Consider the following 52,499-nt stretch of genomic DNA (forward strand, 5'->3'; position numbering starts at 1 on the left):
ATCATCTGATCAAAAGGCGCCTGGTTGATCGCATGGCGGGTCCCGCGCCGGAGGCGTTCGGGATCAGGCGGCGGCCGGCACGGCGACCAGGACGATCGGCCGGCGGCCAGAGTGGATCAGGGGGTGGGGTCGCTCCCCAGCAAGCGGCTGAGCGCGGCGGCGACCTCTTCGGACAGCCCCGGACTGTCGGAGGGGGACACCGGCGTCTCAGGCGCCCGTTCGACGGCCCGTACCTGCCCGCAGGCACGGCACTCGACCTCGCCGAGGCGGCACACCAGCATGGTGGCCCCGCAGGTCGTGCAGTGATCGAGCTCCCGGGCCCAGTCCCGGCCGCGCTGGCAGCCGGGGCAGATCAGGACCTGCCGATCCGCGCGGACTCCCCGTCGCCAGGGACTGGGGCCGCGATCCGGGTCCGTCTGCCGGGCCCCGCAGCGGTAGCAGGGCATGGCGCCTCCGGTGGGATCCGGGACCGGGCCCGTGCGGGCCCGGCCACAGGAGACTAAGCGATGTCGCCGAGCGCCTTGCGGTACTCGTCGAGGTCACGGGCGTCGGGGATGGCGTTCTCCACCTTCCACCGAACGACACCGGTCTTGTCGATGATGTAGGTGCCGCGCGTCGCGACGCCCCGGTCCTCGTCGAAGATCCCGTAGGCCTTGGCCACCGCACCGTGCGGCCAGAAGTCCGACAGCAGCGGGAACTGGTAGTTCTCCTGGTCGGCCCAGGCCCGATGCGAGAACATCGAGTCGACCGACACCGCGAGGACCTGCACGTCGTCGCCGCCCAGAGTGGGCAGCTCGTCGCGGATCGTGCAGAGCTCGCCGGTGCACACGCCGCTGAACGCCAGCGGGTAGAAGACCAGAACGACGGTCTTCTTCCCCTGGAAGTCCGACAGCCGCACGGGGGTCCCGTGCTGATCCTTGAGCTCGAAGTCCGGTGCGGATTCGCCGACCTCAACCGCCATGTGGTGACACCCTTCCTCGCCGAGTCTGGCCGTACGCCAGTCTGCCACCCGGCGCATCGGCGGATCGAGGGAACCCCCGGGGGCTGACACGCCTCACACGTCCGTCAGCCCTCTCTCCGCACGGTCCGTTCCTCGGCGGGAAAGGTCAACGCCGTGCCTTGGGCGACACCAGACGCGTGCCCGACCACTCCTGGGCCGCGCTGATGCTCTTGGTCTGCGACAGTCCGGCCTGCTGGGCGGCCTCGAGGATGTCGCTCGGCTCGACGTGGCCCTCGCGCCCCGCCTTCGGCGTGAGCAGCCAGATGTGGCCGCCGTCCGCCAGTGTGGTGAGTGCGTCGGACAAGGCGTCGAACAGATCGCCGTCGTCCTCGCGCCACCACAGCAGCACGACGTCGACGACGTCGCCGTAGTCCTCGTCGACCAGCTCGCTACCCGAGACCGACTCGATGGAGCTGCGCAGCTCCTGGTCGGTGTCCTCGTCGTAGCCGATCTCCTGCACCACCTGGTTCGGCTTGATGCCGAGCCGTTCGGCCAGGCTGCTCTGCGCCTGACCCGCGGTCGCGCTCACGAACGTCCTCCCTGTGTTGTGGGCCGCGAATGTCAAACATGCCCATGTTGTTTACCGCCCGACCCTCCGGGTGCGGCATTGCCGGACAGTTCACACGGCGGACCGCCCCGTGCGCAAGTGTCTGACCCGCAAGTGAGCGAACCCGGCCACTTCTCTCAACCCCCGGTGATGAAGCTGAGTCGCACCTTGCGCACGACATTGTCCACGTTGAGGTCGACCACAGCCACCGATTGCCAGGTGCCCATCGCCGGTTTCCCGTCGATGACCGGGATCGTGGCGTACGGCGCGATGAACGCCGGCATGACGTGGGAGCGGCCGTGGCCGCGGGATCCGTGTGCGTGTGCCCACCGATCGTCCGCCGGGAGCAATTCGCTCAACGCGGACAAGAGGTCTTGGTCACTGCCGGAGCCGAGCTCTATGAGCGCGAGACCGGCGGTCGCGTGCGGAACGAAGAGGTTGAGCAATCCGTCGGACGCCCCGATGTCTCGCAGGAAACTGAGGCATTCGCCGGTGATGTCGTGCACAGCCTCCTTGCTCCCGGTGGCCACGCTTATCACTTTGCTCATCATGCGTACATGTCTACTCTTCCGGCTCGATCACGGCATCCGGCCCCGGGTACACCAGACCGGTGTGCCCATCGTCAAAGCGGACGAGATAGGGCGGTCCTCCGGAGGTGCCGCGCACTTCAATGATCTTTCCTGTCCGGTCGGCCTGTCCGACGGTGTTGCCGTGGACGTGCAACCGGTCACCAACGGCCGCTTCCATCCTCGTTTCACCTCCCGACCGCGGGTATCCCCTGAGCGGTGGCTCTCCACACAGCCTCGTACGGCTCGAGGCCGATGGGAAGCCGTACCGAACGGTTACCCGGCAGTAGAGATGCGTTAACGGTCCTGACGTACGACGATGGTCGGGACAGCAACGATCCATCACCTGACCTGGGTGGGCACGAAGCGAAGGGGAACCCGTGGCTTCCGGACGCCAGCGCTTTTCGATCATCAGCGACGGCCTCCCCAGTCAGCTTCCGGACATCGACCCTGATGAGACCCGGGAGTGGCTGGAGTCGCTCGACACGGTCATCAAGACCGAGGGCCGCTCGCGCGCCCGCTACCTCATGCTGCGGCTGCTGGAGCGGGCCCGAGAGCAGCAGGTCGGCGTGCCCGGCCTGCGCAGCACGGACTACATCAACACGATTCCGCCGGAACGCGAGCCCTGGTTCCCCGGTGACGAGTACGTCGAACGCCGCATCCGCGCCTATATCCGGTGGAACGCCGCGATCATGGTCTCGCGGGCGAACCGCCCGGAGCTGTCGGTCGGCGGCCACATCGCGACCTACGCCTCCGCCGCGTCGCTGTACGAGGTCGGGTTCAACCACTTCTTCCGCGGCAAGGATCACGGCGAGTCCGGCGACCAGGTCTTCATCCAGGGCCACGCCGCGCCGGGCATCTACGCCCGCGCGTTCCTCGAGGGCCGGCTGCCCGAGGACAAGCTCGACGGATTCCGCCAGGAGATCTCCCACCCGGGCGGCGGGCTCTCGTCCTACCCGCACCCGCGCCTGATGCCGGACTTCTGGGAATTCCCCACGGTCTCCATGGGCCTCACCGCGATCAACTCGATCTATCAGGCCCGGTTCAACCGCTATCTGTACAACCGGAAGATCAAGGACACCTCGCGGTCGCACGTGTGGGCGTTCCTCGGCGACGGCGAGATGGGCGAGCCCGAGTCCCTCGGCGCGATCGGCCTCGCCGCCCGCGAGGAGCTGGACAACCTCACCTTCGTCATCAACTGCAACCTGCAGCAGCTCGACGGGCCGGTCCGCGGCAACGGCAAGATCATTCAGGAGCTGGAGTCGTTCTTCCGCGGCGCCGGCTGGAACGTCATCAAGGTCATCTGGGGCCGCGACTGGGACCCGCTGCTCGCCCAGGACGTCGACGGCGCGCTCGTCAACAAGATGAACACCACGCCGGACGGCCAGTTCCAGACCTACACCGTCGAGACCGGCGAGTACATCCGCGAGCACTTCTTCGGTGACGACCCTCGGCTGCGCAAGATGGTCGAGCACATGTCCGACGACGACATCCGCAAGCTGTCGCGCGGCGGCCACGACTACCGCAAGCTGTACGCCGCGTTCAAGGCGGCCCGTGAGCACGTCGGCCAGCCGACCGTCATCCTCACCCACACGATCAAGGGGTGGACGCTCGGGCCGGACTTCGAGGCGCGCAACGCCACGCACCAGATGAAGAAGCTCACCAAGGCCGAGCTGAAGGAGTTCCGCGACCGGCTCTACCTCGACATCCCCGACTCGGCCCTCGAGGCGGAGCTGCCGCCGTACTACCACCCGGGCGAGGACTCCGACGAGGTGCAGTACATGCGCGAGCGGCGCATGGCCCTCGGCGGCTACCTGCCCAAGCGGCTCAACCGGGCGAAGGCCCTCAAGCTCCCCGGTGACCCGGTCTACGCCGAGCTGAAGAAGGGCTCCGGCAAGCAGAACGTCGCGACGACGATGGCGTTCGTCCGGCTGCTCAAGGACCTGATCAAGGACGAGAACCTCGGCGCCCGCTTCGTGCCGATCGCCCCGGACGAGTACCGCACGTTCGGCATGGACTCGCTCTTCCCGTCGGCGAAGATCTACTCGCCGCACGGGCAGACGTACGAAGCGGTCGACCGCAAGCTGCTGCTGTCCTACAAGGAGTCCGAGCAGGGCCAGATGCTGCACGAGGGCATCAGCGAGGCGGGCGCCGTCGGCTCCGCCATCGCGGCCGGCACGGCGTACGCCACGCACGGCGTGCACATGATCCCCGTCTACATCTTCTACTCGATGTTCGGGTTCCAGCGGACCGGCGACAGCATCTGGGCGATGGCCGACCAGATGAGCCGCGGCTTCCTCCTCGGCGCGACCGCCGGCCGCACCACCCTCACCGGTGAGGGCCTGCAGCACAACGACGGCCACTCGCCGCTGCTCGCCGCGACCAACCCGGCGTGCGTCTACTACGACCCGGCGTGGGCGTTCGAGCTGGCGCACATCATCAAGGACGCGCTGCGGCGCATGTACGGCTCGAGCGAGGAGCACCCGAACGGCGAGGACGTCTTCTACTACCTCACCGTCTACAACGAGCCGTACCAGCAGCCCGCCGAGCCGGCCGACCTCGACGTCGGCGGCCTGCTCAAGGGCCTGTACCGGTACGCCGAGGCGCCGCAGGTCGAGGGCGAGGCGCCGGGCGCGCAGATCCTCGGCTCCGGCGTCGGGCTCCGGTGGGCCCTGGAGGCCCAGCGGATGCTCGCCGAGGAGTGGGGCGTGGCCGCCGACGTCTGGTCCGCCACCTCCTGGACCGAACTGCGTCGGGAGGCCGTCGCCTGCGACGAGTGGAACCTCCTGCACCCCGACGACGAGCAGCGCGTCCCGTACGTCACCCGCACGCTCGACGGGCAGCCCGGCCCGGTCGTCGCGGTGAGCGACTTCATGCGCGCCGTCCCGGACCAGATCGCGCCGTGGGTGCCGGGCGACTGGTCGTCGCTGGGCACCGACGGGTTCGGGTTCTCCGACACCCGGGCCGCCGCCCGCCGCTTCTTCCACGTGGACGCGGCGTCGATCACCCTCGCCGTGCTGACCCGGCTGGCCCGGCGCGGCGAGATCAAGCAGGAGGTCCTGCAGAAGGCGATCGACCGGTACCAGCTCGGCGAGGGCGCCGAGGTGGTCGTCGGCGCCGACAGCACCCCGCCGGAGAGCGAGACCGGCGGCATGAGCGCCGGCTGAGACGCAGAGAGCACGGCGGCCGGGGCATCCCACGGGTGGGGTGCCCCGGCCGCCGTCTTCCGGAGGGTCATCGCCAAAGGAGGTCCGGGGCCCGTGGATCAGGCAGGGCCGGGCACGTGCGGTGCGGTGTTGGTCCAGCCGACCTCGTAGTAGAGCGTCGACGCCCGCTTCGGACTCCTTGCCGTCCCCGCCGTCTCCTGCAGGACGAACGCGGTCTTCGGATCGATGATCAGGTGGAAGGCTCCCCCGATCGTGACCCCTTGCCCGATACGTCCCCGAGCGTCCTTGACCCGGCCTTCGCTCGTGACGTCGGGCCGCTGGGCGAGTGCCCGGAAGGCGGCCGCCCGCACCTTGGGAGACACCGGGACCGCGTACAGCAGCGCGCTCAGCGTGCTGGTGGCCGCATCCTCCATGTCCTTCTTCCGCGCCGAACAGCCAGGGGCGTACGGCGCCCCGCTCCGGGTCGAAGCGGTCGCGTTTGCGGAACGCGGTCAGGAACGTCTCAGCGGCGACGTCGTCGGCGACGTCACGGCCGAGGCGTCCCGCCACATACCGGTAGATCTGCGGGAAGTACCTGTCATAGATCACTTTGAACTGATCGGGCTCATGCCACGACCGCTTGATCACCACGGCGTCGTCCCGTGAGTCGACGACGCCGGCTGCGGCGGTCATCCGTGGCTCCTTGTCATGTCGGGCCTTTCCGAGGCGTTCGGCGGTCACCCGTACTCAGTCGCACGCCGGAATCTTCTTCACGACGCCGTCGGAGGAGTGCCGTCGGGGAGTTGCGCCGGCCCGGGGACAGACGTTGTGAATTTGTGTCAACGCCTGATTCGTCTTGCGACCTGTCCGCGGAGTTAGCGTTGTGACTACCTGGAGACACGCGGACGACCCGTTCAGGATCCATCGTGATCCCGCCTCTCCACATCGCTCTGATCCGCTTCTCCAGGCGACCGAGTGGAGGAGGGAAGGGCCCGGCACGCCGCCGCTGCCGGGCCCTTCCGAATGTCCGGGCACCGAACCTCGCCGTTGCGTTCCCCGGAGGGGACGAAGGGAGATACGGTCTTCGAGCTGACAGTCGAGATCATCCCGATTACGGATCGCAGGGGGGATGAGAGTGTCCGGCCCGACGGACGACAACGTGCCCGAGTCCGATGCCGCCGTGCCCTCCGGCGACGGCTTCGCCCCGGGCCCTGCCGGCCCGCCCGGTACGGACCGGTCCGCGACCGGCGCGGACGCCTCTCCGCCATCGGCGGAAGAGGCCACCGCGGCGGCGGACGGCCCGCAGGGGAACGTTCCCGCCCAAGAGGACGGCGTACGGGACGAGACCCCGGTGGAGGACGACGGCCCCCCGCAGACGGGCTCCGGGCCCGTGACCGGCGGGGAGGACGGGCTGCCCCCTACGGACCACCCGCCAGGGCCGGGCGCCCGCTCGGCGGACGGCCCGCCGGGATCGGGCACCCACGTGGTGGACGGCACGCCGGGGCCGGGCACCCGCCCTGACGGCACACCGGGGACCCAGGAGGCCCTGCCCCCGTTCCAGGACGGGGACGACGCCGGCACGCGCCCCTGTGCCTACTGCGGGCGTCCGATCCCCCAGCCGGGCGAGGCGGGACCCGTCCTGCGGTACTGCGTCGACAACGACGGGGCCTGCGCCCGCGCCGCGGCCGAGCGGCGCCGCCGCGACCAGGACTCCCCGGGCCTCGCCGGACAGGTCGCACGGACCTGGGACATGGTCGAACGCCTGGAGGACGTCGCCGAGCTCCTGGCGATGTCCCTGACGGCGGATCTGAGCGTCGCGGGCGTCGAGCGGCGGATCGCGGAGGCGAGGGCGGAGGCGGCCGCCGCCGTCGCCGAGGCCCAGCGGGACCGCGAGGCGGCCCGGCTGGACGCCGAGCAGGTGCTCGCCCAGCTCGGAGACGTACGGCGCCGCGCCGAGCAGGCCGAGGCCGGCGTCGCCGACCTGACCGCCCGGCTGGAGGCCGCCCGTACGGACCGGGACGCCGCGCGCGACCTCGGCGACCAGGCGACCCGGACGGCGGAGGCGGCGACCGAGGCGGCCACCGCCGTACGCGAGGAACGCGACCGTCTCACGCACCGGACCGCCGAGCTGACCTCGGCGTTGGACCTGGCCCGCGACGAGATCGCGCGATACCGGGCGGAGCTGGCCGAGGCCAAGGAGCTGCAGAAGCGGGCCGTGGCGGTGGAGGAGATGCGCTCGCGGCTCCGGGCCGCCGAGTCCGAGCTGGACAAGATGCGCACCACGGCCGAACTCGCACAGAACTCCCGGGCGGCCGCGGAGCAGGCACGGGCCGCGGCGGATCGCCAGGCCCTGGAGGCACGGGCGCACGCCGATGAGGTGAGCGGCCAGCGGGAGACGGCTCTGGCCGAGCTCGAGGAGCTCCGCGGCGAGCTGGAACGCACCCGTACTGAGCGGGACGAGGCGCATACCGAGCTGGAACGCACTCGCACGGAGCAAGACGCGACGCGTACGGAGCTGGAACAGACACGTACTGAGCGGGACGAAGCCCGTACGGAGCTGGAACAGACACGCACGGAGCGGGACGAAGCCCATACCGAGCTGAAGGGCGTCCGTCCCGAGCTGGAGAGCGCTCGAGGCGAGTTGGAGACGGTCCGGGCCGATCTCGCGACCTCGCGCGGGGAGCTCGACGCGGCGCGGCCTCGGCTGGACGAGGGCGCCCGGCTCACCGAGGAACTCGAGTCCGCCCGCCGTGAGCTGGAGAAGGCACAGGCCCGGCTGGATCAGTACCGGCTGCAGGCCAAGGAGCGCTCGAGCATGCTGGACCAGCTCCGCACCGCGCTCGCCACGATGATCGCCGAGCGTGACGCCGCACGGGCCGACGCCGACGAGGCCAAGGCCCGGGTGGAGCAGTTCGCCAAAGGCCATCTGGGACCCACGATCTCGGCTCGGCACGCGCGGCCGACCGCCGATCCGCAGGCCCAAGCCGAACCGGCGGCCGACTCGTCGGCCGGCCCGCAGGAGCCGAGCGACCCGTCGGCCGACCGGCAGGGAACGGCCGATCCGTTGACCGATCCACGGGGCCCGAGCGTCCCCGCGCCCGCTCCGTGGGGCCCGAGCGTCCCGGTGGGAGATTCGCGGGGTGGGGGCGATCCGCTGTCCGACCCGCGGAGTCCGAGCGTCCCGGTGGCCGACCCGCGGGGTGCGGGTGATCCGTTGACCGACCGGCAGGGGGCGAGCTTCCCGTTGGGCGATCCGCGCCGACCGGGGAGCCCGTCGATCGACCCGCGCTTCCGCCCGCAGGGACCGCTCGATCCGCGGCTGCCCGGCCGGGCGGCGGCCGATCCGCAGGGCCCGCCGTCCGCCGACCCGCTCGGTCCCGCACCATCACCTTCGCCGCCGGGCCAGCGGCCGGTACCCCCGTCTCCGCCGTCGTTCCCCGGCACGGGGCCAGGCGCGGGAGGCTCCCCTCCTCTTCCGGGCGGAGCCCGACCCGGCCCGCCGGCGTACGGCGGGACGTCGTACCCCGCGCCCGGCCAGCCCGGCCAGCCCGGCCAGCCCGGCCAGCCCGGCCAGCCCGGCCGGGCCGCGCCCGGTCAGGCCGGCGCGGCGTCGGACACGGGACCGACGTACCCTGCGCCGGGCTCCACCGGCGGACCGGGCCTCCCCGGCCGGCCGGGCGTCCCCGGCGCCTCGCCCGCCCCTGGCGGAGGGAGCCCCACCGGCGTACCCGGCGGGCCGGGTCTGCCGGGCGTGCCCCGGGGGTCCACACCGGGGCAGGAGAGCGATCCGTCCGCCGACGACCCGGCGAACGACGCCGCGCGTACCCAGTCCCCACCCGAGCACGACTCCGGCTGGGTCGGCCCGTTCGACCGTTTCCGCCGCCGCTTCCCGCCGTCGTCCGGCGATTGACGCCCTCCCCGGCCTGAGGGCCGGGGACGAATCAGGACGGGCGGGTCGGCATGGGGATGGGGGCGGGTCGCCGGACGCGGTTGGCGGCGACCCGCGCGAGCACCGCCGGGGCGAACAGCGACGTCGGTGCGGCCATCAGCGCCAGCACGTGGACCAGGCGCTCGCACACCAGCGGGTCGACGTTGGCGGTGGCGACGACCTCGTCGACGTACGCGTTGATGGCGCGGGTCCGGAGCCGTACGGGCGCGGCGACCGTCTCCCGGTAGCGCAGGTCCTCGCCGGTGGCGACGAGCCACGCTCCGGCGGCGCTCCGGGCGGCGCCGCGCTGGAAGCGACGTTCGAAGCCGGGACGGGCGTCGCGCAGGCAGCGGTCGAGGGTCAGGGCCGCGACGGCGGCCACGCTCATCCCCTGGCCGTAGATGGGGTTGAACGCGCAGGCCGCGTCGCCGGTGACGACGAACCCGCGCGGCCAGGACGGCAGCCGGTCGTAGTGCCGGCGGTGGTTGGCGGTCCGGCGGAACGCGACGATCGGCGTGAGCGGCTCGGCGTCGCGGATGGCCTCGTACAGGACGGGGCTGCGCAGCCCCTTGGCGAACTCCAGGAACGCCGTCTCCTCCGCCGGGCCGTAGTCGCGGCCCGCGCCGGACAGGCTGCAGATCCAGCGGCCGCCCTCCTGGGGGAACAGCCCGCCGGTGCGCCGCGTCGCGGGCGGGTCGGCCTGGATGTACAGCGCCTTCCAGCCGGGGGCGAAGCCGGGCGGTATGGCGTAACAGCGGCTGGCGTACCCGAGGAGCGGGTCCACCCGCGTCTCGGGCGGCGCCGGGTGACCGAGCCGGGCGAGCCATTCCGGTGCCCGCGACCCGCGGCCGGTCGCGTCGACGACCAGGTCGGCGTGCAGTTCGCCCTCGTCGCCGAGGACGACCCCGGCGACGTCCCGGCCGCGGGGGACGAGCCCGGTCACCCGGTGCCCGTCGAGGATGTCGATGGGCTTCCGCGCACCGTCGGGCGGTCCGGTGAGCCGGTTCCGTACGGCCCAGTCGAGGAGCGGGCGGCTGAACGTCAGCAGCCGCGTCACGTCGAAGCGCTCCCGCCAGCCCGCCGAGGTCAGCCAGAGGACGTCGGCGGGCACGCGGACCTCCTCGGCGCCGGCCGTCCGTAGCGTGTCCTCCAGGCCGGGAAGCAGCGCCTCGACGATCTCCCGGCCGCGCGTCCAGAGCACGTGCAGATGCGGGGACTGGGGTACGCCCGGCCGGAACACCGGCTCGGTGGGGAACGGGTCGCGTTCGACGAGGGTGACGCGTTCGAAGTGGGCGGTCAGGACGCGGGCGGCGAGCAGGCCGGCCATGCTTCCGCCGACGACGATGGCGTGTTCGCGTTGCACTCAGGTCTCCGGTGGCGGGGGAGTGAGGTACGGCTTATATGAAAACGCGGATATTGACCCTATGTGAAGGGCGCACGGATACTCGGGTGAACGAGCGAGGAGTCAGATCATGGCGACCACTGTCGGCGACCATTCACAGGTCCCCTCTCGGGCCCGTCATCACCGCATGGTGAAGAGCGAACTCACCGAGACCCCGCATCCCGCATGGGCTCGGTCGATGGTCGATTCGCTCCGGCCGGACTGGACGTCGGTGCTCGAGGCGAAGATCTTCGCCGAGACGGTCCACGGGCCGTTCCCGGGAGAGGCGTGGCGGCGGATCCTCCTTGATTTCTTCTGCGTCGTGGAGGCGTTCCCCAAGTACATGGGCGTCTATCTGGCCAAGACCACATTCGGTCAGATCCCCGGGGACATCCTGGCCCGCGACTGGCTGATCGGGAACATCCGTACCGAGGCCCTGCACGCCCAGTGGTACGCCGACTGGGCGGCCGCGCACGGCATCGGCTTCGAGGAAATCGTCTCGCACCGGCCCTGCCCGGAGGTCGGCGCGCTGTACGACTATCTGTGGTCGGTCTGCTATCGGGGCGGGCTGGCCGAGGCGTTCGGCGCGATCAACTACGCGATCGAGGGGGTCACTGGGGAGTGGACGCGCCTGGTCCTTCCCGCGTTCCGCGAGAGGTACGGCGATGACGTGCCCGCGCTCCGCTGGCTGACCGAGCACGCGGAGTACGACGACGCGCATCCCCGCGAGGCGTTCGAGCTGATCAAGCTGACCGTCCGGGACGAGGCCGAGCAGGCGAAGGTCGAATCGGCCGTCCGCCGGTCGCTGGAGTTGTTCCGGCGAGCCTTCGACGCCAGTTACGAAAATCGGGCAATCCGGGTGAATATCCCGTAATGCACGCCTCAAAAGGGTAAAACCGCCCTAAGCTCCGGAGTAGTGCACTACTCAGAACAGGCAGCGACGTACCATTTTTCCTCCTTGACGCCCCGATGGCGGCCGAAGTGGACTGCATTCTCCCGATCCCCGATGGGTATCTCGTAGTCGATCAATTTTGCCGTCGGCTGGGCCGTTGGAAGGGCTGCACATGCACGTCAATGCCATACGGACGCAATTGGCGCTCGGCGCGGTCACGGGGACCGCCCTGGTCATGACCACGGGTTGCAGTGGCGGCAACCGGGCTGCCGGAGAGAGCGCCGAGAAGATCAAAATGGACGCGGCGGCGGCTCGCGTGCTGATCACGCCGGGCAACGGAACGTCGGCCGTGCGTCCCGACCGATCCGTCGTCGTACGCGCCGCGAGCGGCCGGCTGGCCGACGTGGCACTCGACAGCGGCGGCCGGAACGTCTCCGGGGAGTACAACAAGAGCCGCACCGAGTGGCGATCCCGGTGGGGCCTCGAGCCGGGAGCGAACATCACGGTCCGGGTCGTCGCCCAGAACAGCGACGGGCGAACGGCCACCGCGGTGAGCACCTTCCGTACCGAGGGGACGCCCAGCACGGTGACCGTGTCCCAGGACCCCGTCATGGAAGAGCGCCGGAAGGACACCTACGGCGTCGGGCTGCCGATCATCTTGAACTTCGACAAGGCGATCAAGGATCGTGCGGCGGTCGAGAAGGCGCTCCAGGTGGTCGCCGACAAACCGGTCGAGGGCGCGTGGCACTGGTTCGACGACGACAAGCAGGTGGTCTACCGGCCCAAGTTCTTCTGGCCGGCCCACCAGACGGTGCGGCTCGTCGCCCACCTCACCGGCGTTCCCTTCGGGGACAACACCTACGGCACCAAGGACTTCACCCGGACGTACCGCATCGGCCGGGCACAGGTCTCCCACCTCGACATCGCGGGGCACCACATGCGGGTCGACTGGGACGGCAGGCCGGTGCGCACGATCCCGATCAGCGCGGGTAACGGCGAGACCCACGAGTACACCACGACCAGCGGGATCCATCTCAACATGGAGAAGGACGAGGACGTCACGATGACCTCCCCGGGCCGTGGGCCCGGCGACCCCGGCTACTACAGCGAGCTGATCCACTACGCCGTCCGCGTCTCCAACGCCGGTGAGTACCTCCACCAGACGCCGGGCGATGAGGACTGCCTCGGCAACCGCAACTGCAGCCACGGCTGCATCCGTCAGTCCCGCGATGACGCGATCTGGTACTACAAGCACTCCCAGCCCGGCGACCCGGTCATCGCCACCGGGACGGACCGGCAGGTCGAGCCGGACAACGGCTGGTCGTTCTACCAGATGCCCTGGCGCAAGTGGCTCAAGGGCAGCGCCCTGCACCGCTGACTCCGGCTCGACCGACAGAAGTCAGCAGTTGGTCATCCCCCCGGAAGACGGCCGTTCCGCCGCCTGGGCACCGTGCGAGGGTGAGCATCACCCGCCTGAGCGTGATCGCCGTCATCCTGCTCCCGACCTGTGTCGCGGCCACGGTGGCCACGCCGGCCCGGCGCCCGGGCGCGCGGGCCGTCGGCGCGGTCTTCGAACCGGCCCGGCGCTGCCACGCCGGGGCCGTCCCCGACTTCGACGGGGACGGCGTCCGTGACCTCGTCCTCGGCGCCCCGTACGCGACGAGCGGCGGCCGCCGCAGGGCCGGGGCGGTCGCCGTCCGCTACGGGGGCCGGCCCGCCTGGCTCCGGCCGAGCCCCCCGCAGACCGGCGCGGGGTTCGGCGGCACGCTCGCCGTTGGCGACTTCGACGGCGACCACTGCGCCGACCTGGCCGTGGCAGCCTCCGACCAGGGGCGGACGCGCCCCGGCGCCGACGGCACGGGGGCGGTCGCGGTCTACTTCGGCTCACCCGGCGGGCTGCGCCCGCGGCTGACCCTGAACGCACGGACCCTCGGCCGTACGCCGGCGAGCGACCGTTTCGGCGCCGCCCTCGCCGCGGCGGACCTGGACCACGACGGCCGGGACGACCTCGTGATCGGCATCCCCGGCCTCGCGGGCGGCGGCGGTGTCGCCCTGTTCACCCGCGGTCTGCGCAGCGCCCGTCTGATCACCCAGCACACCTCCTGGGTGGGGCAGCGGTCGAGCCAGACCGACGGTTTCGGCGCGGCCCTGGCCGTCGGTGCGTTCGGTGCCTTCGGCCGCGCGCGGCACCCGCAGATCGCCGTCGGCGCACCCGGCGACGGCACCGAGGCGTCGGGCGCGGTGACGGTCGTCGACCCGGCCGCGCACCGGTCCCGGCGGATCACCGAGGACAGTCCGGGCGTCCGCGGCGTCCCCGAACGCTACGACGAGTTCGGCGCGGCCCTGGCCGCCGGCGACTTCGACCACGACGGCACCGACGACCTCGCCATCGGAGTGCCGGGCGAGGACGACACCGCGATGCCGGAGAACTTCGCCCAGGGCGCCGTGTACGTCGAGTACGGCTCCGGAGGCGAGGACGTGTGGAACCTCCGCCGGCCCGGCCCCGCGGACCGGCTGGGAGCCGCGCTGGCGGCCGCCGACCTGAACGGCGACGGCACGGCCGATCTCGCCGCGGGCGCTCCGGGCGGCGGCGTCGTCCAGGTCCTCGACGGCCGTCGCCGGCGGGGTCTGAGGCGCGGCGCCCTCGTCACCTCCCCGGTCGGGGGCACGGACCAGTTCGGCTGGTCCGTGGCGATCCGCGGCCGGGACCTGCTGATCGGCGCGCCGGGCGCCGGCGGTTTCGGCGGCGCCGCGTTCCTGGCGCGCGGCTCCCGTACGACGACCGTGCAGGCGGGCGCGGCGGGCGAACTGCTCGGCTACGCCGTCTCCTGAGCCGCCCTCCGGCCCGGCACGCGAGCGCCGCCGCCGCCACGGCACCGTACGAAACGCTCGGTGACCGCTGTCGCGAAGCGGGACAAGGGCACCGACGAGCCGCCCGCCTCTAGCTTCCCGCCCGCCATGCCCCAGGGGAATACCACGCGGGTCCGTGTCGGCCCGTCAGGCCGGCCGGTTCTGGGCGATCAGGGATGGCGGGGCGCGCCGGCCGCTGCGGCCTGGGGAGCGCGCGGAGCCGGTACGGCGGAGCGGGAGAGGCGGTGCGCGCCGTCGGTGACGGTGAAGCTCGCGGTGACGGCGCTGGGCGCGTTCCGCTTCGTCACGTACGGCAGCGTGTGGAAGTCGGCCCGCAGTTCCGTGGGCGTCAGCCGGGCGGTGATGAAGCCGCGGCGCTGGTCGGCGTAGGCGATATGCGGGTTCTCGGCCAGTTCGACCGCGCGGGCGGCCGGGGCGTCGTAGCCGTCGCCGTCGCTCGTCACGGAGGTCGTCACCAGTTCGACGCCGACCCGGCGGGAGTCGGGGTCGTCGAAGTCGGCGAGCAGGTCGCTGGCGTAGTGGCAGTGGATGTCGCCGGTCAGGACGACGGGGTTCCGGGCGCCCGAGGCGACGACGTCGCCCAGGACCCGGTCCCGTTCGGCGGTGTAGCCGTCCCAGGTGTCGAGGAGCACCTCTTTGCCCGGCCCGAGGTGGTAGTCGTGCTGGGCCATGAAGATCTGCTGGGCCAGCATGTTCCAGCGGGTACGGGACGCGCGCAGTCCGGCGGCGAGCCAGGCCCGCTGGGCCGCCCCGACCAGCACCCGGCCGGTGGCCAGGCGCGCGGCGCAGTCCGCGCGTACGCCGTCGTCACACGGCTGGTCGTCCCGGAACTGCCGGGTGTCCAGGACATGGAACGTCGTCAGGTCGCCCCAGGCAAGCCGCCGGTAGAGCCGCATGCCGGACCCGCGCGGCAGCGCGGAGCGGCGGAGCGGCAGGTGCTCGTAGTACGCGCGGTAGCCCGCCCTCTTGCGCTGGGCGAAGTCCGGCCGGCCCGACGTGCCCGGATGGACGCCCGCCCAGTTGTTCTCGATCTCGTGGTCGTCGTTCACGGCGATCCACGGGGCCAGGGCGTGCAGCGCGCGCAGGTCCGGATCGGTCTTGTACTGCGCGTGCCGGAGCCGGAACTCGGCGAGCGTCTGGCACCGGTGCTCGGTGTGCGAGCGGACGATCGTTCCGGCCGAGTTCCTGTAGCCGCCCGGCGCGTACTCGTAGATGTAGTCCCCGAGGTGCAGGACGAGGTCGGGCTGCTGCTCGGCGAGACGCCGGTACGCCGTGAAGTAGCCCTGCTCGTAGTTGGAACACGACACCACGCCGAACGCCAGGTCCGGCGTCGTGCCCGGAGCGGGCGCGGTCCGCGTCCGGCCGGTCGGCGAGAGGTGGCCACCGGTGCGGAACCGGTAGAAGTACTCCCGGCCCGGTTGCAGCCCGGCGGGCTCGACGTGCACGCTGTGCGCCCACGAGGGCCGCGCGGTGGCGGTCCCGGAGCGTACGACGCGGGTGAACCTCTCGTCCTCGGCGAGCTGCCACTCGACGGCGACGTCCCGGTCCGGCATGCCCCCGTGCCCGCCGTCGGCGAGCGGCCGGGGCGCCAGGCGGGTCCACAGGACGATGCCGTCGGCCGTGGGGTCGCCCGAGGCCACGCCCAGCGTGAACGGGTCACCCGTCCGCCGGGAGGCCAGCGGCAGCCCGGCCGTGCCGATCAGGAAGCTGCGACGTGTCAGATCCACGCCCTCAGTTCAGATCCCGCCGCTGAGGGCGGCGAGACGTGCCGCTGGCCGGGCGGACAACATCCGGTGGACGCCACATGACCCGGGTACCCACCTTTTTGTGGGTACTTGTCGGCTGGATCCGGTGGCCCGAAGCTTGGTCATGGACATTCCGCGCCGTCACGCCGGGCGGAAGCCATTTCGTCCGGCGTGACGGCCGAAAAAGAACATGGAGGGGTGGCGGTGCATCAGGAGAGCGACCGGGACCCGGCCAGCTTCTCCAGGCGCCGGTGGCCCCAGTCGGACAGCGGCGTCAACGCCTCGGACAGGTCGCGGCCGAATTCGGTCAGGGAGTACACGGTCTTCAGGGGCCGTCCGTCGTGCACCTCACGGTGGACGAGACCGTCGGCCTCCATCTCCCGGAGCGTCTGAGTCAGCACCTTCTCGGTGAGGCCGGGCAACTGCCGGCGCAATTCACCGGGACGGTGCGGACGCGATTCCAGCAGCCACAGCAGGATCGTCTTCCATTTGCCGTCGATCACGGCGATCGCGGCGGTGACTCCGCACACATTGGTGTCCTGCGCACGGCTGCGCGTCATCGTCATCCCCCTATCGACCTGACCAGGAGTTCAATCATGCCCTTCAATCCCGAACATTCTGCCGTCACCGTGCTCGGTCTCGGCCCGATGGGCCGGGCGCTGGCCGGCGCCTTTATCGACGCCGGGCTGCGCACGACGGTCTGGAACCGGACGGCGGGCAGGGACCGGGAGCTGACCGGACGGGGCGCGGTCGGCGCCCCGTCACCCGAGACGGCGGTCGCCGCGAGCGGGCTGACCGTCATCTGCGTGGTCGACTACGACGCGGTGGACGCCATCCTGCGGCGCGACGCGGTCACCGACGCGCTGAAGGGGCGCACGGTCGTGAACCTGACCGCGGACACCCCCGATCGCGCACGGAAGACCGCGGCCTGGGCGGCCGAGCACGGCATCGGCTACCTCGACGGCGCGATCATGACACCGGCCACCACGATCGGGACGCCGGCCTCGGCGTTCATCCACAGCGGCCCGGGAGAGCTCTACCAGGAGCACCGGCCCGCGCTGGAGGCTCTGGGCGGCACGCACACCCACCTCGGCGAGGAGATCGGCCGGGCGGCCGCGTACGACATCGCGTTGCTCGACATCTTCTGGACGACGATGGCGGGCTACGCGCACGCGCTGGCGGTGGCGCGGGCGGAGGGGGTGACCGCGGGAGAGCTGGCGCCGTTCGCGATGGGCATCGGCGCGTTCCTCCCGCCGCTCTTCGAGAAGTTCGCGCATGACGTGGACAGCGGCGGCTTCTCCGGCGAGATCAACCCGATCACGTCGGCGGCGTCGTCCATCGCCCACATCGTGCACACGTCCGAGGCCCACGGCATCGAGGCCGGCGTGATGCGCACGGTCCAGGACCTGGCGCGCCGCGTGATCGACCAGGGCCATGGCGCGGACGGGTTCATCAGGATCACCGAGCTGCTGAATCCGCGCTAGGGCGTATCCGACGAATCCGCTGTCCGGCTGTGCGTCGCTCGCTACGGACAAGATCCACCGGAAACCCCTGGGCGAGCGGGTCAGCCGGTGGCGAGCCGCTCGTGGGTCTGCCAGGACGACGTGAGGTTCTTGCCCGAGCGGCGGCAGCGGCCGGCGTTCAGCTGGACCCAGTCCTCGGTCCGTTTCGTCTTGGCCCCGAACCGGACGGTCGGCCCGTTGTCGACGGGCTGCACGCCGCCGCCCTTGGACGAGATCAGCGCGGTGCTGATGAAGCCGCCCGCCGACCCCGTCAGGTGGCCGCGCAGCTGCGCGCAGACCTCCCAGCCGTCCTTCGGCGCCGTGTCGGCCAGGACGAACGTCCCGGAGTAGACCGTCCGGCAGACCGAGCCCCTGAATATCACCGTTCCGGCGCCGGGCAGGCCGTACGTGCGCGTGTAGTCGCGGCAGCCCGGCGCCTTCGGGCCGGCGGAGCTCTTCTTCTTCCTGGTGGGGGTCGGCGTCGGGGTTCGGCCCTGGTGCAGAGCGTCGTCCGGGGAGGTGCTCGCCGAGGACGACGGCTGCGATGACGGCGTCGCGGCGACGGCCACCGTCTTCCCGGGGCTCGCGGAGCCCCCGCCGTCGGGCCACAGCACCACGGCGAGGAGGAGCGCCACCAGGGCCGTCGCGGCGCCGGCGCCGACCGCCCAGCGGGCCGCCGAACGCCGGGGCGCGGGTGGCGCGGCGGCGCGGGAGGCGGTGCCGGCCCCGCTGGTCGTGCCGGGGCGGGACGCCGGGTCCGTCCCGCTCGGCATGGTGGGGGTCGTGCCGGGCGGCGCGGCGGCGGATGATCCCGGGTCGGTCCCGCTCGGCATGGCCGGGGTGGCGCCGGGGCGGGACGCCGGGTCCGTCCCGCTCGGCATGGCCGGGGTCGTGTCGGCGCGCTCGCCGGTCGGGCCCGGCACCGGGGGCCCGAACGAGGACGGGACCGTCAGCGCGTCGACGGGTTCCTGCCCGAGCAGCGCGGCCTGGGCCTGCTGGGCGGTGGGCCGGCGTGCCGAGTCCTTGGCCAGACACGCGGCGACGACGGAGCGCAGCGGCTCCGGCAACGGGTCGAGGTCCGCGTCGCCGCGCACGATGCGCTCCATGACCCTGGGCACCGAGTCGTTGCCGAACGGCGGACGGCCGGTCGCGGCGAACAGGATCGTGGAGCCCCAGGCGAACATGTCGACCGGCGGGCCGATCTCGCCGCCCGCGATCTGCTCCGGTGCCATGTACGCGGGTGTGCCGAGGTTGTTGCTCTCATTGCTGCGGGTGGTCCCGAGGGCGCGGGCGATGCCGAAGTCGATCACCCGTGGCCCGTCCACGCCGAGCAGGACGTTCTGCGGGTTGAAATCGCGGTGCACGATCCCGGCCTTGTGGATCGCGGCGAGGGCGGTCAGCGTGCTGATCGCCAGCCGTTCCAGCGCGCCGCCCGACCGGGGGCCCTCGGTGAGGATCTGCGACCGCAGCGATCGGCCCTCGACGTACTCGCTGACGATGTACGGCTGGTCCCCGGCGAGGTCCGCGTCGAGGACCTGCGCGGTGCAGAACCGCGCGACCTTCTTGGCGGCGTCCAGCTCCCGGACGAACCGGTCGCGCGCGTCCGGATGCGCCGCCGTGCGGGCGTGCAGAAGCTTGATCGCCACGTGGGTGTCGGCGTCGTCCCGGCCGAGGTAGACGACTCCCTGCGTGCCCTCACCGAGGCGCCCCACGAGCCGGTACGCCCCGAGCCGCGTGGGATCTCCCGGCCGCAGCGGATGACCCTCGGGCATCTGGTCGTCCTCCCGGTCTTACCGTCGGTCACGCGAGAGGTAACCATAGCGCCGGTCACGCCGGCCGACACTCCGATGGGCCGAGCCACGGGGCTTCGGCGGTCGGCTCGTGGCGCGGCCGCAGGCTTCCGGCGGCTCAGCTCGTGGCGCGGCCGAGGGCGTACTGGTACAGATGCTCCTGCTGGATGGAGCCGTCGGCCCGCTGCATGGTCGCGAAGTTGGCGATGAAGATCTCGTGCGCCGCGTCGACGCCCATGACGTCGATCGCCCGCTCGACGTTCGGCGAGGTCGTCATGGACTCCCAGGCGCTGTCCAGGGAGGCGAAGTCGTGCCGGTGGTTGACCTCCGCGCTGGCGAAGACGTCGAGTCCCGCCTCCACCATGACCTCGCGCAGCCGGTACAGGTCGTGCACGGGCGGGCCGTCCGTGGGCGGCGTGGGCACCCGGCCCCGTACGGCGCTGAGGAAGGCGCTCGCCTCGCGGCCCGCCCAGTTGTGCCACAGGCCGATGGCGACCACGCCACCTGGCCGGGTGACCCGGGCCAGCTCCGCGATGGCCGCCGCGGGCGACCTGGCGTACTGGATGGCATCGAATGCCATCACCTGGTCGAAGCAGCCCCGGTCATAGGGCAGCTCGGTGACCTCCGCGGCGCGCAGGTCCGCGTCCGGCAGCCGGTCCCGGGCGTACGACAGCAGGTCCGGCGCGGGGTCGAGTCCGGCGAGGTCCGCACCGGTGAACGCCGCGAGGCCCAGCGCCGTACCGGTTCCGCAGCCCACGTGCAGCAGGCGGGTGCCGGGTTGCGGTCCCAGCGCCGCGAGCGTCGCGGCGTACAGGGGGCGGACCTGCTCCTCACGCACGCGCGTGCAGGGGGTACCGCGCTGCTGACGGACCTGCACGGTCCCCATCGTCGCGTCCTCCGTGTCGACTGCCGATGACCCCATGGTCATGATCGGGTTTATCGAGTGCATCAGCATAATTGCTTACTTTTCAACTACATGTACGGCTTATCTACTACATACTCGCCATGTGACAAGGCGGGTTTCGTGTCCCACGCTCATCGGCCGTGCCGCCGAGCTCGACCGACTCGACGCCGCCCTGACCCAGGCGCAGGGCGGTTCGTCCGTCCTGCTCTTCGTCTCAGGGGACGCCGGGATCGGCAAGTCTCGGCTGGTCACGACCTTTACCGACCGCGCGCGGTGGCGTGACGCGCTGGTCTTCACGGGCGGCTGCCTCGACCTGGCCGAGGGGGCCGCGCCGTACGCGCCGTTCGTCGCCGCGCTCCGGCCGCTGGCCGAGGAGCTCACGGCCGAAGAGCTGTCGCACGTCCTCGGCGACGCGCCACGCGAGCTCGGCGCCCTGCTGCCCGAGCTCTGCGGACGGCCGCCGACCCGCCGGGACGGCGCGGAACGCGGACGGCTGTACGAACTCGCCCTGGGCCTGTTCCAGCGGATGGCCGCGTTGCGCCCGGCCGTCCTGGTCCTGGAGGACCTGCACTGGATCGACCCGGCCTCCGCCGACCTGCTGTCGCTGCTCGGCACGAACCTGCGCCGCTCCGGTCTGGTCGTCGTCGGGACGTACCGCAGCGACGAGGTGGTGCGCGGCCACCCCCTGCACGGCACCGTGCTGGAGCTGGAGCGCTCGGGAAACGCCGAGCGCATCGAGCTCAGCAACCTGTCCCGGGACGAGGTGGCCGCCCAGGTGGCCGGCATCCTCGGGACCCGTCCCGCCACCCGCCAGGTCGGCACGCTGTTCGACCGGTCGGAGGGGAACCCGTTCTTCGTCGAGGAGCTGGTCGCGGCCGGTCCGACCACCAGGGAGCTGCCCGCCAGCCTCCGCGAGGTGCTCCTGACCCGCGTCGAACGTCTCGCCCCGGAGACCCGGCGGGTCCTGCGCGCCGTCGCCACCATCGGCCGGGTCGGCGATGAGGAGCTGATCGCCGCGGTGACCGACCTGCCATCCGAGGCGCTGAACGACGCGCTGCACGAGGCGGTCGCCCACCGGCTGCTCGTCGTCACGGACGATGGATATGACGTACGGCACGCGCTGCTGCGCGAGGCGCTGCACACCGAACTGCTGCCCGGCGAACGCAGCCGGCTGCACGTCGCCGTCGCGACGGCCCTGGAGAAGCGGGGCCCGTCCGCCGAGCTCGCCCGCCACTGGCATGCCGCCGGCGACGCGGAACGGGCGCTCACCGGCTTCGTGGCGGCCGCCGCGGCCGCGGCGGCCGGCTACGCCTGGGCCATCGCCCTGGCGCACTACGAGCGCGCCATCCGCCTGTGGCCGGAGGTGCCCGACGCCGAGTCCCGCGCCGGGATGCCGCACGCCGAACTGCTGGGCCGCGCCGCCGAGGTCGCGACGGCGGCGGGGGAGGTGGACCAGGCGGCCCGCCTCGTCGAGGAGGCCATGACCGAGGTCGACCCGGCGGCCGCGCCGACACGCGCGGCGAGCCTGTGGACGCTGATGGGGCGGGTCCGCTGGATGGCCGGGGACATGGCGGCCGCCTGCGAGGCGTACGACCGGGCGATCGCGCTGCTGCCCACCGAGGCGTCGGCCCGCGAACGCGCCCGGGTCCGCGGGCTGCAGGGGCACGCGCTGATGATCCAGTGCCACTTCCGCGAGTCCGTGGCGTCCTGCCGCGAGGCGATCGAGGTCGCCACCGCCGTCGGCGCCCGCGACATCGAAGGGCACGCCCGCAACACCATGGGCGTCAGTCTCGCCATGCTCGGTGAGATGACCGCCGGCCTCGCCGAGCTCGCCGAGGCCCTGCGCAGCGCCAAGGAGCGCGAGGACGCCTGGGAGCTCGGCCGCGCGTACGTCAACTACACCGAAGCGCTGCTGTGGGCGGGGGACTGGGCGAAGGCCGCGGAGCTCGGCATGGAGGGCGTGGGCACCTGCCGGCGCCTCGGGTACGGCCGGACGACCTGCATGTGCGCCGCCGGCAACACGCTCGCCGCGCTGATCCGGCTGGGCCGCTGGTCCGACGCGAACCGGCTCGTCGACGAGGTCATGGACATCGATGCGCCGCCGTGGCAGCGCTGGGGTGTCACGCTCGCCATGGCCGAGCTGCAGCTGCGCCGGGGCGACGCCGACGGCGCGCGGCGTCACCTCGCCACCCTCGCCGAGACCGTCGGCCGGACCGACGACCTGGACCTGGCCAGCGCCTACCACGCCTGCCGGGCGCGCCTGGCGATCCTGGAGCACGACCCGATGGCCGCGCGGAGCCACGTACGGGCGGGGCTCGACGTCATCCGCGGCAGCGAGTTCACCCGGATCGGGCCGGAGCTGTGCGCGTCGGGGATCCGGGTGGAGGCGGGGCTGTACGGCGACCCGACGCCGCTCCTGGAGGAGTGCCGGGCAACGCTCGCGGCGATGCCCAGGATGCCCGAGTCGGAGGCGTACGGCCTGCAGGCCGAGGCGGAGGCGACTCGGCTGACGGGCCCGGATCCGGTCCTCTGGCGCTCCGTGATCGCCCTCTGGGACGACCTCGGCGAGATCTACCGCGCGGCGTACTGCCGGATCCGTGAGGCCGAGGCGATCCTCGCCGTCCGCGGTCCGCGCGAGGCCGCGGTGAAGGCGCTGCGGACGGCGTGGGCGGCCGCCGACGCCCTCGGCGCCGGCGCCCTGCGGCCGGAGATCGAGGACCTGGCCCGGCGGGCGCGGCTCGACCTCGTCCCGGCGGAGGAGCCCGACCCCGCGGAGGAGACGGTGCCGGGGCTCACCGCGCGGGAGGTCGAGGTGCTCGCGCTGCTGAGCAGCGGGCGGACCAACCGGCAGATCGCCGAGACGCTGTTCATCAGTGAACGGACGGTCGGCGTCCACGTCTCCCGGATCCTGCACAAGCTCGGCGTGCCCAACCGCGGCGCCGCCGCCCATCTCTTCCGCGCGTCGAACTGACGGCGGCCGGCACGACCGACGATCAGTGCTCGGGAGCGACCGACCGGAAACCGGAAGCGAAGGATCAGAACTTCGGAGCGAAGGATCAGAGCTTCGGAGCGAACGATCAGAGTTTCGGGGCGAGCGATCGAAGCTCGGGAGTGAATGATCAGAGCTTGGGAGTGAACGATCCGCCGCGCAGGCCGGCGTCGACCAGCTCGACGGCCCGGGCCATAGCCGCCAGGCGGGTGCCCTCCCGGCGGTAGATCTCCAACACCGCCTCGAGACCGTGTGCGGGGACCGTGTCCGCCAGCTCGGCGCGGGCGGTGCGGAAGCCCTCCCTCGCCGCCTCCAGGTCCGCGGCGACGTGATGACGGGCCATGCGCGACAGTACGGTCGGATAACGCCGGAGCACGCCGTACCGGCGGTATTCGGCCGGCACCAGGTCGAAGAGCCAGGCCACCGCCGTGTCCTCGAATCTCTCGGTGCCCGGCGGATGCACTCCCGAAGGCCAGCCGGGCGGTACGTACGCGGTCACGTCGTCAGGATATCTTCAACTCGAATATATGTTCGAGAAAAGCTAGGGGAAACTACCGCTCCGGCCTACTTGTCCGAGTCATCGTCTGGATCGCGGCGCTTCGTGATCCTGATCGTGCCGGAGTCGAGGTTGTCGCGACCGCCGGTGCTCTGCGTGTGCAGCTCGTGGCGGCGCGTCTTCTCCTTCTCCTGCTCCTCGAGCTGGATCTGCTTCCCCGCACCACCGAACGCGGCCTGCAGGTCCGCGAACATCCCGGGCCCGAACCCGGCACCGGACGACGAGTCACCCCGGATGGCCGACATCAGGCCACCGCCTCCACCGTTGCCGTCCTTGGGCCAGTCGATCACTTCCGGCTCAGGGGCAACGACGGGGCGCTTACGCGGACGCCTACGGCGCCGTCGAAACGGTGACTTCACGCAACCTCCAACGATCGGCCGAGTGCCATGATTCCGTCCCGGCGCCCCGCCGATGGTATGCGCGATTTCAGGGATCTTGAATGCGCGGTTACCGCGATCTCGGACGGTACCCTGCGGAGGGTGCCCACCACACTGGCCGACATCATCACGATCCTGGAAGATCGCTACGATCCCGCCTGGGCGGAGCCCTGGGATGCCGTCGGCCTGGTCTGTGGTGATCCGGAGGCCGTCGTCCGCCGTGTCCTGTTCGCCGTGGACCCGGTGAGCGACGTGGTCGACGAGGCCCTGGACTGGCACGCCGACCTGATCGTCACCCATCACCCGCTCCTGCTGCGGCCCGTGCACGGAGTGCCGGCCACCACCCCGAAGGGCCGCGCCGTGCACCGGTTGATCACCGCCGGCGCCGCCCTGTACACCGCGCACACCAACGCAGACGTCGCCGACCCCGGCGTGTCCGACGCGCTCGCCCGGGCCGTCGGCGTCACCGGGACCCTGCGGCCGCTCAGCCCGTCCGCGGAAGATCCGCGCCGGGGGCTCGGCCGCGTCGGTGAGCTCCCCGCGCCCGTCACGCTGCGGGAGTTCGCGGACGCCGCGGCCAAGGGCCTGCCCGCCACCGCCGTCGGACTGCGCGTCGCGGGCGACCCGGAGGCGCCGGTCCGTACGGTGGCGGTCTGCGGAGGCGCCGGCGACTCGCTGCTGGGCGCCGCCCGCGCCGTGGGAGCCGACGTCTACCTCACCGCCGACCTCCGCCACCATCCGGCGTCGGAGTTCCGCGAAGATGGAAGTACGGCACTCGTCGACGCCGCGCATTGGGCGACGGAATGGCCGTGGCTCGGCGACGCGGCGGCCGTGGTGCGACAGACTGGCGTGGAGACCCGGATCTCCACCGTTGTAACCGACGCGTGGACCTTTCGATCCCTTGAAGGAAGTACGTGAAAGCAGCACCTGAAGCCCAGATGCGGCTCCTCGACCTGCAGGAGCTGGACAGTCGGCTCGACCGGCTGGCCCACCGCAGGCGCACCCTCCCGGAGCTCGCCGAGATCACGAAGGTCGAGGAGCGCATCGGCGGGGTCGCCGACGCGCTCGTCGCGGCGCAGACCGAGATCAGCGACATCGACCGGGAGCAGAAGAAGGCCGAGCAGGACGTCGACCAGGTACGCGCCCGCGCCGACCGGGACCAGAAGCGGCTCGACTCCGGGCAGGTGTCCTCGGCCCGCGACCTGGAGAACCTCCAGTCCGAGATCGTGTCCCTGCAGAAGCGGCAGGCCGACCTCGAGGACATCGTGCTCGAGGTGATGGAGCGCCGCGAGGAGGCCGAGAACCGCCTGCGCGCCGTCGAGGCGGACAAGGAGGCGGCCGACAAGGAGCTGACCGAGCTGGCCGAGCGCCGCGACGCCGCCCACCAGGAGATCGACGGCGAGGCCGAGCTGGTCCGTACGGCGCGGGCCGGTGTCGCCGACGACATCCCCGGCGACCTGCTCAAGCTCTACGAGAAGCTGCGCGAGCAGCACCGGGGCGTCGCCGCCGCGGCCCTGCTGCGCGGCCAGTGCCAGGGCTGCCACCTGCAGCTCAACACCGTTGAGCTGAACGCCATCCGCGCGGCCGCCGAAGACGACGTCATCCGTTGCGAGGAATGCCGCCGAATCCTCGTCCGCACCCCGGAATCCGGCCTGTGAAGCTGATCGTCGAGGCCGACGGCGGGTCGCGCGGCAACCCCGGACCGGCCGGGTACGGCTCGGTGGTCCGGGACGCCCTCACGGGCCAGGTCCTCGCCGAGCGGGCCGAGTCTCTCGGCGTGGCCACCAACAACGTCGCCGAGTACCGCGGGCTCATCGCGGGCCTGGAGGCCGCGGCGGAGCTCTCCTCGGACGCCGACGTCGAGGTCCGGATGGACTCCAAGCTCGTCGTCGAGCAGATGTCCGGCCGCTGGAAGATCAAGCATCCGGACATGAAGCCGCTGGCGCTCCAGGCGCAGCGGCTGGCCTCGCGGCTGCGTTCGGTCCGCTACACGTGGATCCCCCGGGAACGCAACAAACACGCCGACCGGCTCGCCAACGAGGCCATGGACGCCGCCGCCGAGGGCCGTACGTGGGCGCCGTCCGCGGTCGAGGACGACGAGCCGGACCCGCAGCCGCCCACCGCCACCACGGGCTGGACGCAGCCGACCACGGAGCCGACGACGACGCTGCTGCTCCGGCACGGCGAGACGCCGTACTCCGGGGAGCGGCGGTTCGCCGGCACCGGCGACATCCCGCTCACCGACACCGGCCTGGTCCAGGCCCGCGCCGCGGGGGAGGCCCTCGCCGGTCGCGGCATCGAAGCGATCGTCACGTCGCCGCTCAAGCGCACGCGGCAGACCGCCCAGGAGGTCGCCCAGGCCCTCGACGTCCCGGTCCGCGTCGAGGACGACCTGCGCGAGACCGACTTCGGAGACTGGGAGGGCTACACCTTCGCCGAGGTCCGCGAACGCTGGCCCGCGGAGATGGACGCCTGGCTCGCCGACCCGTCCGTCGCGCCTCCCTACGGTGAGAGCTTCGAGGCCACCCAGAAACGCGTGCAGACCGCCCGCGACAAGCTGCTCGTCCGCTTCCGGAAGCAGAAGATCCTCGTCGTGTCGCACGTCACGCCGATCAAGACGCTCGTACGCCTGGCGCTGGAGGCCCCGCCCTCCGCGCTCTACCGGATGCACCTGGACGTCGGATCGCTGTCGGTCGTCGACTGGTACGCCGACGGCCCCGCCGTCGTACGGTCCCTCAACGACACCCACCACCTGCGTCAGGGTGCCGAACCGGGCCTTTGGTAAAATCTTGAACGACGGACGAGTCGGCCGGACGGTCGCGTCGGAGTTCCGCTCCGACGAGGAAGGTCCGGGCTCCACCGGGCAGGGTGGTCGGTAACGCCGACCCGGGGTGACCCGCGGGAAAGTGCCACAGAAAACAGACCGCCTCCGCGTGCGGAGGTAAGGGTGAAACGGTGGTGTAAGAGACCACCAGCGCCCCAGGTGACTGGGGCGGCTCGGCAAACCCCACCCGGAGCAAGGTCAAGAAGGACCCGCAACGCGGGTCCGCGCAGGCGTTCGAGGGCGGCCCGCCCGAGCCTGCGGGTAGACCGCTCGAGGCCGCCGGCAACGGCGGCCCTAGATGGATGACCGTCGCTCCGCGCGAGCGGAGGCACAGAACCCGGCCTACAGGCCGACTCGTCCGTCACCCACGCGCTCGGCACACCCTCGGCGAGCGCCGTACGCGATCAGCCATGGGTGTCCAGCCCTTTGCAATCGAGCGCTGCTCGGATCTGGCTGAGCCACTCTGTGCCCAGCCGGCGCCCGTTCGGGAGTTGGTCACCTCGATCCCAGCGCCACGTTGTGATCATCGCCAGCACGAGGATCCGGCACTCGCGCAGCAAGCCTTGATCGACACCCGGATAGTGCTCGCCGACTTCTTCGGGCGCATGGGCGAGGTCGAATTCGACAGGCCCACGGCAACACGTCTCAAGGTCTATGAACAGCAGACCGTTCTTCGTGGTGAGCACGTTGCCCGGGTGCGGCTCGCCGTGCAGCAGTTGCTCAGCGCCGCCGCGCTCGTCGATCACACGCCTCAGGCTTCGCAACGTGTCGCCGAGCAGCTCCCGGTCCGCTCCGGCGAGCGCCGGAGTGCGGTCGCGGTCCGTCACGAGTTGTTGAGCCTGCTCGACTCGATTCGTGAAGTGCGGCGTCGGGACGTCGACCTCGCGCATGCCGGCGTGCAGTCGCTGGAGCGCATTGGCGTAGTCGGTCGGTGAGACCTCTCCAGGTGCCACGGGTTCGTAGTAGGTCCATAGCGTGACCACGAAGCCATCACGCTCATAGGCGCGTGGCTCCACCCGAGGCTCGAGAGCAGCCACCGGGCACCCGGATTCGGCGAGCCGCTGAGCAAGCTCGAGTTCGAACCATGCGACCTGATGCGCTACAGGTGCCACCCGGGCCAGGACGTCACAAGACAGCAGACGCAGAGTCAGCTTGTTCGAGTCATGAAGAACGATCGCGTCGTCGGCTGTCAGGCCAAGTGATGAGGCGGTGGACATGGCCGCGGCTACCACACGCGAAACCTCTGAGGCCTGCACTGTCGCCTGGCCCCTCTCCCGTGAGCGCTGCCGTAACTCTCCAAGCGGTGCAACGCGCGCACCCTACCAAGTGGTCGGTATCGGATCAGTGGGGAATGCCGGCGATGATGTCGCGGGCGCCCTTGCGCGCGAGCGTGGCGGCGACGAGGGCGCCGAGTTCGGGCGCGCGGTCGGGGGTGTCCGATTCGTGGGCGTAGGCGAACTCGCCGCCGTCGCGGGAGAAGACCATGCCGGTCAGCGAAAGCCGTCCGTCCGGCGTGGTGGTGCAGTGCCCGGCGATCGGGGAGTTGCAGTGTCCTTGCAGGCCGTGCAGCATCGTCCGCTCGGCGGTGATGTGCGTGCGGGTCTCGGGATGGTCGACCAGGCGCAGCAGCTCGCGGATTCCCTCATCCGCCTCGCGACACTGGACGCCGATGACGCCGGCGCCGATCGCGGGGCACATCTGGTCCATCTCCAGGATCTGGCCGACACGGTCCGACACTCCGGCGCGTACGAGGCCGATGCGGGCCAGGACGAGCGCCTCGATGCGGTCGTCGTTCTCGTCGAGCTTGGTAAGGCGGGGGATGACGTTGCCGCGGAAGGGGACCACTTGCAGATCGGGGCGGGCTTGCAGGATCTGGGCTTTGCGTCTTACCGCGGAGGTGCCGATCACCGAACCGGGCGGGAGTTCGTCGAGGGAGGTGTAGCGGGAACCGGAACGCCATACGACGCAGTCGCGGACGTCTTCGCGGGGAAGATAGGCCGCGAACATCAGCCCCTCTGGGAGCGGGACGTCACCGGGCACGTCTTTCATGGCGTGGACGGCCATGTCGATCTGGCCGGCGACCATCGCCGCGTCGATCTCCTTCATGAAGGCGCCCTTGCCGCCGAGTTGGGCCAGGTCGCCCTTCCACGCGTCACCGGAGGTCTTGATGGCGACGATCTCGACGTCGATGTGCGGGAGCACGTCGCGGATCGCCTCGACGACGCGGTTCGCATAAGCCATGGCCAGGTGTGAGGTGCGGCTGCCGAGCCGGAGTTTCCTGCGCGGTAGGACCTGGTCGAAGTCCGTGGTGACGGTCGTGCTGGTGGAGTCGGCAGGGACGATGGTCATAGCGGCAACGCGTTCCTTGTCGTGATCGGCCGGCCGGAGTCGTGGGGTATCTCGGGGATGTCCCGCGGCGGCGTAGGCGCTGATCCTTGCAGCGCCCGTTCGCTTCAGTGCGGTGAACGGCTCGATCTGCGGTGTGAGATCCAACGCCTTGTGTTCGCCTGGGCATAGCGTTCGGCCTCTCGTCGGACCGAGTGCGGGGAGCCGTCCGCGACCTGCACGTCGTCATGATCACGCTCGTCGTCCTCGTGCCGGCGCTGCTGCTGCTCATCGGCCGGCGGAACCGGCGGTCCGTGGCGGATCGCGCCGCCTCCGCCGAGGAGGCGGGACGGCCGTCCTCACCCGGCGGAGGAAGAGCAGGGGGATCGCGCTGGGGACGACATCGTTCGCGCTCCTGGGAACCGTCTACGGGCTGAACGTCACGCTGAACGGCACCCGTACCGGCGACGTCGCCTACCACCTTGGCATTCTGGCCACATCGCTCATCATCCTCGGCCTGCTCCTCGTGCCGGGCGGGTTGGATGTCCAGCCACGGGGGAAGGGAAGAGGGCCCGGCTGATGCCGGGCCCCTGGTTGAGCGAGGAGGCTGTGGGCCTCCTCGCACAACCGCGTCCCGAGTTCCCTCAGAAGAGGGAACGCGCGACGCGGCGGCCCTTCCGGACGCCGAAGACGATGCCGCCGACGATGCTGACTCCGAGCAGCCCGGCACCGACGATGGCGCCGGCGGGGGCGGAGACGGCGAACCCGACGATGACGCCGAAGATGAGGCCGGTGAGGACGCCGGTGACACCGCCGATGACGAAGCCACCGAAGGCGCCGACACCGGTGCCGGCACCGACGCCGAGGTCGCGGGCGGTCATTCCGCTGTCCTTGTGGTTCATGAGGTCCTCCATTTTTACGCCGTGCCCCACCTCTGAGTTGGGGCATCTAGGGCCTACCGTCCGGAACGACGCGCGTCGCGCAGGAAAGCTGGTGGGAATTCTCGATGAGTGGCCATCTGCGGCCACAAAGGCGTCGATCTCGGTTGACGATATGGTGCCGGGTCCAGGAGCATCCGCCGGTGATCACGATCCGCATGAACGACGATGCGGCCGACGCCCTGGGGCTTCTTGTCGGCGACGCGCCCCCGGACGCGTACCCGGAGTTGGACGATCAACTGCGCGAGATGCTCGCCCGGGGGCTCACCCGCAACGACGACGCCCTCGTCTTCGTGATCAATGATCGGGGCGGGGCCAAGCTGACGGCCGGCTCACGCGACGCCATGGCCCGGATGGGCTGGGACACCACGCAGTACGAGTGCCAGGCCAGCAGCTTCCACCTGGAGGACCACGCTCCGGTCACCGTCGACGTCGTCGACCGTGACCTGTACATCAGCCGGGAAGACCAGGTGCTGATGCTCAGACTCGGCCTGAGGGTGGCCGACGGCGTCGGCCGACTCGTTCGCTCGCTTCCCGACCCCGTTCCCGTCAGGTGCATCATCGGCGCGGGACCGACCAATGGGACCTTCCGCCTCCATCAGCTTCGGGAGGGGGAATCCTGGCTTGTCGACGACCTTGACCGCTATCACGATGAAATGCTCGTGGTCGTCGACATCGAGCCCGGATGACGGGCGGGGCGTTCGTCGGCCGGGTCCCGCGTATCGATCAGCCGAGGCGCTGACGCTCCCAGTCGGCTCTGCTCAGCGCGTACTCGACCTCACCATGCTCGGAGCCTTCGATGGGATCCCACCCCTCGGGGTGGAAGGTACGCACCAGTGTCAGGCCGGCCTTCTCCAGCACGCGCCGAGAGGCGGAATTGACCGTCATCGTCTCCGCGACCACACGTTCCACCCCTTGCTCGGTGAAACCCTTGTCGATCAGCGCACGGGACCCCTCGGTGGCGTAGCCCTTGCCCCACGCCGACCTGTGCAGTCGGTAGCCGAGCTCGATCTCGCCATCACGTGCTTCATCCTCGTGCGGTCGAAAGTGGAACCAGCCCAGAAACCGTCCGGTGGCCTTCTCCTCCGCCGCCCAGAACCCGAGATCTTCGAACCGCTCGTAGTAGCCGAGGAACTTGGGCAGAACCCGGCTGCGGATCTCTTCGCGGGAACTCGGCCTGCCGCCGGTGAGGTAGCGCATGACCTCGGGATCGCCATTCAGCTCGACCAGATTGTCCTCGTCGGCCGTGGTGAAACGGCGGAGTATCAGACGGTCGGTCTCCAAGAAGAGGGACATTTCTCGATCATCCCGCCTCCGAGAACCATGTCGTGCGGCTCAGGTGCTCTCGGTCTCCGCTCGCAGAGAGGCGGACGGCGGTCGGTAGGGTGCCGGCGTGCTCGTCTCTCAGTACACCTACTTCGCCCTGGCCTCGACGTGGATGCCGGCGACCGAGATCACGGCTCGGCTGGGGATCGAGCCCGACGAGGTGACCGTGCGCGGTAGTCGTCTCACCAGGCCGCCCCGGCCGGTCGCCCATGAGTGGCATGTCGTCTGCCGCAAGCCCGGTCTGACCGTCGATGAGCAGATGACCCGGATCATCGACAGGCTGTTCGACCACGCCGAGCGCATCGGCGCCCTGGCCGCCGAACTCGACCGAGTCGATGGAGAGTCGGGTGCCAGTCGATTGCAGGTCGTGCGGATATTCGAGCATCCGGAGGGTTCGACCAGCCCGATCGGCGGCCTTGAGAACCACTCTGAACGACACCGGTTGCTCGGCTGGCACCTCGATGCGCGGGCCCGGGAGTTCCTCCGGCTGACCCGTGCGGAGCTGGACGTGGACGAATACGCCTACGGATGACGGACACCGGGCGAGTCATGCCTGGGGAGTCCTCAGAGGTAGTCGAAGAAGCGGATCCACCAGGTTCCACTCTGCGGCGCGAACACGGCCGGATCCCAGACGCCGTCGTAGCGGCGCCAAAGGGGCTTTTCGGGGATGAGGCGGTAGCCGAGGTCGGCGAGAGCGCTGTCGCTTCGGTGAGCGTCGTCGGGATGCAGCAGCTCGGCCATCTCGGCGTCGGTCCAGACGCCGGGTTCGTCGAGGGAGAGGACCGCCAAATCCCCGAAGTTGCTGATGCTCATGACCAGCGGGCGGCGGGTGGCGGTGGCATGCGCGGGGAGCTCGATGCGGCCGTGGAGGGCGGCGTCCTGAACGTTCCGGTCCACGCCGCATCGGCAGTTGAAATCGCCGTCGAGGCGCTGGACGAGCCGCTCGAAGCGGGCACGGACTCGCTGATGGTCGTAGCCGGCCGGGGACTCGAGGTGCTCCGAGTCGTCGAGCGAGCGCAGCAAGTCCCAGAGCTCGACGTCATCAGCGAACATCTGGTCATTGTCGCCGCCCGCCCCGCTCGGCGAAAATCGCGCGCGAAAGTCTCGGGGAACACCTGCCAGCCGCCCGCTTCATTCCGGTTCAGCAGGACCGGCGCGCCCGGCGGAGCCTCGTTCACCGAGTGTTCTGTACCCCGCCCGCTGACACCCGCCCGTCGACGGCAGGCGCGCGGCGAGGTCGCCGCCGCTCTTGACCCGAAGGATCCGGCGGCGTTCGCGAGCGAAATGCTCGGGGAACGGCCGAGGCCCGCGCTGGCATGTCGCCTTTGTGACTGTTCGTGCTCGCGGTAACCGAGCGTTCGGTCCGCCCATTCCGGCGCGTCTGAGCGTGTGCGGGTGCCGGGCGTCGCGTTGACGGTCAGGAAGGGGAGCGTACGACGGAGATGGCGGTGAGGATCAGGCCGTCGCGGACGAGCCATCGGCCGGTGAAACCGGTCAACGGGCGGCCGTCGACCTGCGGGGGAGGGACGGTCAGCGCGGCGGAGAAGGTTCCGGCCTCGGGGTCCACGGTGATGCTCGCGCCCTCGAAGTCCAGCCAGCGCCGGGTCAGCGGGAACCACGCCTTGTAGACCGACTCCTTGGCGCTGAACAGCAGGCGGTCCCAGCGCACACCGGAGTCGGCGGCGAGCAGGTCGGTCAGCCAGGCGCGCTCTTCGGGGCGGGACACGGCCCCCAGGACACCGTCGGGGAGCGGACCGTTGGGCTCGGCGTCGATGCCGATCGTCTGGACGTCGCGGGACCGGGCGACCGCGGACGCCCGGTAGCCGTCGCAGTGGGTCATGCTGCCCACGATCCCGTCCGGCCAGATCGGCGCGCCGCGTTCGCCCCGGAGGAGGGGCGCCGGGGCGACGCCGAGGCGCGCGAAGGCCGTACGGGCGCACGCCCGTACGGTGGTGAACTCCCTGCGGCGCTTGTCGACGGCGCGGGCGAGCAGCGCCTCCTCTTCGGGGAACAGCGTCGTCGCGGGCGCGTCGTCGAAGGTGTCCTCGCCCACCGCCTCCGGTGGCAGCAACTCCTCGATCATGGTGTCGGAAGGATCTGCCGCAGGGTCGGTGCCGCCGGGCGTTTCTGCCACTCGCGCGGGTAACCGACCGAGACCTCCTCGAAGCGCACGCCGTCGTGGTAGGTCGTGCGCGGGATGTGCAGGTGGCCGTAGACGGCCACGGTCGCCCGGAAACGCAGGTGCCAGTCGGCGGTCCGTTCGGTGCCGCACCACTGGGCGAACACCGGGTGGCGCAGGATCCGGGTCGGCTCCCGCACCAGGGGATAGTGGTTCACCAGTACGGTCGGCAGCTCCGGATCCAGCGCCGCCAGGCGCTGCTCGGTCGCCGCCAGCCGGGCCCGGCACCATGCGTCGCGCGTGGGGTACGGGTCCGGGTGCAGCAGCATCTCGTCGGTGCAGACCACGCCCTCCTCGTAGGCCTGCGCCAGCGCGGCCTCCTTGGTCGTGACGCCGTCGGGACGGAACGTGTAGTCGTAGAGGAGGAAGAGCGGCGCGACGACGGCCGGGCCGCCCGGACCCCGCCAGACCGCGTACGGATCCTCCGGAGTGAGCACGCCAATGGCCCGGCACAGCTCGACGATCCGCAGGTAGCGGGCCTCGCCGCGCAGCCCGGTCGTGTCGCGCGGGTGGGTCCACAGCTCGTGGTTGCCGGGCGTCCACACGACCGTCGCGAACCGTCGTCGCAGCGTGTCCAGCGCCCACGCGATGTCGTCGAACTTCTCGCCGACGTCACCGGCGACGAGCAGCCAGTCGTCATTCGACTGCGGACGCAGCTCCTCCACCAGCTTCCGGTTCTCCGAGTAGGAGACGTGCAGGTCGCTGATGGCGAAGAGCTTCGCGCCCTCTCCCGGCGTGCCGATCACATCCGTGATGCTACGGCGGATCTTGCCGGAGCGGACCCCCTCACCATCCCCGCTCGAGCAGCCGTCGACCGCCGGCCCGTGCGAGCGCGGACCGGCGGCCGGGAACGGAGGTCAGCCGAAGTTCACGTCACTGCAGAAGAAGAACGCCTGGTCCATGTGCGAGGCCTGCCAGATCGTGAAGACGACGTGGCGGCCCGTACGGCCCGGGGCGCTGAGGTTGTCGACGATGTAGTCGCTGCCCGGCGCGTACTTGCCCGTCTTGCGGATCAGCTCCAGATCGCTCCAGCGCAGGGGCTGGGTGAGGGCGTCGTACCCCTGCCGGGTGACGTAGACGAGGAGGTAGTCGGCGCCGTGATGGGCCTGGTCCATGAGGTGCACCGAGAACGTGTTGTGCACGGCGGCCGTCTTCCAGGCACCGGGGACGTCGAGGGAACGGTAGCGGCCGCTTTCGGTCAGGCCGCCGCTGCACAGCTGCCCGTCCGGCAGGCCCGCCTGGAAGTTGCCGCCGAGGCCGTTGCGGTACAGGCCGTTCCAGTTCCACATGGCGTTCGGATTGTCCTGCCATGCCTGCCAGCACATCGGGTCCTGCTGCTGCATCGCGGGGTCCTGGAAGTCGCTTCCCCAACGCAGCCAGCAGCCGTAGTTGCGGGAGGCGGGGTCGACGACCGAGCCGTGGGCGAAGGCGGCGTCGGCCCAGGGGATCAGGAACAGCACTGCCGCCGACAGCAGGGTCAGGGCGCGGAGCGCCCGGCGGGAGAGGTGACCTCGGTGGTGGTGCATGCGCGTTTCTCCGTCTCGCGGGGACAGAACGGACGGTGGGAGCGCACGATGGATCTTATCCTGACAGAGTGGTTTACCGAACTTTACCGGTGAAACTTTCACCGTCTCGGTACGGGTCGGCGGCCGAGCATGAGTCGAGCCGCGGTGGCGGGGGCGTGGTCACCGCCACCGCGGCTCGGTCCGTTCGCGCGATCGGGCCGGGGGCTCGGTCACGCGGGCTTGTCGAACGCGCCGTCGAACTTCGCGCAGATCTCCCGCGCCTCGTCGGGGTAGCGTCCGATCAGTCGGTGCAGCTCGGCGAGCTCGGCGTCGCGGCGAAGGTGTCCGACCACGGTCATCTCGTCGAGGATCTGCCGGAACTCGCTCAGCTCCTGGTCATAACTCATGCGGCCTCCTTCGCCCCGTTCGCTCATGTGTCCGTCCGGAGACGTGAGGCGCGGTTGCCGATCACGCGACTGATCTCCCGGGCCGCCAAGACCTTGTCCACCGCCGGACAGATGGGCTGGCCCCACGAGTAGAAGAACCAGTAGGCGTCGCCGTCCACGATGTGGTGTTCGCAGCGGATCGTCTCCGACATGACAGGCGCATGCCGGTTGGTCGCCCGGAGGTACGGTGCCGCGCCGTGGGGATGGTCGAAAATGGTCTCGAAGCCGGCCTGATCGAGCGCACCCCGCAGTTCGTGCAGGTGCCGGACGACTAACGCGGCGACGGTCTCCTCGCCCATGTGCGTTCTCCTCATCGCGCGGGGTACACGGCCGTCTGCCGTGACGTTAAAGCCGGCGACCTGGCAGGTGCGAGGAGTGTGCCCGAGTGTGGCGCACGCTTAAGGCGCACGGGCCTCCGGCGCGCGGTCCCGGGCCCGGCGGACGCCCGCCGGGCCGGCTCAGAGGCGGCTCACTCGGGTCCGGCGGGGGAGCTCAGCCGAGGGTGTCGATCGCGGCGGTGATGAGCGCCCGTGCGGCGGTGCCGAAGACCGCCATCGTCGACAGCTCGGCGAACGCCTTCGCGTACAACTCCACCTCGCCCGGTGTCGTGACCGTCACCGCCGCCGACAGCAGCTCCACCGAGACCTGGGCGGAGTCGAAGATGTTGAAGCCCTCCAGGGTCCACATCCGGCGGCCGCCGTGGTCGAAGGGGATGACGCCCAGGGACACCGATGGCATCGCCATGATGTCCAGCAGGTGGTGCAGCTGCCCGGCCATGGTCTCGGGGCCGCCGACCTGGTAGCGGAGCACCGACTCCTCGACGAGCACGGCGAACCGGTGGTCGCCGTCCCGTACGACGTGTGAGCGGGCCATCCGGGCGGCCACCGCCTCCTCGACGTCGTTCGGGGAGTCGTGGAACGTCGTGATGGCCGACAGCAGCGCCCCCGCGTACGCGGCCGTCTGGAACAGGCCGGGAACGACCTGGGAGCAGTAGACACGGAAGTTGCGGGTCCGCTCGTACAGCGGCACGCGGGACTCCTGGAGCCGGCGCAGGCCGGTGCGCTGCAGCCGCCGCCACTCGACGTAGGCGCCCTCGACGGTGCGCAGCGAGGCCACGAGGTCGGCGGCCTGGTCGTCGGCCTTGCAGACGGCGCACCAGCGGCGGATGTCGTCGACGGAGGGCGGCCGGGAGGCGTGCTCGATCTTGGAGATCTTGGTGCGGTCCCATTCGGCGGCGAAGGCGAGCGCCTTGGCGGTCAGGCCGGCGTCGACCCTGATCTCCCGCAGCCGGTCGGCGATGGCCTGACGGGCCGCCTGGACGGACGAGGACGGTGAGCTCATGGACACCGTCCCCCGCGATGGTCCGGGGCGCTCAGGCGGGGCGATAGTCATCGTGATCGACCCCGCGTTCCCAGGCCGCCTCGAAGGCGGAGGTGCATAGCTTCACCACGTCAGGATCCTCCCAGACGTCGTGGCCGACGAAGTCCCCGTCTCCGGCGAAGTAGCCGAATCGTACGACCCGGCCATCGAACACCCAGAAGTCGTTGCCTGGCAGGGCCAGGTCCGAGGCCTGCCGGCGAGGCAGCCACCGTACCTGCTCGCCGGCCGCGACGTTCAATCCTCCCGTTATGTTGTATTCGAAACGGATGAAGTCCGCCAGTGGTTCCGACACGATGCGGACGCGCCGCATCCGGACACCACGGGCGACGGTGGTCCGTACGAGCGCGAACCATTCGGCGTAGCGCTCCGGCCCGTCGATCCGGAGCCCCGCCCGCCAGTCGCGGTAGACGGGATCACCGGGCGTGTAGCCGTCCCGCATCTCCAGGTGGACGGCCGACTCGTCGCACTCGGCCAGCAGGTCATTGAACGATGGGACCTCCGGCGACATCGCACGCCTCCTTCAGGATCGGTGCCATCCGCGCCGGTAGCCGCAGCACCGTCTCGTGGTCGGGTATCGGGCCGGTCGCCAGGCATTCCCTCCGAGTATCCGGGTCCGCGGTCCATCCTTGAATGACGATCTCGCTGGTCTTCTCGTCCACCCACACGGTGGGGCAGTTATCCCCGTTGGTGAATGGGTCGATTCCGACGAACTTAAGAGGCATGGATGATCTCCTGAGTCGCTGTCCGTGTACGGAGTGCGTAGGAGAGATTCACGCAGCGTGATGGGGGTGGTCAAACGGTTGCCATGCAATCGAACGGTCGTTCGCCGCTTCTCCGGAGGGATCCTTACATCCCGCGGTGTACGTCTCTTCCGCCGTGACCGCCGGGTGGACGAAACCGACCCCCCGGGAAAAAGACGTGGGCTCCGTGGTTCGCACGAACCACGGAGCCCACGGTCGTGTCGGGGTGAGGGGCCTCAGCCGCGATGGTCCCCGTAGGAGCCCCAGTCGTCCGAACGCTTGTCGTCGGTCTTCCGGTCGCCGTAGGAGGTGCCGTACGGGCTGCTCGGGTAGGCCTGCGTCGCGTTGGGATCGTCGGACGCCTGGCCGGACCCGGGCGTCGAGGAGCCGAGGTCGTAGCCGGAGCCGGAGCCGGGCGAGGAGGAGCCCAGGTAGTCCGAGCCGCCGTAGGACGAGCCGGAGGTCTGGTAGCCGCCGGTGTTCGAGTAGCCGCCGGTGGACGTGCCGCCGTAGGACCCGTACGAGTCCGACGACGAGGACGACGAGCCGGTGTATCCGCCGCCGAGCGGGTCGTCCTGGCTCGCCGAGCCCGAGCCCGAGCCCGAGCCCGAGCCCGAGCCCGAGCCGTACGAGGACGAGTCGCCGCCGTACGCCGGGGAGGAGCCGTAACCGCTGGAGCCGCTGTCGTAGGAGGGGGTGCTGTACCCGCCGGTCGAGCTGTAGCCGCCGGACAGCGGGTCGGACCCGTACGAGCCGCTCGTCGAGGAGCCGTAGGAGGAGTCCCCGGAACCACCGCTGTAGGAGTCGGAGGACCCGTAGGAGCCCGTCGACCAGCCGCCGCCGGTGGAGGAGCCGGCCGAGGAGGAGCGGTACGAGTGGTCGCCGGTGTCGAGCGGGTCGGTGAGCGGGTCGAACTTGGCGGGGCTCGGCGAGGCCGGGGCAGGGCCGCCCGAGGCCGGGGCGGAGCCTCCCGAGTCTCCCTCACCGCCTCCGGCGCGCTGCCGCTGGATCTTGGCCAGCAGCTCGTCGACGGCCGGGACGACGGGTCCGTCGTCGCTGCCGCTGATCGAGGGGGAGGAGCCGAGCGGGGCCGAGGAACCCAGCGGGGAGGGGACCGGCGGAGTCGGCGCGGCGGGGGAGCTCGAGCCGTACGTCGGGCGTTCGCCGGTGTTCAGCGGATCGTCGCCGTAACCGCTCGTCGGGTCCGCGCCGTACGGGCGGTCGCCGCCGTACGAGGGCTCGGACGAGTACGGGGACTCCGAGGAGTACGACGGTGCCTCCGAGGAGTAGGACGGCTCGGAGGAGTACGACGGTGCCTCGGAGGAGTAGGAGGGCGCCTCAGAGGAGTACGAGGGCGCCTCGGACGAGTAGGACGGCTCGCTCGGGTAGGAGGGCGAGAAGCCGCCGCTCTGTTCGGTCGAGCCGTACGCCGGGATCTCGTCACCGGCCACCGTCTCGGCCGCCCGTTCGGAGGACGGGATGTCCAGCGCGGACGGGAGCGACGGGATATCGAGCGGGCCGGGCGGCGTCGACGGCGTGTCGAGGGCCGGGACGGCCGGCTGCGGCCTGGTCGGCGGTGCCGGTGAGTCGATCGGGCCACCGTGCGGCGACTGGCCGGCGAGCGGCATGCCCTGCGGCTGCGGGCCGGCCAGCGGCGTCGGCTCGGGGTGCGCCGCCTGGTGGTGGCCCAGGGGGTCCTGCCCCCGCGCCTCGGACGGCTGCCCGGCGTCCTGCCGCCAGGGGAACTTCGGCTTGTCGAAGGTGATGGTCGACCAGTACTCGTCGTCGTCCATGTCCTCGTTGTTCCGGCTGCCCGGAGGCGCGGCCGGAACCGGGGCGGGCAGCTGCGCCGGACCGGCGCCCGGGCCGGCGATCGGCGCGGCGGGCAACTGGTGCTGCTGCGGGAGCGGAGCACCGGCCACGCGCATGTCGCCGCCGCCGTAGGAGTCCTCCACCGCCTCGTCACCCTCGGCGCGGCGGCCTCGGGATCTGCCGGCGCGGCGGCCCCGGGGCTGCTCCTCGTCGGACATCCAGTCGTCTTCGTCTCCGGCACGGCTCGCCCTCATGCCGAGGGCGACGAGCACCCCGACCAGGATGACGACCGCGACCAAGCCAAGGACAACGATCAGACCCCACATAGCTACCACCCAACGCCATGGTCTAGCGGTCGACGCCGACGCGGAGACCTTTTCCCGTGATCACCGGCACCGGGCCCCCCAAGGAGCTAGACCGATTGTCGCCGACCGCTATGACCCTTGTCATACGGTTCGCACACATCTACCTTCACACTACTGGCCCTCAGACCCGTTGGTGCCGCCATGCCCGCTCCACGCCTCCTGGCGCGCGGCGACGGTCCGGCGCACCGGTCCCTCAGGACTTCACGACCGCTCCCTGGAAGATCGCGGTCAGCCGGCCCCGCGCGATCGTACGGGAGGCGATCGCCGCCAGGGCGTCGCCCAGGCTCGCGCCGTTCTTCAGGGGCACCTTGTCCTTCAGCGCGTAGAGCGTGAAGCGGTACTTGTGCACCTCTCCCTTCGGCGGGCAGGGCGGGGCGTACCCGACCTTCTGCGCGGTGTTGACCGCCTGCTCGGCGTGCGGCGGGACGGTGTTCTCCAGGAGCTCGGCCGCCGTGGCGTCGATGTTGTAGAGCACCCAGTGGACGTACGCGCCGCTGGGGGAGTCCGGGTCGTCGATGACGAGCGCGAGGGAACCGACGCCGTTCTGCGCGACGGACCAGCGCAGCGGCGGCGTCTTGGACCGGCCGCCGTACTGCGGGCATGCGAAGCGGACGGGCATCGGCGCGCCGTCGCGGAACGCCGGACTGGTCACCGTGATCGAGTCCGGAACGCTGCCGCGTACGAGTTTGTTCTGCCCGAAGAGGCTGCAGCCCGTGAGGGACAGCAGCCCGACGACGGCCAGGCACACCGGCCGCCACAACGTGGTCATCATCGATATACAGCTCCCGGGGGACGATCGTACGCCGCGCCCGGCGGATGTCCGCGTATTCGGCGCATCGGGGGCCGCGCGGCTCCTCGACGCGGCGTCGGGACCGAACACCGGGCGTGCGGCTCACCCTAAAGCGGTCCGGCGGCCGATGCCGTCTCGACCGGCGGACGGCCGGGAGACGGCCCGAGGAGGAAGGCGGGTCATGCGGCGGCACGATCGGAAGAGGTGGCGGATTTCTCGGCGGAACCCGCCGGTTCGTTTGGCGTAACGTGAACTTTCGCGATCTTTCACATGGCGATCCCCTGGAATATCAGGCTCGATGGCGTAGTTTGTGAATGTATTCACAAGTCGAGCAGTCGAGCGAGGAGAGCATCGCCGTGGCCACGAGCCCGAACCCGAGCCGGACCACTCCCCACATCCTCATCGTCGGCGGCGGTTACGTCGGCATGTACACCGCACTGCGCCTGCAGCGGCGACTGCGGTCGAACGAGGCGACGATCACGGTCGTGGACCCCCAGTCGTTCATGACCTACCAGCCGTTCCTCCCCGAGGTGGCCGCCGGCCACCTGGAGGCCCGCCACGTCGTCGTGCCGCTGCGCCGGGTGCTGCCCAAGGCGCGCGTCCTGAACGGGCGGGTCGTCTCCGTCGACCACGCCCACCACGTCGCGACGGTGCGCCCGGCGTCCGGCCCGGCGACCGAGATCTCCTACGACTACCTGGTGATGGCGCCGGGATCGGTCTCCCGCACGCTTCCGATCCCCGGGCTCGCCGAGCACGGCATCGGATTCAAGAACATCGCCGAGGCCATCCACCTGCGCAACCACGTGCTCGGACGGCTCGACGCCGCCGCCTCCACCGACGACGAGGCGGTGCGCCGCCGCGCCCTGACCTTCGTCTTCGTCGGCGGCGGCTTCGCCGGCGTCGAGGCCCTGGCCGAGCTGGAGGACATGGCGCGCGGCGCCCTGAAGTACCACCCGGAGCTCGGCCCGCAGGACATGCGCTGGGTGCTCGTCGAGGCCAGCGACCGGATCCTGCCCGAGGTCGGCGACCGGATGGGCCGCTACACGGTCGAGGAGCTGCGCCGCCGGGGCATCGACGTACGGCTGAACACGCGCCTCACGTCGGCCGTCGACCGCCGGATCGTGCTGGACGACGGGACGGAGTTCGAGGCGGGCACGCTCGTGTGGACCGCCGGCGTCAAGCCGAATCCCCTCAACCGCTCCACCGACCTGCCCCTGGACCGGCAGGGCCGCATCGTGGCGACCGAGTACCTCACCGTCGAGGGCGCCGACGACGCGTTCGTGGCCGGTGACTGCGGCGCCGTCCCGGACCTGACCCGGCCCGGTGAGTACTGCGCGCCCAACGCCCAGCACGCCGTGCGCCAGGCCAAGCGGCTCGCCGACAACATCGTGGCGACCCTTCGCGGCAAGGAGCGCAAGGCGTACCGCCACTCGTACGCCGGGTCGGTCGCCAGCCTCGGCCTGTACCGGGGCGTGGCGCACGTGTACGGCGTGAAGCTGCGCGGGTTCGCGGCCTGGTTCATGCACCGGACGTACCACCTGTCGCGGGTGCCCACCGTCAACCGCAAGGTGCGCGTGGTGGCCGACTGGACGCTCGCGCTGTTCTTCCGTCGCGAGACGGTGGCCCTGGGCGGCATCGAGAGGCCACGCGCGGAGTTCGAGCTGGCCAGCGGGCAGGACCGCGCGGCCTGACCCGTGTCCCCGCCCCCGGCCGGGGGCGGGGGCGCCGAGTCCTTCCCGGCCAGGGGGCGGTCACGGCGCGCGAAGTACCACTTTTCCGTCCTCGCGGCGGGTCGGCGGGGAGGCCGACCCGCCGTTTTTGTGCGAGACTCAACGCGATATATCTCGCGAATTCGGAAAAGCCGGGGCGCCGCCCCGGGCGGACAGGGGAGGATCGACCCGTGCGGATCTCGTTGCTCGGCCCTCTCGAGGTCACCGATGACGGCGGACGGCCGGTGGAGGTCGGTGGCGCCCGGCTGCGCACCCTCCTCATCCTGCTCGCCCTCGAGGCTCCCCGCGTCCTGACCGCCGACCGCCTCGTCGCCGGAGTGTGGGACGGCGATCCACCGGCCGGCGCCCCGAACGCCCTCCAGTCGCTGATCTCCCGGCTCCGCCGGACCCTGCCACCCGGGGCGATCGACTCCCGGCCCGCGGGGTACCGGCTGGTCGTCGAGGAGGACGTGGTCGACCTGCGGCGCTTCGACCGGCTCATCGCGCACGGACGGCGCCTGCTGCAGGACGACCCGGCCCGCGCGGCGGACGCCCTGGCCGAGGCGTTGAGCCTCTGGCGCGGCACGCCGCTCGCCGACGTCACCGACACCGGATTCGCCCGCGGCCACGTCGCCCGCCTCACCGAACAGCGCCTCGCCGCGATCGAGGACCACGCCGAGGCGCTGCTGCTGCTCGGCCGCGCCGACCCCGCCGAGCTGGAGGCGCTGGTCGCCGCGCACCCGCTCCGCGAGCGCCTGCGCGGGCAGTACATGCGGGCGCTGTGCGCCGCCGGCCGCCAGGCGGACGCGCTCGCCAGCTTCGAGGACGCCCGCCGCACCCTCGCGGAGGAACTCGGCGTCGACCCGTCGCCGGAGCTGCGCGCCGTCCACCTCGCCGTGCTCCGCGGCGACCAGACCCCCGCCCGGTCACGCGGCCGCAGCAACCTGCCCGCCCGGCTGACGAGCTTCATCGGCCGCGAGGAGGAGATCGAACGCGTCGGCAAGCTGCTCGAGGAGAACCGTCTCGTCACCCTCACCGGGCCCGGCGGGGCGGGGAAGACCCGGCTGGCCGTCGAGGCGGCCGCGGGCCTGACCGAGCGCATGCCCGGCGGCGTCTGGCTGGTCGAGCTGGCCGGCGTCGGCGACCCGGGTGAGGTCCCGCAGGCGCTGCTGAGCACGCTCGGGCTCCGCGAGACCGCGCTCACCGCCGGCATGCTCGGCGCGGCGCCCACCAGCGTCGAACCGGTCGAGCGGCTCGTCGCCGCGCTGGCCGACGAGCGGCTGCTCATCCTGCTCGACAACTGCGAGCACCTGATCGACTCCTGCGCCCGGCTCGTCGACCGGGTGCTCGGTGACTGCCCCGGCGTGCGCGTCCTGGCGACGAGCCGGGAGGCGCTCGGAATCACCGGTGAGAGCCTGTGGCCGGTGCCTCCGCTCGCCTTCCCGCCGGACGACCCGGCCGAGGTTCACCGGACCGCCGCCGACTCCGGCCGGGCGCCCTCACCGCCGGGCGGAGCGCTGAACTATCCCGCCGTACGCCTGTTCGTCGAGCGCGGCACCGCGGTGCGGCCCGGCTTCGACCCCGGAGTCGACCTCCCCGCGGTCCTCGCCATCTGCCGCCGCCTCGACGGCATGCCGCTGGCCATCGAACTGGCCGCCGCCCGCCTCCGTACGATGACCGCTGCGCAGCTCGCGGACCGCCTCGACGACCGGTTCCGCGTGCTGACGGGCGGCAGCCGTACGGCCCTGCCCCGGCACCAGACCCTGCGCGCCGTCGTCGACTGGAGCTGGGAGCTGCTCGACGACGCCGAACGCGCGCTGTTGCGGCGGCTGTCGGTCTTCGCGGGCGGCGCGACCCTGGAGAGCATCGAGGACGTCTGTGGCGACGACGTCCTCGACGCGCTCACCGGGCTGGTCGAGAAGTCGCTCGTCGAGATCGACGCGACCGGGCGGTACCGCGTCCTGGAGACGATCCGGGCGTACGGCGCGGAGCGGCTGTCCGACGCGGGCGAGGCCACGAGGGTCCGCCGCGCGCACGCGCACCACTTCCTCCGGCTGGCGGAGACGGCGGAGCCCAAGCTGCGCACCCGTGACCAGCTGCGGTGGCTGGACCGCCTCATCGCCGAGTACGACAACCTTCATTCGGCGCTGCGCTGGGCGATCGAGGTCCAGGACGCCGCGCTCGCCCTCCGCTACGTCGCGAGTCTGGGCTGGTTCTGGTTCCTGCGCGGGATGCGCGTCGAGGGCCAGCAGCTCGCCCGGGACGCCCTCGCGGTGCCCGGCAAGGGGCCGGCCGCCGCGCACGCGGTCGCCACCCTCTACTGGATGATCGGCCAGATCGACGACGATCCGATGCTGCGCGACAGGGACGAGATGCGGCACAGGATCGAGGCCGCGATGGAGGCCTGCGCGGGCATCCCGCCGGACGACCTGCATCCGATGCTCCGCATCGCTCCGCTGGGACTGTTGATCTTCGACGGCCGCATCGAGGACGCGCTCGCGGCGGTGGAATCCCTGCGCGACGCCCGTGACCCGTGGCTCCGGGCCACCGTGGGGACGATCCGCGGGCACGCGCTGATCAACCTCGGCCGGGTCCGGGAGATCGACCGGAACTTCACCGACGCGCTCGACGAGTTCCGCGCCCTCGGCGAACGCTGGGGCATGTCGCTGACGCTCACGGGGCTCGCCGAGCTGACCTTGTGGCAGGGTGATCCGCTGTCCGCCAAGGACTACATCGAGGAGGCCCTGCGCTACTCGCTGGACCTGGGCAGCTTCGACGAGTCCAGTCACCTGCGCGTCCGGCTGGCCCAGGCCTACGCATCGCTCGGTGCCGACGAGAGGGCCCGCGCCGAGCTCGACGCCGCGCTCCGGGGCGCCGAGCGCCGCGGTTCGCCCATCGACGTCGCCATCGTCCGCTTCACCACCGCCGACGTGGCACGGCGCCGCGGCGACCTCGACGCCGCACGCGCCGCGCTCGAGGACATCGTCCTCGGAGAGTGGCCCGGCGGGCCGCCGCAGTTCGCCTCGATGATCAACACCCAGCTCGCCATGCTCCACGGGGTGGAGGGCGATCTCGACGCGGCGCGGGCCCGGCACGTCGAGGCGTTCCGGTACGCCTGGGTGGCGCACGACGCCCCGATCGTCGGGCAGGCCCTCGTCGGCCTGGCCGACCACGCGCTCCGCGGCGGTGACCACGAGCTCGCGGCATCGCTCCTCGGGGCCGCCGTCGGCATCCGCGGGACCGAGGACCGGTCGCTCGAGGATCCGCCGCGGATCGAGCACGCCGTACGGGAGGCGATCGGCGAGGAGCGGTACGCGGAGGCGTACGCGCGCGGTCACGCGATGCGGATCACGGACGTCGCGGACCACCTCGGGATCGACCCGATCACCGACCACTGACCGGCGGCCCGCCCGGGAACAGCGACCCCGCACGTTTGACCGTACGGATGATCGGCGCGGTCTCCATCGACCGGATGCCGCCGAGGGCGGCGACCCGCTCGGTGAGGTAGCGGGCGAGGTCCCCGGCGTCCCGGCAGTTCACGGCCGCCAGGAGGTTGGTCGGGCCGGTCGTGAGCGCGGCGAACGAGACCTCCGGGTGCCGCGCGAGCGCCTCGGCGGTCTCGATGGCCGCGGCTGGCCGGACGCTCATCCACAGCCGGGCCTCGGCCGCGAAGCCGACCACCGCGGGTGGGACGTCCAGCTGGTACCGCAGGACGCCGGTCCGGCGCAGGGCCGTCAGGCGCCTCCTCACCGTGGACTCCGACCAGCCGGTGACCGAGGTCAGCTCCGCGTACGGGGCCCTGCCGTCGCGGGACAGGGCCTGCAGCAGCGCCCGATCGTCGTCGTCGAGCGTGACCGGCCCGTCCTCGGCCTCCTCCGGCTCGGGCCGGAGCCGCTCCACCTGCTCGGGGGACAGGGCGGCCACGCCCGCCCAGCCGGTGGGCAGCGCGAAGCCGCGCAGCAGCAGGTGGGCGGACACGGAGACGACCCGGCTCGTCCGCGGCAGCCGGTGCAGCAGCAGCGCCTCCTGCTCGTCGGCGCTGCGCGCCTGCACGTTGCAGGAGATCTCGGTGCCGCCCGACAGCAGGTACACCCATGAGGTGTCCTCCCGGGCGGCGAGCGCCTCGGCGACCCTGCTCGCCGCGTCGGGCGTGCAGCGGAGCCGGATGGTCCAGGGGACGTAGCCGAGGCGGGCGCCGTTGACGGTGCCGACCACCCGCAGCAGGCCCCCACCCCGCAGCCGCCGGTAGCGGCGCGCCACGGTGTTCTCCGACACGCCGAGGACCTCGGCGACGGCGCGGAACGACGCCCGGCCGTCCAGCCGCAGCGCGTGAATCAGGCCCAGGTCGACGGAATCCACCGCGACACCGTAACAGCCTGACGGTATCCGGCGAGCGGTCCCGCATGGCCGGCGGCTGCCCGAAGGGCACGGCCCTGGGGATCTTCTTCACCGTCAACGGGCTCGCCGCCGCGGTGGGACCGATGGTGGGCGGAGCCCTGGTCACCTGGCTGGACGGGCGGCCGTGGTGGCCCCGCGCCGGAGCGCCTGATGCGGGCCCGCGCCGGCGCGGGCCCGCATCAGGCGGACGGCCCTCAGACCCGGCGGCGCAGCGCGCGGACCGCGAGCGGCGCGAAGACCACCGCGATGCCCGCCGCCCACACCAGGGACTTCAGGACCGGGGACGCGACGGCGCCGCCGTTCATGAGACCGCGGGTGGCGTCGGCGAGGTGCGTCACGGGGTTGACCTTCACCCAGGCCTGCAACCAGCCGGGCATCGTGTCGACCCGCGCGAACGCGCTGCTCGTGAAGCTGAGCGGGAAGACCGTTGTGAACCCGAAGATCATTACCTTGTCCGGCTCGCTCACCAGGACGCCGATCAGCACGGCGATCCAGGAGAACGCGAGCGCGAAGGCCAGGAGCAGCAGGAAGGCCAGGACCACGTGGACGACGTCGGTCTTCACACGGAAGCCGATGATCATGCCGACGGCGATCAGGATCGCCATCGACCAGGCCTGCTTGACGGTGTCCGCGACGATCCGCCCGGCCAGGGGCGACATCCGCCCGATGGGCAGGCTGCGCAGCCGGTCGAACACGCCCTTGGTCAGGTCGGTGTTCAGCAGGAAGCCGGTGTTCATGGTGGCGAACATGGCGTTCTGCGCGATGATCCCCGGCAGCGCGAACTGCAGGTATTTCGTCGGCCCTCCGGCCATCTGGCCGCCGAACACGTACGCGAACAGCACGACGAACATGATCGGCTGGATGCTGAGATCGATCAGCTCCATCGGGTTGTGCTTGATCTGCACCAGGCTGCGCCAGGCGAGGGTCGCGGTGTGCCGCAGGGTCGCGACGGGGCTGACGCGCCGGGTCAGCGTGCGGGGTGCGGCGACGGCGGAGGCGGTCACGCCCGGCTCCCTTCGGTGACGAGTTCGGCGGCGGTCTCGGCGGGCTCGGCGCGGTGGCCGGTCAGGGCGAGGAAGACCTCGTCCAGGGTCGACTTGCGCAGCGACAGCTCGGCCACCAGCACGCCCGCGTCGTCGAGCCGGCGGACGATCGTCGGCAGCACGGCCGGGTCGGTCACCGGCGCGGTCACCAGGTCGCCCTCGACCTGCATCCCGTCGCCGACCACCACGCTGACCAGACCGGCGACCGTCTCACGGTCCCGCTCGTCGACCGGCCGGACCTGGAGCACCTGCCCGCCGACCTGCGTCTTGAGCTGGTCGGGGGTACCGTTGGCGATCACCTTGCCCCGGTCGATCACGGCGATCTCGTCCGCGAACAGATCGGCCTCCTCCAGGTACTGCGTGGTCAGCAGCACGGTCACACCGTCATCGACCAGGCCGCGGACGACGTCCCACAGCCCGCCGCGGGCGTGCGGGTCCAGGCCCGTGGTCGGCTCGTCGAGGAACAGCACCGACGGCCGCCCGACCAGGCTGGCCGCCAGGTCCAGCCGGCGGCGCATACCGCCGGAGTAGGTCTTGGCCGGGCGGTCGCGGGCGTCCCACAGCTCGAACCGCTCCAGCAGCTCGGCCGCGCGCGCCTTCGCCTCCGACCGTGACAGGTCCAGCAGCCGGCCGATCATGACGAGGTTCTCCGTGCCGGTCAGCATCTCGTCGACCGACGCGTACTGCCCGGTCAGCCCGATCAGCTGCCGGACCTGGTGCGCTTCGCGCACGACGTCGTGGCCGTCGACGGTCGCGCGGCCCTCGTCGGGCCGCAGCAGGGTGGCGAGAATGCGGACGGCGGTGGTCTTGCCAGCCCCGTTCGGGCCGAGCACGCCGAGTACGGTGCCGGGGCGCGCCGTCAGGCTCACGCCGTCCAGGGCGACCGTCTCACCGAACCGCTTCACCAGGCCCTCCGCCTGGATCGCGTAAGTCATGGGGGTCTTCTCCCGTGAGGTCTATATGTGTACGACCCTCACTGTCTCCGACCGCCCTGACATACCGCGCACATCCGTCTGATACCGCCTGACAGCCCCCTGAGAAGAGGCCCCTCAGCCCCGCGACCACAAGATCACTGGCGTTCGCCGACCATAGGCGGCAGTGATAGCCAGTGATCATGGCTTGGCCGGAGCGCGACGGCGTCGCGTGATGCGGATCGGCCGGTGTGCGGGCGGACGCAAGGCTCGGTGAAGCGGTCGTGGGCGGTCCTTCATCGGGACGAATCACCCGGCGGCGCGCGCTTTTCCGAGGCTTTTCCGCGCCCCCGCGCTGACCGGCCGGGCCCGAGGGCCTCTAGGGCGCAGCGGTCGATGATCGCGGAGGAGCGTCGTGACCGACCGTGCCGGCCGGGCGTTGTCGCAGGTCATCGTAGGGTCTCCCATAAACTCTGGGTAATCACTGCACGTACCCGGAGGTGTGTCACGGCTGCCGAGATCGACTATGAGGCTCTGTTCGCGGCCACTCCGAGTCCGTGTCTGGTGCTGACTCCCGAGCTGACGATCGTGGAGGCGAACCGGTCCTACCTCGAGACCACGGGACGCACGAGGGATGATCTCGTCGGCCGCTACATGTTCGACGCCTTCCCCTGTGAGCAGGACGCCGGACTGCGCGGCATGCGCAGCCTGAAGATGTCCGTGCGACGGGCCGCGGTCACGCGTCAGCGGGACATCCAGGGACCGCAGAAGTACGACATTCCCGTGGCGGACCGCCCCGGTGAGTTCGAGGAGCGGTACTGGAGCACGTTCACCAGCCCCGTCCTGGGCCTGGACGGTGAGGCGGTGCTGTTCGTGGTCCGTACCGAGGATGTGACCGCGTTCGTCACGCATCAGGCGCAGGAGGACCCGGTCAGGCACCAGGCCATGGAGGCCGAACTGTTCGGCCGGGCCAAGGAGCTCTATGAGAGCTACGAGGATCTGAGGCGGGCGTACGCCCGGGAGCGGCAGGTCGCGCTGACGCTGCAGCGGGCGATGCTGCCGGAGGTCGACCTTCAGCAGCCCGGTGACGTCGCGGTGCGCTACCTGCCAGCAATCGACACGTTGCACGTGTGCGGTGACTGGTACGAGCTGATCGAGCTGGATGAGACCCGGCTCGCGGTGGCGGTCGGGGACGTCGTCGGGCACGGACTGTCCGCCGCCGGAGTGATGGGGCAGCTGCGCAGCGCGCTCAGCACCGCCGTCCAGTCCCTCGCCGAGCCGGCCCCGGCGCTCCAAGCGCTCGGCCGGTACGCGCTTTCGGTCGAGGGAGCGCTGGCCAGCACCGCCGTGCAGGCCGTCATCGACAAGGCCGAGCAGAAGATCACCTACAGTTGCGCCGGTCACCTGCCGCCGGTCCTGCTGCAGCCCGACGGCACGGTCGACCTCCTCGACCAGGCCACCGACCCGCCCCTCGGCCTCAACCCCCTGGGCACTCCTCGGCCGCAGGCCGAGCGGCGCTACGCCTCCGGCGCCACGCTCGTGCTGTACACCGACGGCCTCGTCGAGCGCCGGGGCGAGGACATCGACGACGGCCTCGGCCGCCTCGCCGACAGCGTTAGTCGGCACGGCGCGCTGGACCCCGAGTCGCTGGCCGACGCGGTCCTCACCGACCTCGGTGTCGCCGGTGGCGCGGCCGACGACACCGCCCTCGTCGTCGTACGCCTCTGAGCCCGCCGCGCCTCCGGTGGGCACGGCGTGCCGCCCGAGGCGCGGCCGTCACCCGCCCAGGGGAGCCCTGCGGGCGAGCGTCTTCCGGTGGCTGATCCGCCAACCGTTCTCCACGCGCACGACGGTGTCCTCGTAGGTCACGCTTCCGCTGGTGCCGTTCGCGTAGATGCCGATTCCCTTCGACCGCGCGTGCACGTGGCCGTCGGCCTGTTCGCTGAGGACCACGTTCGTGACGTGGTGGCCGACCGGATTCCGCTCGCCGAGGGCGCGCCCCGCCTCGGCGAGCGCCGTCACACCTACGATCTTCTGCCCGAAGTCCGGGACGTCGTACGTCACGTCGGTGGTGAACACCTCGCCGAGGCGGTCCAGTTCTCCGCTGTCGCACAGGTGCCCGTGCATCGCGATCAACTCCGTGATGGCGAAGCGATCTTCAACCGTGATGGCCATGACGATCCTTTGCTCGCGGGACGTGAGGGGCGCCGCTCGGCCTGCTCGCGGGCGGACGACGAAACGGGGAGTTCCCCGGATAGTGCGCTAACCTAAGCGGGGAACTCCCCACTTAGCAACCACGGAGACGACGATGGCGCATGCGGGCAGTCCGCGGGACTCCCGACGACCGCGCAGGACGGACGCGGCCCGGAACGCCGAGTCGCTGCTCGCGGCGGCGCGGGAGCTCTTCGACGAGCGCGGGCCCGATGTCCCGTTGGACGAGGTGGCCCGCAGGGCGGGCGTCGGCAACGCGACGCTCTACCGGCATTTCCCGACCCGCCGCGACCTGATCGTGGCGGTGTACGCGGACGAGGTGACGGCGCTCTGCGATCAGGGCGCCGCCCTGATCGAGGCCGAATCGCCGGGAGAGGCCCTGTTCACCTGGCTGGACGACTTCGTGGTCCACGTCGCCACCAAGCGCGCCTTGGCGCTCGCCGGGACGGACGACGACGACCAGCGCCGTACCGCGTTGTTCGACGACTGGCACCGGTCGATGCGGTCCACCGCGGACAGGCTGCTCGCCCGAGCCCGACGGGCCGGTGCCGTGGACGCCGGCCTCAGCGTGGACGACCTGCTCGCTCTGACGAGCGGGGCCGCCATCGCGGCCACCGGCGCGGACGACGCGCGACGGCTTCTCCGGATCATGCGCCACGGCTTCACGGGCGACCAAGGGTCGGCGGGCTTCGTGGGGTGATGGGAAGCGGCCGGCTCCGGGCGGGCGCAATGCTCGATGAAAGCCCGCGCTGCCGGGCGATTCGTCCCGACAACGGGCCCGCCGGCAGCGGCCTCACCGAGCGCTAGGCCTGCCTCGAGCCGTCGAGACCGGCCCCGATCAGCGCACCGGCCCACCGCGCGGCGCCCGTCCGCCGCCGCGACCGACGACAACCACCGACCTCGGCAGCCGACCCGCGGGCGATGGTCCGGGTTCCGCCGTCGGTCGGCTTACTCGGGGCGGCGGGCGCCGAACATGATCTCGTCCCAGGACGGGACCGAGGCGCGCTTGCTCCGGGCCCTCTTCCGGGCCGGCGGGCGCTTCTCCGGAGCGGGCGGTGCGGCGGGCTTCGCCGCCGCCGCGGCGGCTGCGGGACGGTCGGCGACCTTCTCCGCCGGCTTCTCGGGGGGCTTCTGCGCGGCCGGTTTGGCGGCCGGCTTCGCCGGGGCCGGTTTGGGCGCCGGGGCGGGCTTCGGTGCCGGAGCGGGCTCGGGCTTCGCCGCGGCGGCCGGTTCGGCGTCGCGTGGCTTCGGCGTGGTGGGCCGCGGGGCGATCGGCTTCGGCGCGGCGGGCCGGGGAGTCGGCGGCTCGGCCTCGACGCGCTCCTCCGCCGAGCGCTGCGGCTGCTTCGGCTCGGCCGGCTTCGGGGCCGGCTCGGGCTCGGCCGGGGCCGGCGTGGCCGGCG

The 52,499-nt window shown here is 71.5% G+C and carries 47 protein-coding genes, 1 other RNA gene and 2 pseudogenes; 17 read left to right on the forward strand and 33 right to left on the reverse strand.

Annotated features, from left to right (window positions below):
* Window positions 1-116: 116 nt before the first annotated feature.
* From ABD978_RS34485 to ABD978_RS34505, 5 genes are all read right to left on the reverse strand, one after another.
* Window positions 117-446: a hypothetical protein gene (locus tag ABD978_RS34485; RefSeq protein ID WP_345364096.1), complete on the reverse strand. Its 330-nt coding sequence runs from the start codon at window positions 444-446 to the stop codon at window positions 117-119.
* Between the two features lie 53 nt (window positions 447-499).
* Window positions 500-961 carry a peroxiredoxin gene (locus tag ABD978_RS34490; RefSeq protein WP_345364098.1) on the reverse strand — a complete coding sequence of 154 codons (462 nt, stop codon included), beginning with the start codon at window positions 959-961 and terminating at the stop codon, window positions 500-502.
* Window positions 962-1,106: 145 nt separating this feature from the next.
* Window positions 1,107-1,529, reverse strand: coding sequence for a DUF3052 domain-containing protein (locus tag ABD978_RS34495; protein ID WP_345364100.1), 423 nt, complete (start codon window positions 1,527-1,529; stop codon window positions 1,107-1,109).
* A 155-nt stretch (window positions 1,530-1,684) separates the two neighbouring features.
* Entirely contained in the window at window positions 1,685-2,098 is a 414-nt protein-coding gene (locus tag ABD978_RS34500; RefSeq protein ID WP_345364102.1) for a secondary thiamine-phosphate synthase enzyme YjbQ, read from the reverse strand.
* A 10-nt stretch (window positions 2,099-2,108) separates the two neighbouring features.
* Window positions 2,109-2,294 carry a DUF1918 domain-containing protein gene (locus ABD978_RS34505; RefSeq protein ID WP_345364104.1) on the reverse strand — a complete coding sequence of 62 codons (186 nt, stop codon included), beginning with the start codon at window positions 2,292-2,294 and terminating at the stop codon, window positions 2,109-2,111.
* Between the two features lie 199 nt (window positions 2,295-2,493).
* Here ABD978_RS34505 and aceE point away from each other — a divergent pair, with 199 nt between their 5' ends.
* Window positions 2,494-5,280, forward strand: a complete 2,787-nt coding sequence (gene aceE / locus ABD978_RS34510; RefSeq protein ID WP_345364106.1) for a pyruvate dehydrogenase (acetyl-transferring), homodimeric type — start codon at window positions 2,494-2,496, stop codon at window positions 5,278-5,280.
* A gap of 98 nt (window positions 5,281-5,378) precedes the next feature.
* Here aceE and ABD978_RS34515 read toward each other — a convergent pair whose 3' ends face one another.
* Both ABD978_RS34515 and ABD978_RS34520 read right to left on the reverse strand, forming a co-directional pair.
* The gene (locus ABD978_RS34515) at window positions 5,379-5,693 is read right to left on the reverse strand and encodes a hypothetical protein (RefSeq protein ID WP_345364108.1); all 315 of its coding nucleotides are present in this window, start codon (window positions 5,691-5,693) and stop codon (window positions 5,379-5,381) included.
* A 28-nt stretch (window positions 5,694-5,721) separates the two neighbouring features.
* Window positions 5,722-5,952, reverse strand: a pseudogene (locus ABD978_RS34520) (RNA polymerase sigma factor); the annotation flags it as partial.
* A 466-nt stretch (window positions 5,953-6,418) separates the two neighbouring features.
* Between ABD978_RS34520 and ABD978_RS34525 the strand changes: the two are divergent.
* Window positions 6,419-9,169 carry a hypothetical protein gene (locus ABD978_RS34525; protein ID WP_345364110.1) on the forward strand — a complete coding sequence of 917 codons (2,751 nt, stop codon included), beginning with the start codon at window positions 6,419-6,421 and terminating at the stop codon, window positions 9,167-9,169.
* Between the two features lie 31 nt (window positions 9,170-9,200).
* Here ABD978_RS34525 and ABD978_RS34530 read toward each other — a convergent pair whose 3' ends face one another.
* Window positions 9,201-10,550: an FAD-dependent oxidoreductase gene (locus tag ABD978_RS34530; protein WP_345364112.1), complete on the reverse strand. Its 1,350-nt coding sequence runs from the start codon at window positions 10,548-10,550 to the stop codon at window positions 9,201-9,203.
* Window positions 10,551-10,659: 109 nt separating this feature from the next.
* Here ABD978_RS34530 and ABD978_RS34535 point away from each other — a divergent pair, with 109 nt between their 5' ends.
* The 3 genes from ABD978_RS34535 to ABD978_RS34545 all read left to right on the forward strand — a co-directional run bounded on the left by ABD978_RS34535 (window position 10,660) and on the right by ABD978_RS34545 (window position 14,292).
* Complete coding sequence (locus ABD978_RS34535) at window positions 10,660-11,442, forward strand: iron-containing redox enzyme family protein (protein ID WP_345364114.1); 783 nt, start codon at window positions 10,660-10,662, stop codon at window positions 11,440-11,442.
* Between the two features lie 190 nt (window positions 11,443-11,632).
* The gene (locus ABD978_RS34540; protein WP_345364115.1) at window positions 11,633-12,838 is read left to right on the forward strand and encodes a L,D-transpeptidase; all 1,206 of its coding nucleotides are present in this window, start codon (window positions 11,633-11,635) and stop codon (window positions 12,836-12,838) included.
* A gap of 80 nt (window positions 12,839-12,918) precedes the next feature.
* Window positions 12,919-14,292, forward strand: a complete 1,374-nt coding sequence (locus tag ABD978_RS34545) for an FG-GAP and VCBS repeat-containing protein (protein ID WP_345364116.1) — start codon at window positions 12,919-12,921, stop codon at window positions 14,290-14,292.
* Between the two features lie 188 nt (window positions 14,293-14,480).
* Here ABD978_RS34545 and ABD978_RS34550 read toward each other — a convergent pair whose 3' ends face one another.
* Both ABD978_RS34550 and ABD978_RS34555 read right to left on the reverse strand, forming a co-directional pair.
* Window positions 14,481-16,058, reverse strand: a complete 1,578-nt coding sequence (locus ABD978_RS34550; protein ID WP_345364117.1) for an alkaline phosphatase D family protein — start codon at window positions 16,056-16,058, stop codon at window positions 14,481-14,483.
* Window positions 16,059-16,285: 227 nt separating this feature from the next.
* Window positions 16,286-16,636 (reverse strand): winged helix-turn-helix transcriptional regulator, encoded by a 351-nt coding sequence (locus ABD978_RS34555; protein WP_345364118.1) that lies wholly within the window; start codon window positions 16,634-16,636, stop codon window positions 16,286-16,288.
* 36 nt (window positions 16,637-16,672) lie between these two features.
* Here ABD978_RS34555 and ABD978_RS34560 point away from each other — a divergent pair, with 36 nt between their 5' ends.
* A complete protein-coding gene (locus ABD978_RS34560) occupies window positions 16,673-17,560 on the forward strand; it encodes an NAD(P)-dependent oxidoreductase (protein WP_345364119.1) in 888 nt (295 codons plus the stop codon).
* Between the two features lie 80 nt (window positions 17,561-17,640).
* On the opposite strand, the gene ABD978_RS34565 is transcribed toward ABD978_RS34560, so the two are convergent.
* Window positions 17,641-19,350, reverse strand: coding sequence for a serine/threonine-protein kinase (locus tag ABD978_RS34565; protein WP_345364120.1), 1,710 nt, complete (start codon window positions 19,348-19,350; stop codon window positions 17,641-17,643).
* 136 nt (window positions 19,351-19,486) lie between these two features.
* Entirely contained in the window at window positions 19,487-20,290 is an 804-nt protein-coding gene (locus ABD978_RS34570; protein WP_345364122.1) for a class I SAM-dependent methyltransferase, read from the reverse strand.
* An 85-nt stretch (window positions 20,291-20,375) separates the two neighbouring features.
* On the opposite strand from ABD978_RS34570, the gene ABD978_RS34575 reads away from it, so the two are divergent.
* Window positions 20,376-23,243: a helix-turn-helix transcriptional regulator gene (locus ABD978_RS34575; protein WP_345364124.1), complete on the forward strand. Its 2,868-nt coding sequence runs from the start codon at window positions 20,376-20,378 to the stop codon at window positions 23,241-23,243.
* 148 nt (window positions 23,244-23,391) lie between these two features.
* Here ABD978_RS34575 and ABD978_RS34580 read toward each other — a convergent pair whose 3' ends face one another.
* Both ABD978_RS34580 and ABD978_RS34585 read right to left on the reverse strand, forming a co-directional pair.
* Entirely contained in the window at window positions 23,392-23,760 is a 369-nt protein-coding gene (locus ABD978_RS34580) for a hypothetical protein (protein WP_345364126.1), read from the reverse strand.
* A gap of 65 nt (window positions 23,761-23,825) precedes the next feature.
* Complete coding sequence (locus ABD978_RS34585; protein WP_345364128.1) at window positions 23,826-24,107, reverse strand: hypothetical protein; 282 nt, start codon at window positions 24,105-24,107, stop codon at window positions 23,826-23,828.
* Between the two features lie 180 nt (window positions 24,108-24,287).
* Here ABD978_RS34585 and ABD978_RS34590 point away from each other — a divergent pair, with 180 nt between their 5' ends.
* From ABD978_RS34590 to rnpB, 4 genes are all read left to right on the forward strand, one after another.
* Window positions 24,288-25,112, forward strand: coding sequence for a Nif3-like dinuclear metal center hexameric protein (locus tag ABD978_RS34590; RefSeq protein WP_425550800.1), 825 nt, complete (start codon window positions 24,288-24,290; stop codon window positions 25,110-25,112).
* A complete protein-coding gene (locus tag ABD978_RS34595; RefSeq protein WP_345364132.1) occupies window positions 25,109-25,852 on the forward strand; it encodes a zinc ribbon domain-containing protein in 744 nt (247 codons plus the stop codon). The genes ABD978_RS34590 and ABD978_RS34595 overlap by 4 nt, the downstream gene beginning before the upstream one ends.
* A complete protein-coding gene (locus ABD978_RS34600; protein ID WP_425550797.1) occupies window positions 25,849-26,979 on the forward strand; it encodes a bifunctional RNase H/acid phosphatase in 1,131 nt (376 codons plus the stop codon). Before ABD978_RS34595 ends, ABD978_RS34600 begins: the two co-directional genes overlap by 4 nt.
* A 16-nt stretch (window positions 26,980-26,995) precedes the next feature.
* Window positions 26,996-27,379, forward strand: an RNA gene (gene rnpB, locus ABD978_RS34605) — RNase P RNA component class A.
* A 43-nt stretch (window positions 27,380-27,422) separates the two neighbouring features.
* Here rnpB and ABD978_RS34610 read toward each other — a convergent pair.
* From ABD978_RS34610 to ABD978_RS34620, 3 genes are all read right to left on the reverse strand, one after another.
* Window positions 27,423-28,235 carry a phosphotransferase enzyme family protein gene (locus ABD978_RS34610; protein ID WP_345364136.1) on the reverse strand — a complete coding sequence of 271 codons (813 nt, stop codon included), beginning with the start codon at window positions 28,233-28,235 and terminating at the stop codon, window positions 27,423-27,425.
* A gap of 124 nt (window positions 28,236-28,359) precedes the next feature.
* Window positions 28,360-29,367 carry a hydroxymethylbilane synthase gene (gene hemC, locus ABD978_RS34615; RefSeq protein ID WP_345364138.1) on the reverse strand — a complete coding sequence of 336 codons (1,008 nt, stop codon included), beginning with the start codon at window positions 29,365-29,367 and terminating at the stop codon, window positions 28,360-28,362.
* Window positions 29,368-29,987: 620 nt separating this feature from the next.
* Window positions 29,988-30,245 (reverse strand): hypothetical protein, encoded by a 258-nt coding sequence (locus tag ABD978_RS34620; RefSeq protein ID WP_345364139.1) that lies wholly within the window; start codon window positions 30,243-30,245, stop codon window positions 29,988-29,990.
* A 194-nt stretch (window positions 30,246-30,439) separates the two neighbouring features.
* On the opposite strand from ABD978_RS34620, the gene ABD978_RS34625 reads away from it, so the two are divergent.
* Entirely contained in the window at window positions 30,440-30,970 is a 531-nt protein-coding gene (locus ABD978_RS34625; RefSeq protein ID WP_345364141.1) for a hypothetical protein, read from the forward strand.
* A gap of 37 nt (window positions 30,971-31,007) precedes the next feature.
* Here the strand turns inward: ABD978_RS34625 and ABD978_RS34630 are convergent, their stop codons facing one another.
* A complete protein-coding gene (locus ABD978_RS34630) occupies window positions 31,008-31,577 on the reverse strand; it encodes a GNAT family N-acetyltransferase (RefSeq protein WP_345364143.1) in 570 nt (189 codons plus the stop codon).
* 97 nt (window positions 31,578-31,674) lie between these two features.
* On the opposite strand from ABD978_RS34630, the gene ABD978_RS34635 reads away from it, so the two are divergent.
* Window positions 31,675-32,139: a DUF4279 domain-containing protein gene (locus ABD978_RS34635; RefSeq protein ID WP_345364145.1), complete on the forward strand. Its 465-nt coding sequence runs from the start codon at window positions 31,675-31,677 to the stop codon at window positions 32,137-32,139.
* 32 nt (window positions 32,140-32,171) lie between these two features.
* Here ABD978_RS34635 and ABD978_RS34640 read toward each other — a convergent pair whose 3' ends face one another.
* From ABD978_RS34640 to ABD978_RS34685, 10 genes are all read right to left on the reverse strand, one after another.
* Window positions 32,172-32,660, reverse strand: a complete 489-nt coding sequence (locus ABD978_RS34640; RefSeq protein WP_345364146.1) for a hypothetical protein — start codon at window positions 32,658-32,660, stop codon at window positions 32,172-32,174.
* A gap of 364 nt (window positions 32,661-33,024) precedes the next feature.
* The gene (locus ABD978_RS34645; protein ID WP_345364148.1) at window positions 33,025-33,690 is read right to left on the reverse strand and encodes a 4'-phosphopantetheinyl transferase family protein; all 666 of its coding nucleotides are present in this window, start codon (window positions 33,688-33,690) and stop codon (window positions 33,025-33,027) included.
* Complete coding sequence (locus tag ABD978_RS34650) at window positions 33,687-34,529, reverse strand: metallophosphoesterase family protein (protein ID WP_345364186.1); 843 nt, start codon at window positions 34,527-34,529, stop codon at window positions 33,687-33,689. The genes ABD978_RS34645 and ABD978_RS34650 overlap by 4 nt, the downstream gene beginning before the upstream one ends.
* Window positions 34,530-34,643: 114 nt before the next feature.
* The gene (locus ABD978_RS34655) at window positions 34,644-35,312 is read right to left on the reverse strand and encodes a lytic polysaccharide monooxygenase auxiliary activity family 9 protein (protein WP_345364150.1); all 669 of its coding nucleotides are present in this window, start codon (window positions 35,310-35,312) and stop codon (window positions 34,644-34,646) included.
* Between the two features lie 209 nt (window positions 35,313-35,521).
* Window positions 35,522-35,698: a hypothetical protein gene (locus tag ABD978_RS34660; RefSeq protein ID WP_345364152.1), complete on the reverse strand. Its 177-nt coding sequence runs from the start codon at window positions 35,696-35,698 to the stop codon at window positions 35,522-35,524.
* Window positions 35,699-35,721: 23 nt separating this feature from the next.
* Window positions 35,722-36,036 (reverse strand): hypothetical protein, encoded by a 315-nt coding sequence (locus tag ABD978_RS34665; RefSeq protein ID WP_345364154.1) that lies wholly within the window; start codon window positions 36,034-36,036, stop codon window positions 35,722-35,724.
* A 193-nt stretch (window positions 36,037-36,229) separates the two neighbouring features.
* Window positions 36,230-37,078: a helix-turn-helix domain-containing protein gene (locus ABD978_RS34670; protein ID WP_345364156.1), complete on the reverse strand. Its 849-nt coding sequence runs from the start codon at window positions 37,076-37,078 to the stop codon at window positions 36,230-36,232.
* Window positions 37,079-37,109: 31 nt separating this feature from the next.
* On the reverse strand, window positions 37,110-37,625 hold the full coding sequence (locus ABD978_RS34675; protein ID WP_345364158.1) for a DUF6879 family protein: 516 nt from the start codon (window positions 37,623-37,625) through the stop codon (window positions 37,110-37,112).
* 468 nt (window positions 37,626-38,093) lie between these two features.
* Window positions 38,094-39,968, reverse strand: a complete 1,875-nt coding sequence (locus ABD978_RS34680; protein ID WP_345364160.1) for a hypothetical protein — start codon at window positions 39,966-39,968, stop codon at window positions 38,094-38,096.
* A 259-nt stretch (window positions 39,969-40,227) separates the two neighbouring features.
* Window positions 40,228-40,806 (reverse strand): YbhB/YbcL family Raf kinase inhibitor-like protein, encoded by a 579-nt coding sequence (locus tag ABD978_RS34685; RefSeq protein ID WP_345364162.1) that lies wholly within the window; start codon window positions 40,804-40,806, stop codon window positions 40,228-40,230.
* A 332-nt stretch (window positions 40,807-41,138) separates the two neighbouring features.
* Here ABD978_RS34685 and ABD978_RS34690 point away from each other — a divergent pair, with 332 nt between their 5' ends.
* Together ABD978_RS34690 and ABD978_RS34695 are read left to right on the forward strand one after the other, a co-directional pair.
* Entirely contained in the window at window positions 41,139-42,515 is a 1,377-nt protein-coding gene (locus tag ABD978_RS34690) for an NAD(P)/FAD-dependent oxidoreductase (protein WP_345364164.1), read from the forward strand.
* A 209-nt stretch (window positions 42,516-42,724) separates the two neighbouring features.
* The gene (locus ABD978_RS34695; protein ID WP_345364166.1) at window positions 42,725-45,931 is read left to right on the forward strand and encodes an AfsR/SARP family transcriptional regulator; all 3,207 of its coding nucleotides are present in this window, start codon (window positions 42,725-42,727) and stop codon (window positions 45,929-45,931) included.
* Here the strand turns inward: ABD978_RS34695 and ABD978_RS34700 are convergent.
* The 3 genes from ABD978_RS34700 to ABD978_RS34710 form a co-directional block, all read right to left on the reverse strand.
* Complete coding sequence (locus tag ABD978_RS34700) at window positions 45,918-46,892, reverse strand: Lrp/AsnC family transcriptional regulator (RefSeq protein ID WP_345364168.1); 975 nt, start codon at window positions 46,890-46,892, stop codon at window positions 45,918-45,920. The two genes, ABD978_RS34695 and ABD978_RS34700, sit on opposite strands and share 14 nt — an antisense overlap.
* 233 nt (window positions 46,893-47,125) lie before the next feature.
* A complete protein-coding gene (locus ABD978_RS34705; protein ID WP_345364170.1) occupies window positions 47,126-47,935 on the reverse strand; it encodes an ABC transporter permease in 810 nt (269 codons plus the stop codon).
* Window positions 47,932-48,909 carry an ATP-binding cassette domain-containing protein gene (locus ABD978_RS34710; RefSeq protein WP_345364172.1) on the reverse strand — a complete coding sequence of 326 codons (978 nt, stop codon included), beginning with the start codon at window positions 48,907-48,909 and terminating at the stop codon, window positions 47,932-47,934. Before ABD978_RS34710 ends, ABD978_RS34705 begins: the two co-directional genes overlap by 4 nt.
* Before the next feature lie 372 nt (window positions 48,910-49,281).
* Between ABD978_RS34710 and ABD978_RS34715 the strand changes: the two genes are divergently transcribed.
* Window positions 49,282-50,613 carry a PP2C family protein-serine/threonine phosphatase gene (locus ABD978_RS34715; protein ID WP_345364174.1) on the forward strand — a complete coding sequence of 444 codons (1,332 nt, stop codon included), beginning with the start codon at window positions 49,282-49,284 and terminating at the stop codon, window positions 50,611-50,613.
* Between the two features lie 48 nt (window positions 50,614-50,661).
* On the opposite strand, the gene ABD978_RS34720 is transcribed toward ABD978_RS34715, so the two are convergent.
* Window positions 50,662-51,060, reverse strand: coding sequence for a nuclear transport factor 2 family protein (locus tag ABD978_RS34720; RefSeq protein WP_345364176.1), 399 nt, complete (start codon window positions 51,058-51,060; stop codon window positions 50,662-50,664).
* 133 nt (window positions 51,061-51,193) lie between these two features.
* Here ABD978_RS34720 and ABD978_RS34725 point away from each other — a divergent pair, with 133 nt between their 5' ends.
* Entirely contained in the window at window positions 51,194-51,796 is a 603-nt protein-coding gene (locus tag ABD978_RS34725) for a TetR/AcrR family transcriptional regulator (RefSeq protein ID WP_345364178.1), read from the forward strand.
* A 248-nt stretch (window positions 51,797-52,044) separates the two neighbouring features.
* Here ABD978_RS34725 and ABD978_RS34730 read toward each other — a convergent pair.
* Window positions 52,045-52,499 (reverse strand): annotated as a pseudogene (locus ABD978_RS34730) (septation protein SepH); the annotation flags it as partial.

Source organism: Actinoallomurus liliacearum (assembly GCF_039542035.1).
In the GTDB taxonomy this organism is placed as follows: Bacteria; Actinomycetota; Actinomycetes; order Streptosporangiales; family Streptosporangiaceae; genus Actinoallomurus; species Actinoallomurus liliacearum.

Excerpts from the sequence above, each read along its gene's own strand:
- ABD978_RS34505 (WP_345364104.1), bottom strand. The coding sequence starts at position 2,294 with ATGGAAGCGGCCGTTGGTGACCGGTTGCACGTCCACGGCAACACCGTC.
- ABD978_RS34485 (WP_345364096.1), bottom strand. The coding sequence starts at position 446 with ATGCCCTGCTACCGCTGCGGGGCCCGGCAGACGGACCCGGATCGCGGC.
- ABD978_RS34535 (WP_345364114.1), top strand. The coding sequence starts at position 10,660 with ATGGCGACCACTGTCGGCGACCATTCACAGGTCCCCTCTCGGGCCCGT.
- ABD978_RS34670 (WP_345364156.1), bottom strand. The coding sequence starts at position 37,078 with ATGAGCTCACCGTCCTCGTCCGTCCAGGCGGCCCGTCAGGCCATCGCC.
- ABD978_RS34620 (WP_345364139.1), bottom strand. The coding sequence starts at position 30,245 with ATGAACCACAAGGACAGCGGAATGACCGCCCGCGACCTCGGCGTCGGT.
- ABD978_RS34630 (WP_345364143.1), bottom strand. The coding sequence starts at position 31,577 with ATGTCCCTCTTCTTGGAGACCGACCGTCTGATACTCCGCCGTTTCACC.
- ABD978_RS34540 (WP_345364115.1), top strand. The coding sequence starts at position 11,633 with ATGCACGTCAATGCCATACGGACGCAATTGGCGCTCGGCGCGGTCACG.
- ABD978_RS34625 (WP_345364141.1), top strand. The coding sequence starts at position 30,440 with ATGAACGACGATGCGGCCGACGCCCTGGGGCTTCTTGTCGGCGACGCG.
- ABD978_RS34710 (WP_345364172.1), bottom strand. The coding sequence starts at position 48,909 with ATGACTTACGCGATCCAGGCGGAGGGCCTGGTGAAGCGGTTCGGTGAG.
- ABD978_RS34570 (WP_345364122.1), bottom strand. The coding sequence starts at position 20,290 with ATGGGGTCATCGGCAGTCGACACGGAGGACGCGACGATGGGGACCGTG.
- ABD978_RS34560 (WP_345364119.1), top strand. The coding sequence starts at position 16,673 with ATGCCCTTCAATCCCGAACATTCTGCCGTCACCGTGCTCGGTCTCGGC.
- ABD978_RS34655 (WP_345364150.1), bottom strand. The coding sequence starts at position 35,312 with ATGCACCACCACCGAGGTCACCTCTCCCGCCGGGCGCTCCGCGCCCTG.
- ABD978_RS34500 (WP_345364102.1), bottom strand. The coding sequence starts at position 2,098 with ATGATGAGCAAAGTGATAAGCGTGGCCACCGGGAGCAAGGAGGCTGTG.
- ABD978_RS34490 (WP_345364098.1), bottom strand. The coding sequence starts at position 961 with ATGGCGGTTGAGGTCGGCGAATCCGCACCGGACTTCGAGCTCAAGGAT.
- ABD978_RS34555 (WP_345364118.1), bottom strand. The coding sequence starts at position 16,636 with ATGACGCGCAGCCGTGCGCAGGACACCAATGTGTGCGGAGTCACCGCC.
- ABD978_RS34610 (WP_345364136.1), bottom strand. The coding sequence starts at position 28,235 with ATGTCCACCGCCTCATCACTTGGCCTGACAGCCGACGACGCGATCGTT.
- ABD978_RS34715 (WP_345364174.1), top strand. The coding sequence starts at position 49,282 with ATGATCGCGGAGGAGCGTCGTGACCGACCGTGCCGGCCGGGCGTTGTC.
- ABD978_RS34640 (WP_345364146.1), bottom strand. The coding sequence starts at position 32,660 with ATGTTCGCTGATGACGTCGAGCTCTGGGACTTGCTGCGCTCGCTCGAC.
- ABD978_RS34665 (WP_345364154.1), bottom strand. The coding sequence starts at position 36,036 with ATGGGCGAGGAGACCGTCGCCGCGTTAGTCGTCCGGCACCTGCACGAA.
- ABD978_RS34645 (WP_345364148.1), bottom strand. The coding sequence starts at position 33,690 with ATGATCGAGGAGTTGCTGCCACCGGAGGCGGTGGGCGAGGACACCTTC.
- ABD978_RS34675 (WP_345364158.1), bottom strand. The coding sequence starts at position 37,625 with ATGTCGCCGGAGGTCCCATCGTTCAATGACCTGCTGGCCGAGTGCGAC.
- ABD978_RS34565 (WP_345364120.1), bottom strand. The coding sequence starts at position 19,350 with ATGCCCGAGGGTCATCCGCTGCGGCCGGGAGATCCCACGCGGCTCGGG.
- ABD978_RS34515 (WP_345364108.1), bottom strand. The coding sequence starts at position 5,693 with ATGGAGGATGCGGCCACCAGCACGCTGAGCGCGCTGCTGTACGCGGTC.
- ABD978_RS34660 (WP_345364152.1), bottom strand. The coding sequence starts at position 35,698 with ATGAGTTATGACCAGGAGCTGAGCGAGTTCCGGCAGATCCTCGACGAG.
- ABD978_RS34720 (WP_345364176.1), bottom strand. The coding sequence starts at position 51,060 with ATGGCCATCACGGTTGAAGATCGCTTCGCCATCACGGAGTTGATCGCG.
- ABD978_RS34690 (WP_345364164.1), top strand. The coding sequence starts at position 41,139 with ATGTATTCACAAGTCGAGCAGTCGAGCGAGGAGAGCATCGCCGTGGCC.
- ABD978_RS34725 (WP_345364178.1), top strand. The coding sequence starts at position 51,194 with ATGGCGCATGCGGGCAGTCCGCGGGACTCCCGACGACCGCGCAGGACG.
- ABD978_RS34685 (WP_345364162.1), bottom strand. The coding sequence starts at position 40,806 with ATGATGACCACGTTGTGGCGGCCGGTGTGCCTGGCCGTCGTCGGGCTG.
- hemC (WP_345364138.1), bottom strand. The coding sequence starts at position 29,367 with ATGACCATCGTCCCTGCCGACTCCACCAGCACGACCGTCACCACGGAC.